Annotated in this window: 60 protein-coding genes (2 of these 60 cut by a window edge); 19 read left to right on the forward strand and 41 right to left on the reverse strand. The window is 37.1% G+C overall.

All coding sequences use genetic code 11. The features are described 5' to 3' along the window. The 25 genes from HHL20_RS08430 to HHL20_RS08550 all read right to left on the reverse strand — a co-directional run. Positions 1-695, reverse strand: the 5' portion of a protein-coding gene (locus tag HHL20_RS08430; protein ID WP_169230701.1) for a nucleoside permease. Its footprint begins 688 nt before the window's first position; only the first 695 of its 1,383 coding nucleotides appear in the window; it begins with the start codon at positions 693-695; its stop codon lies beyond the left edge, outside the window. Positions 696-712: 17 nt separating this feature from the next. Continuing rightward, complete coding sequence (locus HHL20_RS08435; protein ID WP_169230702.1) at positions 713-1,312, reverse strand: bifunctional nuclease family protein; 600 nt, start codon at positions 1,310-1,312, stop codon at positions 713-715. 201 nt (positions 1,313-1,513) lie between these two features. Next, a complete protein-coding gene (locus tag HHL20_RS08440) occupies positions 1,514-2,461 on the reverse strand; it encodes an electron transfer flavoprotein subunit alpha/FixB family protein (protein ID WP_169230703.1) in 948 nt (315 codons plus the stop codon). Between the two features lie 123 nt (positions 2,462-2,584). Beyond that, complete coding sequence (locus HHL20_RS08445) at positions 2,585-3,331, reverse strand: electron transfer flavoprotein subunit beta/FixA family protein (protein WP_169230704.1); 747 nt, start codon at positions 3,329-3,331, stop codon at positions 2,585-2,587. Positions 3,332-3,449: 118 nt separating this feature from the next. After that, the gene (locus tag HHL20_RS08450) at positions 3,450-4,157 is read right to left on the reverse strand and encodes an SDR family oxidoreductase (protein ID WP_169230705.1); all 708 of its coding nucleotides are present in this window, start codon (positions 4,155-4,157) and stop codon (positions 3,450-3,452) included. Positions 4,158-4,235: 78 nt separating this feature from the next. Then, the gene (locus tag HHL20_RS08455; RefSeq protein ID WP_169230706.1) at positions 4,236-5,237 is read right to left on the reverse strand and encodes a T9SS type A sorting domain-containing protein; all 1,002 of its coding nucleotides are present in this window, start codon (positions 5,235-5,237) and stop codon (positions 4,236-4,238) included. Positions 5,238-5,347: 110 nt separating this feature from the next. Next, the gene (locus HHL20_RS08460) at positions 5,348-6,727 is read right to left on the reverse strand and encodes a dipeptidase (protein WP_169230707.1); all 1,380 of its coding nucleotides are present in this window, start codon (positions 6,725-6,727) and stop codon (positions 5,348-5,350) included. A 270-nt stretch (positions 6,728-6,997) separates the two neighbouring features. After that, entirely contained in the window at positions 6,998-7,300 is a 303-nt protein-coding gene (locus HHL20_RS08465; RefSeq protein ID WP_169229173.1) for a hypothetical protein, read from the reverse strand. Between the two features lie 123 nt (positions 7,301-7,423). Then, positions 7,424-8,572 carry a class I SAM-dependent methyltransferase gene (locus tag HHL20_RS08470; protein ID WP_185194802.1) on the reverse strand — a complete coding sequence of 383 codons (1,149 nt, stop codon included), beginning with the start codon at positions 8,570-8,572 and terminating at the stop codon, positions 7,424-7,426. 25 nt (positions 8,573-8,597) lie between these two features. Next, positions 8,598-8,981: a GxxExxY protein gene (locus HHL20_RS08475; protein ID WP_169230708.1), complete on the reverse strand. Its 384-nt coding sequence runs from the start codon at positions 8,979-8,981 to the stop codon at positions 8,598-8,600. A 49-nt stretch (positions 8,982-9,030) separates the two neighbouring features. Beyond that, on the reverse strand, positions 9,031-9,471 hold the full coding sequence (locus HHL20_RS08480) for a DinB family protein (protein WP_169230709.1): 441 nt from the start codon (positions 9,469-9,471) through the stop codon (positions 9,031-9,033). After that, a complete protein-coding gene (locus tag HHL20_RS08485; RefSeq protein WP_169230710.1) occupies positions 9,471-10,622 on the reverse strand; it encodes a methylmalonyl-CoA mutase family protein in 1,152 nt (383 codons plus the stop codon). Before HHL20_RS08485 ends, HHL20_RS08480 begins: the two co-directional genes overlap by 1 nt. A 106-nt stretch (positions 10,623-10,728) precedes the next feature. Next, positions 10,729-11,085 carry an FtsB family cell division protein gene (locus HHL20_RS08490; RefSeq protein ID WP_169230711.1) on the reverse strand — a complete coding sequence of 119 codons (357 nt, stop codon included), beginning with the start codon at positions 11,083-11,085 and terminating at the stop codon, positions 10,729-10,731. A 5-nt stretch (positions 11,086-11,090) separates the two neighbouring features. Beyond that, positions 11,091-11,723 carry a uridine kinase gene (gene udk / locus HHL20_RS08495; RefSeq protein ID WP_394352917.1) on the reverse strand — a complete coding sequence of 211 codons (633 nt, stop codon included), beginning with the start codon at positions 11,721-11,723 and terminating at the stop codon, positions 11,091-11,093. 100 nt (positions 11,724-11,823) lie between these two features. After that, positions 11,824-13,668 carry a T9SS type A sorting domain-containing protein gene (locus tag HHL20_RS08500; protein ID WP_169230713.1) on the reverse strand — a complete coding sequence of 615 codons (1,845 nt, stop codon included), beginning with the start codon at positions 13,666-13,668 and terminating at the stop codon, positions 11,824-11,826. A gap of 114 nt (positions 13,669-13,782) precedes the next feature. Beyond that, the gene (locus HHL20_RS08505; protein ID WP_169230714.1) at positions 13,783-14,088 is read right to left on the reverse strand and encodes an ATP-dependent Clp protease adaptor ClpS; all 306 of its coding nucleotides are present in this window, start codon (positions 14,086-14,088) and stop codon (positions 13,783-13,785) included. A 21-nt stretch (positions 14,089-14,109) separates the two neighbouring features. Beyond that, entirely contained in the window at positions 14,110-15,468 is a 1,359-nt protein-coding gene (locus tag HHL20_RS08510; RefSeq protein WP_169230715.1) for a hemolysin family protein, read from the reverse strand. A gap of 106 nt (positions 15,469-15,574) precedes the next feature. Then, entirely contained in the window at positions 15,575-16,438 is an 864-nt protein-coding gene (atpG, locus tag HHL20_RS08515; RefSeq protein ID WP_169230716.1) for an ATP synthase F1 subunit gamma, read from the reverse strand. A gap of 72 nt (positions 16,439-16,510) precedes the next feature. Continuing rightward, complete coding sequence (gene atpA, locus HHL20_RS08520; RefSeq protein WP_169230717.1) at positions 16,511-18,088, reverse strand: F0F1 ATP synthase subunit alpha; 1,578 nt, start codon at positions 18,086-18,088, stop codon at positions 16,511-16,513. A gap of 33 nt (positions 18,089-18,121) precedes the next feature. Then, positions 18,122-18,661 (reverse strand): hypothetical protein, encoded by a 540-nt coding sequence (locus HHL20_RS08525; RefSeq protein WP_169230718.1) that lies wholly within the window; start codon positions 18,659-18,661, stop codon positions 18,122-18,124. 25 nt (positions 18,662-18,686) lie between these two features. Then, complete coding sequence (gene atpH, locus HHL20_RS08530) at positions 18,687-19,226, reverse strand: ATP synthase F1 subunit delta (RefSeq protein ID WP_169230719.1); 540 nt, start codon at positions 19,224-19,226, stop codon at positions 18,687-18,689. 2 nt (positions 19,227-19,228) lie between these two features. Continuing rightward, positions 19,229-19,726: a F0F1 ATP synthase subunit B gene (locus HHL20_RS08535; protein WP_169230720.1), complete on the reverse strand. Its 498-nt coding sequence runs from the start codon at positions 19,724-19,726 to the stop codon at positions 19,229-19,231. Between the two features lie 85 nt (positions 19,727-19,811). Further along, positions 19,812-20,006 carry an ATP synthase F0 subunit C gene (gene atpE, locus HHL20_RS08540; RefSeq protein ID WP_002979108.1) on the reverse strand — a complete coding sequence of 65 codons (195 nt, stop codon included), beginning with the start codon at positions 20,004-20,006 and terminating at the stop codon, positions 19,812-19,814. A gap of 50 nt (positions 20,007-20,056) precedes the next feature. Then, positions 20,057-21,160, reverse strand: a complete 1,104-nt coding sequence (atpB, locus tag HHL20_RS08545) for a F0F1 ATP synthase subunit A (RefSeq protein ID WP_169230721.1) — start codon at positions 21,158-21,160, stop codon at positions 20,057-20,059. Between the two features lie 54 nt (positions 21,161-21,214). Further along, positions 21,215-21,592: a hypothetical protein gene (locus HHL20_RS08550; RefSeq protein WP_169230722.1), complete on the reverse strand. Its 378-nt coding sequence runs from the start codon at positions 21,590-21,592 to the stop codon at positions 21,215-21,217. A 482-nt stretch (positions 21,593-22,074) separates the two neighbouring features. On the opposite strand from HHL20_RS08550, the gene ffh reads away from it, so the two are divergent. Continuing rightward, positions 22,075-23,436 carry a signal recognition particle protein gene (gene ffh, locus HHL20_RS08555; protein ID WP_169230723.1) on the forward strand — a complete coding sequence of 454 codons (1,362 nt, stop codon included), beginning with the start codon at positions 22,075-22,077 and terminating at the stop codon, positions 23,434-23,436. A 31-nt stretch (positions 23,437-23,467) separates the two neighbouring features. Continuing rightward, on the forward strand, positions 23,468-23,740 hold the full coding sequence (locus HHL20_RS08560) for a TM2 domain-containing protein (protein ID WP_087710381.1): 273 nt from the start codon (positions 23,468-23,470) through the stop codon (positions 23,738-23,740). Between the two features lie 137 nt (positions 23,741-23,877). On the opposite strand, the gene HHL20_RS08565 is transcribed toward HHL20_RS08560, so the two are convergent. The 8 genes from HHL20_RS08565 to HHL20_RS08595 all read right to left on the reverse strand — a co-directional run bounded on the left by HHL20_RS08565 (position 23,878) and on the right by HHL20_RS08595 (position 29,228). Continuing rightward, entirely contained in the window at positions 23,878-24,531 is a 654-nt protein-coding gene (locus HHL20_RS08565; protein WP_169230724.1) for a porin family protein, read from the reverse strand. A gap of 59 nt (positions 24,532-24,590) precedes the next feature. Then, positions 24,591-25,226: an OmpW family outer membrane protein gene (locus HHL20_RS08570; RefSeq protein ID WP_169230725.1), complete on the reverse strand. Its 636-nt coding sequence runs from the start codon at positions 25,224-25,226 to the stop codon at positions 24,591-24,593. A gap of 38 nt (positions 25,227-25,264) precedes the next feature. Further along, on the reverse strand, positions 25,265-25,648 hold the full coding sequence (locus HHL20_RS19525) for an outer membrane protein (protein WP_228463133.1): 384 nt from the start codon (positions 25,646-25,648) through the stop codon (positions 25,265-25,267). A 29-nt stretch (positions 25,649-25,677) separates the two neighbouring features. Further along, positions 25,678-25,926, reverse strand: coding sequence for a hypothetical protein (locus HHL20_RS19530; protein ID WP_228463135.1), 249 nt, complete (start codon positions 25,924-25,926; stop codon positions 25,678-25,680). A 78-nt stretch (positions 25,927-26,004) separates the two neighbouring features. Next, positions 26,005-26,622 (reverse strand): outer membrane beta-barrel protein, encoded by a 618-nt coding sequence (locus HHL20_RS08580; RefSeq protein WP_169230726.1) that lies wholly within the window; start codon positions 26,620-26,622, stop codon positions 26,005-26,007. Between the two features lie 211 nt (positions 26,623-26,833). Next, entirely contained in the window at positions 26,834-27,337 is a 504-nt protein-coding gene (locus HHL20_RS08585) for a hypothetical protein (protein ID WP_169230727.1), read from the reverse strand. Between the two features lie 125 nt (positions 27,338-27,462). Next, positions 27,463-28,134 (reverse strand): porin family protein, encoded by a 672-nt coding sequence (locus HHL20_RS08590; protein WP_169230728.1) that lies wholly within the window; start codon positions 28,132-28,134, stop codon positions 27,463-27,465. Between the two features lie 134 nt (positions 28,135-28,268). Next, positions 28,269-29,228, reverse strand: a complete 960-nt coding sequence (locus HHL20_RS08595) for a PhoH family protein (RefSeq protein ID WP_169230729.1) — start codon at positions 29,226-29,228, stop codon at positions 28,269-28,271. 133 nt (positions 29,229-29,361) lie between these two features. On the opposite strand from HHL20_RS08595, the gene HHL20_RS08600 reads away from it, so the two are divergent. From HHL20_RS08600 to HHL20_RS08630, 7 genes are all read left to right on the forward strand, one after another. Next, positions 29,362-30,189: an SAM hydrolase/SAM-dependent halogenase family protein gene (locus HHL20_RS08600; RefSeq protein WP_169230730.1), complete on the forward strand. Its 828-nt coding sequence runs from the start codon at positions 29,362-29,364 to the stop codon at positions 30,187-30,189. Positions 30,190-30,252: 63 nt separating this feature from the next. Further along, entirely contained in the window at positions 30,253-31,566 is a 1,314-nt protein-coding gene (locus tag HHL20_RS08605) for a dihydrolipoamide acetyltransferase family protein (protein WP_169230731.1), read from the forward strand. 172 nt (positions 31,567-31,738) lie between these two features. Next, entirely contained in the window at positions 31,739-33,094 is a 1,356-nt protein-coding gene (locus HHL20_RS08610) for a chloride channel protein (RefSeq protein ID WP_169230732.1), read from the forward strand. Positions 33,095-33,458: 364 nt separating this feature from the next. Next, positions 33,459-33,800, forward strand: a complete 342-nt coding sequence (rpsF, locus tag HHL20_RS08615) for a 30S ribosomal protein S6 (RefSeq protein ID WP_066434819.1) — start codon at positions 33,459-33,461, stop codon at positions 33,798-33,800. A 31-nt stretch (positions 33,801-33,831) separates the two neighbouring features. Next, positions 33,832-34,134, forward strand: coding sequence for a 30S ribosomal protein S18 (gene rpsR / locus HHL20_RS08620; protein WP_002979091.1), 303 nt, complete (start codon positions 33,832-33,834; stop codon positions 34,132-34,134). A gap of 155 nt (positions 34,135-34,289) precedes the next feature. Further along, on the forward strand, positions 34,290-34,790 hold the full coding sequence (gene rplI / locus HHL20_RS08625) for a 50S ribosomal protein L9 (protein ID WP_169230733.1): 501 nt from the start codon (positions 34,290-34,292) through the stop codon (positions 34,788-34,790). 112 nt (positions 34,791-34,902) lie between these two features. Further along, positions 34,903-36,327, forward strand: coding sequence for an aldehyde dehydrogenase (locus HHL20_RS08630; protein ID WP_317165987.1), 1,425 nt, complete (start codon positions 34,903-34,905; stop codon positions 36,325-36,327). 37 nt (positions 36,328-36,364) lie between these two features. Here HHL20_RS08630 and HHL20_RS08635 read toward each other — a convergent pair whose 3' ends face one another. After that, positions 36,365-36,940: a thioredoxin family protein gene (locus HHL20_RS08635; RefSeq protein ID WP_169230734.1), complete on the reverse strand. Its 576-nt coding sequence runs from the start codon at positions 36,938-36,940 to the stop codon at positions 36,365-36,367. 79 nt (positions 36,941-37,019) lie between these two features. Here HHL20_RS08635 and HHL20_RS08640 point away from each other — a divergent pair, with 79 nt between their 5' ends. The 4 genes from HHL20_RS08640 to HHL20_RS08655 are packed head-to-tail and all read left to right on the forward strand — an operon-like array spanning position 37,020 to position 40,043. Further along, on the forward strand, positions 37,020-37,904 hold the full coding sequence (locus HHL20_RS08640) for a lysophospholipid acyltransferase family protein (protein WP_169230735.1): 885 nt from the start codon (positions 37,020-37,022) through the stop codon (positions 37,902-37,904). 7 nt (positions 37,905-37,911) lie between these two features. Then, positions 37,912-38,883, forward strand: coding sequence for a glycosyltransferase family 2 protein (locus tag HHL20_RS08645; protein WP_169230736.1), 972 nt, complete (start codon positions 37,912-37,914; stop codon positions 38,881-38,883). Then, positions 38,880-39,482 (forward strand): hypothetical protein, encoded by a 603-nt coding sequence (locus tag HHL20_RS08650; RefSeq protein WP_169230737.1) that lies wholly within the window; start codon positions 38,880-38,882, stop codon positions 39,480-39,482. Before HHL20_RS08645 ends, HHL20_RS08650 begins: the two co-directional genes overlap by 4 nt. Before the next feature lie 6 nt (positions 39,483-39,488). Beyond that, positions 39,489-40,043: a 3'-5' exonuclease gene (locus HHL20_RS08655; protein ID WP_169230738.1), complete on the forward strand. Its 555-nt coding sequence runs from the start codon at positions 39,489-39,491 to the stop codon at positions 40,041-40,043. Between the two features lie 76 nt (positions 40,044-40,119). Here HHL20_RS08655 and apaG read toward each other — a convergent pair whose 3' ends face one another. The 7 genes from apaG to glgB all read right to left on the reverse strand — a co-directional run bounded on the left by apaG (position 40,120) and on the right by glgB (position 50,850). Beyond that, positions 40,120-40,494 (reverse strand): Co2+/Mg2+ efflux protein ApaG, encoded by a 375-nt coding sequence (apaG, locus tag HHL20_RS08660; protein ID WP_228463137.1) that lies wholly within the window; start codon positions 40,492-40,494, stop codon positions 40,120-40,122. Between the two features lie 95 nt (positions 40,495-40,589). After that, positions 40,590-41,858, reverse strand: coding sequence for a 2-oxoglutarate dehydrogenase complex dihydrolipoyllysine-residue succinyltransferase (gene odhB / locus HHL20_RS08665; protein WP_169230740.1), 1,269 nt, complete (start codon positions 41,856-41,858; stop codon positions 40,590-40,592). Positions 41,859-41,946: 88 nt separating this feature from the next. Continuing rightward, the gene (locus HHL20_RS08670; protein ID WP_169230741.1) at positions 41,947-44,763 is read right to left on the reverse strand and encodes a 2-oxoglutarate dehydrogenase E1 component; all 2,817 of its coding nucleotides are present in this window, start codon (positions 44,761-44,763) and stop codon (positions 41,947-41,949) included. A gap of 123 nt (positions 44,764-44,886) precedes the next feature. Beyond that, a complete protein-coding gene (locus HHL20_RS08675) occupies positions 44,887-45,927 on the reverse strand; it encodes an SRPBCC domain-containing protein (protein WP_169230742.1) in 1,041 nt (346 codons plus the stop codon). 148 nt (positions 45,928-46,075) lie between these two features. Next, positions 46,076-47,344: a glucose-1-phosphate adenylyltransferase gene (locus HHL20_RS08680; protein ID WP_169230743.1), complete on the reverse strand. Its 1,269-nt coding sequence runs from the start codon at positions 47,342-47,344 to the stop codon at positions 46,076-46,078. 148 nt (positions 47,345-47,492) lie between these two features. Next, positions 47,493-48,899 carry a glycogen synthase gene (locus HHL20_RS08685; protein WP_169230744.1) on the reverse strand — a complete coding sequence of 469 codons (1,407 nt, stop codon included), beginning with the start codon at positions 48,897-48,899 and terminating at the stop codon, positions 47,493-47,495. Between the two features lie 7 nt (positions 48,900-48,906). Continuing rightward, positions 48,907-50,850, reverse strand: a complete 1,944-nt coding sequence (glgB, locus tag HHL20_RS08690; protein ID WP_185194803.1) for a 1,4-alpha-glucan branching protein GlgB — start codon at positions 50,848-50,850, stop codon at positions 48,907-48,909. A 218-nt stretch (positions 50,851-51,068) separates the two neighbouring features. Here glgB and HHL20_RS08695 point away from each other — a divergent pair, with 218 nt between their 5' ends. The 6 genes from HHL20_RS08695 to HHL20_RS08720 form a co-directional block, all read left to right on the forward strand. Next, on the forward strand, positions 51,069-52,190 hold the full coding sequence (locus HHL20_RS08695; RefSeq protein WP_169230746.1) for an alpha/beta hydrolase: 1,122 nt from the start codon (positions 51,069-51,071) through the stop codon (positions 52,188-52,190). A 3-nt stretch (positions 52,191-52,193) separates the two neighbouring features. Continuing rightward, positions 52,194-53,609 carry a leucyl aminopeptidase family protein gene (locus tag HHL20_RS08700; RefSeq protein WP_169230747.1) on the forward strand — a complete coding sequence of 472 codons (1,416 nt, stop codon included), beginning with the start codon at positions 52,194-52,196 and terminating at the stop codon, positions 53,607-53,609. Positions 53,610-53,749: 140 nt separating this feature from the next. Beyond that, a complete protein-coding gene (locus tag HHL20_RS08705; RefSeq protein WP_169230748.1) occupies positions 53,750-54,961 on the forward strand; it encodes an ATP-grasp domain-containing protein in 1,212 nt (403 codons plus the stop codon). Between the two features lie 89 nt (positions 54,962-55,050). Further along, a complete protein-coding gene (locus HHL20_RS08710; RefSeq protein WP_169230749.1) occupies positions 55,051-55,764 on the forward strand; it encodes an alpha/beta hydrolase-fold protein in 714 nt (237 codons plus the stop codon). A gap of 44 nt (positions 55,765-55,808) precedes the next feature. Continuing rightward, entirely contained in the window at positions 55,809-56,762 is a 954-nt protein-coding gene (locus HHL20_RS08715; RefSeq protein ID WP_169230750.1) for an ATP-grasp domain-containing protein, read from the forward strand. Positions 56,763-56,787: 25 nt separating this feature from the next. Further along, a protein-coding gene (locus HHL20_RS08720) for a carboxylate-amine ligase (protein ID WP_169230751.1) crosses the window boundary here: on the forward strand, positions 56,788-57,671 show its 5' portion. The gene runs 238 nt beyond the window's last position; only the first 884 of its 1,122 coding nucleotides appear in the window; it begins with the start codon at positions 56,788-56,790; its stop codon lies beyond the right edge, outside the window.

Here is a 57,671-nt window from a genome sequence, read left to right on the forward strand (position 1 = left end):
CCATAAGCGTTGGTCAACTGCAATGCAGCTCCCAAAAGCATGGAAAATCCGAAGAATAATGCCATTTTATAGTTTCCGAACAGTTTAAAGGCATTTAATCCTAATTGTTCAGTAACAGGAGCATCCTTATCGATGAGTTTCTGAGGCGGGCATTTTGGTAAGGTTAATGCATAAATTCCTAACAGAATAGCTGCAGCTCCTCCAATGTAAAACTGTCCTTCGGTTGCTTTATTCCCCGTCAGATTGGTCACCCACATTGCTACGATAAAACCAATTGTCCCCCAAACACGGATGGGTGGGAAATCTTTCACTACATCCAGATTGCTGTTCTTTAAAACAGTATAAGAAATAGAATTTGCCAATGCAATAGTAGGCATATAAAAACACATGCCAACAAGCATTACATAATAGAAAGAGGTTGGATTTTCTGTATGTGGTAAATAGAAAAGAACCACACCATAAAGGATTTGCAAGACAGAAAATATTCTCTCTGCGTTTATCCACCGGTCGGCAATAATTCCTGTAATGGTCGGCATAAAAATGGAAGCAATCCCCATGGTTCCGAAAACAGCCCCAAACTGCGCCCCGTCCCAATGTTTTGTACCGAACCAAAAATTAGCCATTGTAATCAGCCAGGCTCCCCAAACGAAGAACTGAAGAAAACTAAGGATGGTAAGTCGTAGTTTTAAATTCATTTTTTATATAATATCTCTTAATCGATTTTCTTTTTCCTTCTTTTGATTTCTTCCTGGATTTCCAAGGCAGTATCATAATCTTCTTCTTTTACGGCTTCTTCCAGTAATTTCTGAAGTTCTTCCATAGAAACTGATCTCAGGCTGTCTTCTGTATTTACTGTTTCAGAGAACGTCTGTTCTTCTTTGGAAACATCTTCCAGTTCGAGAAGAATACCTGCTTCATTAAGAACCTGCTGTGTAGTGAAAATGGGAGCATCAAATCTCACAGCCATCGCCACTGCATCAGAAGTTCTTGCATCAAGAATAAGCTCTTCTTCTGTGGTTTTATTTTTAAAATTAATATTTGAGAAGAACACCCCGTCAACAATCTGATAAATGATAACGGAAACGAGTTCATAATTTGCAGAAACGATAAATTTTGTAAATAAATCATGTGTAAGAGGACGAGGCGGATGTATATCTTTCTCCAGACCAAGAGAAATGGATTGTGCCTCGAAATTTCCTATAACAACAGGTAATTTTATATGTGTTTCTTCATGTTCCAATAACAATGCGTACGCTCCTGATTGGGTCTGGCTGTACGATATTCCGCGAATAATTAGCTGTTTATAATCCATAAGTACAAATATAGATTAATTTTTGAAAGTTTTTTTTACTTTTTAGACAAAAATAAAAGCCCAAAATGGGCTTTTATAGGTGATTAATGATTGGTAAATTGTGAATTTTCTTTTAAAAGTCAGTTTTACTTTGCATGATTTTTTTAATACTAATTAAAATATTAAAAAGCGTAGCAATTGACTATTCACAATTGACTTCTCTTATCCTTTAAGAGCTTTAATTTTTTCTGTTAATGCAGGGATAATCTGGAAAGCATCTCCTACCACACCGTAATCTGCTGATTTAAAGAATGGAGCTTCCGCGTCACTGTTGATGACAACAATAGTTTTGGAAGAGTTTACCCCGGCAAGGTGCTGAATGGCTCCTGAAATACCTACGGCAATATATAAATTAGGAGAGATTGCTTTACCGGTCTGCCCTACGTGTTCTGTGTGAGGTCTCCATCCGATATCTGAAACCGGCTTGGAACATGCTGTTGCAGCTCCCAGAACGTTTGCAAGATCTTCAATCATTCCCCAATTTTCAGGACCTTTCATTCCTCTTCCTGCAGAAACTACCACTTCAGCTTCTTTAAGATCCAGTTTTCCTGAGCTCTGCTCGTGAGAGATTACTTTCGTGTCTTCATTAGCAATGGAAAGATTTTTCACCTCTTCTGTTCCCGAAACCTGATTTTCTTTAACTCCAAAAGCATTTTGTGAAACAGTGATGATAACACCCGCCGATTCAGCTTTTGCATGCATAAATCCTTTTCCTGAGAAAGCTCTTCTTTTTACCTGGAATGGTGAAAGGCTTTCCGGAGCAGACAATACGTTTGTAATTAAAGAATGTCCGTTCATTACCGCCAGCATCGGAGCAATGGAAGAAGCATCAGTAGTGTGAGGAAAAACGATGATATTTCCGTTTGCCACTTCACTTACTGCCTGAGCATAAGCTTTTGCGGAGAAATTTTTAAGACCTTCGTCTTTGATGTTGATTACATTTGATGCTCCATACTTGTATAACAAATCTGAAGAATCTGTTGGGTTTACAGAGATCGCAGTCACGGTATCTCCTGCCTGATCTGCAACAGCTTTGGCGTAAGAAACTGCTTCAAAGGCTGCTTTTTTGTAAACTCCGTTTATATTTTCTGCGTATACGAATACTGCCATTTTAAATTTGTTTAAGGTTTAATGTTCAAGATTCAAGGTTTTCAACTAATTGTAACGTATTGAATAAATAGTATGCTTTAATGTAATTGTAATTTGAATCTTTTTACTTTTACTTGATTCTTATTAGATAACTTTCGCTTCTTCGTGAAGTAATCTTACCAGCTCATCAAGGTTATCAGGAGATACCATTTTCACAGCTGCTCTTGGCGGTACGCTGTCATAAGAAACTCCCTGAACTTTTACTTCTGACGAAGATGGTTCTACCACTTGTAAAGGTTTTGTTCTTGCAGACATGATTCCTCTCATGTTCGGAATAATCAAATCTTTTTCATCTACCAATCCTTTCTGACCGGCGATTACAGCAGGTAATTTCACGGAAATAGTTTCTTTACCTCCTTCAATTTCACGTACAGCAGTCGCTTCGCTTCCATTCACATCAAGTCCTACGGAAGCATTTACGAAAGGCTGATTCAATAATTGAGCAAGCATTCCCGGAACTGAGCCTCCATTATAATCGATAGATTCTTTTCCGCAAAGAATAAGATCATATCCTCCGTTTTGTGCTACGGCAGCGATTTCTTTAGCTGTAGAGAAACTGTCTTTAGGATCAAGATTTACTCTTACCGCATCATTTGCACCGATAGCCAGTGCCTTTCTTATAACAGGCTCGGTAGTGGCATCACCAACGTTTATTACGGTTACTGTTGCACCCTGAGATTCCTGTAATTTAATTGCTTTTGTTAATGCAAATTCATCAAGCGGATTGATCACCCACTGAATTCCGTTTTTGTCGAATGCGGACTTATCCGCCGTAAAGTTAATTTTAGAAGTAGTATCAGGAACACTACTTATGCAAACTAATATTTTCATATGTTGTTTTAATTTTTTATTGCCCTGAAGCCTTAAAGTTTCAATCGCTAATATAATTAAAAAATATATTATGCATGCATAATACTTATTAATTTATTATTCAGCGCATTAGATGTATTTAATTCGCTGGTTTTGTTGCCCTAAATTCGATCTTACTTGGTAAAACCCTTGGATTCATGTTTAAAATATCGAGAACAAGGTTGCCCATATCTTCCGGCTGAATTTTCCATGCGTCTTTTTCGGACGGAGTATTTCCGTTGAAATGCGTTGCCACCGATCCCGGCATGATCACTGTAGCTTTAATATTGTATTTTCTAAGATCGATCATAGCGGCCTGTGTAAATCCAACAACTCCAAATTTTGAAGCATTGTAACCTGCTCCTTTTTCAAAGAAATTGGCTCCGGCAAGACTTGAAATGGTTATGTAATACCCCTCTGTTTTTTTCAGCTCTTCAACGGATGCTTTTAACGTATAAAAAACACCAGTCAGATTGGTTTCGATCATATCATTCCATTCTTCTGCAGACAACTGATCTACAGGCTTGAAAACACCAAGTCCGGCATTGGCAATGACAAAATCCAGCTTCCCGAACTTTTCTATCGTGTATTTTACTGCTTCCTCTTCGCTTTCAAGGCTTCTTACATCGGAAACGATTCCGAGAACATTTTCAGAATACTTTTTTAATTCCTGTTCAGCTTTCTCAACATCTTCTTTTTTCCTCCCGGAAAATGCGACAGAAATCCCATTTTCGAGCAAAACTTTTGCAACTCCGAATCCTATGCCTTTGGTTCCACCGGTTATATAGGCTACTTTATTTTTTATCATACTTTTTGATTTAGTTCTTAAAAATAATAAAAACGCCCCGAACGGAGCGTTTTAAGATAACTAATATTTGTCAGTATTTTATTTTTTGATGAATTTCTGAGTAGAAATTCCTTCTTTAGTTTGAACATTCATAATATAAACTCCGGGTTTAAGATCGGTAACATTTACTTTATGATCTTCCACTGGTGAATTTAATCTTTTGCCTGTAAAATCAAATATTTCTGCCTTTATAATTGGTAATTTAGATTTTATAGTTATAAAGTCTGCGGCAGGGCTTGGATAAAGAGAAATATTATTTTCTTCGATCAGATTTGCTTCTTTTGTACCTAAAGCAGCAGCATTAGTTGCAATTACAGAATAATCATCAAAAGAAGTAATATGTGCTACCGTATTTCCTGTTGCCACAGCAGATATTAAATCAAATTCAAAAGGATCTGTTCCAGAACCAGCCGGTGTTGCTGTTGCTGCGGGATTAAAAGTTCCTTCCGGTGTTGTCCAGGAAACTATACCGGTAGCTTTATCAAAGGTACAGCTTACCGTAACCCAAGTGTTAGCAGGGTATGTATTTGATCCTAATGAAAAACTATAATTTCCCGTAGAACCAGAAATTGTATAATATCCCAATCCTATAATTTTTTGTGTGGCATAATTGTAGCCTACTCCTGTCAAGAATTTACCGTACGTACTATCATAAATTAATGCTCTTCCTGAAGCGGCACCTGCTGTAACACTACCAGTATATAAACTAACAGTAATTTTAATTATATTATTTCCTGCTGTTCTTGCAGCCCAGGCGGTATTCAAACCATCTTTCCAAATGTATCTGGTGCCAACTGCTGTTGCGCTTCCGGTCATCTGAAGAGATTTTCCATGAGAAACATCAACATTTACAATTTGTCCATCTGAATTACTGCCAGAAGCAAAATCTGTATAAAAGCCACCCTGTCCGGCTGTAGCTCCGCCAATATCAGTACCAACATTTCCTACAGTATAGGAATTAAAATTATCACTTTGTAGAGATTGTGCATTTAATTGTATAAGTGTAAATAAAAATGCACTAATTAGTAGATTTTTTTTCATGATGCTTAATGTTTAAATCATTATAAAGATAACAATTTTATACAATAATTAATTACATCATAAAAAAAATAAAAAATCCTTAAGAAAAAAATCTTAAGGATTAACATTTATCATTTTGAGTAATTCTCAAAGAACTGCGGTATACTCTCAATTCCTTTATAGAAATTGAATAATCCGTAATGTTCATTCGGCGAGTGGATGGCATCGGAATCAAGCCCGAATCCCATCAATACAGATTTTGCGCCCAACACCTGCTCAAACATCGCGGTAATAGGAATACTTCCTCCTCCTCTGTAAGGAAGAACTTCTTTTCCGAAGGCAGATTCCATAGCATGTTTTGCTGCCAGAAATTCTTTTGTATCCGTTGGTAAAACATAAGGCATTCCTCCGTGGTGCGGCGTAACTTTTACCTTTACATTTTCGGGAGCTATTTTTTCAAAGTATTTGGTGAATTTTTCCGTAATTTCTTCAGGAGTCTGATAAGGAACCAGACGCATTGAAATTTTAGCAGAAGCTTTTGACGGAATTACGGTTTTGGCTCCTTCACCAGTATAACCTCCCCAGATTCCGTTACAATCTAACGTAGGGCGAATAGACGTCCTTTCCAGGGTAGTATACCCTTTTTCGCCTTCAACTCCATTAAGTCCGATGGATTTTTTGAATTCTTCCGGGTTGTCTTTTAGTTTGTTCATATCTGCTCTATCGGCATCCGAAACAGTTTCAACATTATCATAAAAACCGTCAATCGTAATATGTCCGTCTTCATCAATAAGCTTAGCAATCATTCTTGAGAGCACGTGGATTGGATTTGGAACCGCACCGCCGTACAATCCTGAATGAAGGTCTCTGTTTGGTCCTTCTATCTCCACTTCCACATAGCTTAACCCTCGTAAACCCGTAGTAACCGTTGGCTGCTCATTGCTGTAAATATGAGTATCGGAAATCAAAATACAATCGCAGGAAAGCTTTTCTTTGTTTTCGTTAACAAAATCTCCAAGACTCACAGAACCTACTTCCTCTTCGCCTTCCAGAATAAATTTAACATTACAAGGAAGTGTGTTGCTTTTCATCATAGCTTCAAATGCTTTAAGATGCATGAAGAACTGGCCTTTATCATCTGCAGAACCTCTGGCAAATATGGCTCCTTCAGGATGAAGTTCCGTTTTTTCAATATAAGGTTCAAACGGAGGTTTTGTCCAAAGTTCCAGCGGATCTGCCGGCTGTACATCGTAGTGTCCGTACACTAGAACGGTTGGCAGGTTTTTATCTAACATTTTTTCTCCGAAAACGATAGGATATCCTTTTGTCTGGCAAACTTCCACATTATCGGCACCGGCATTTTTCAGGTATCCTGCTACAACATCCGCACATTTCAAAACGTCATCTTTATACGCGGGATCTGCAGAAATAGAAGGAATTCTCAGTAACTCAAATAATTCATCCACGAAACGCTGCTTGTTTTTGCTGATGTAATTTAATGTCTCTTGCATTGTAAAATATTATTTCGTTAAAAGTAAAAAATTTGCCCCGCCGGAACAAACAAAAAGATATAATTTTCCTCAGTTCCCAGCTGGTGCTGAAAAAGAGCTTCATGGAAATTGTTAATTAGCTTCAATGATGAACAAATATGATTGAACATGATCAGCTTATCTGCAGTTTGAATTTGCGGCGGCTTTGCCGCCGCAAATTTAACAATTGCTGAAATCCGGATAAAAAAATGTCCCGCAGAATGCGGGACATTTTATATTTTGCCTAATAAATTAGTGTTCAGCCTTTGGCGTCTGCGAACCTTCCGGAATCGGAGTAGCATCAGAATGCTTATTATCTACTTCTTTATGCATCGGAGCACCGGCAGTATCTGTTTTTACAGGAGCTTCATGACCGTCGTGTGCATCTCCTCTGTATTCAGAAAGATTATCCTGCTCACCGCTTGTCTGTTCGTCATCAGAGTATCTTTCCACGCCTTCCTCAAGTTTGATAACTTTTTTGTTACCTCCCGCCTGGATCTTTTTACAGCTTACCGCAACAGTAGCAAGGGCTAAACATATAACTAATTTTTTCATATGGAAAATTTATTTTTTTAAGGATCACCAATCGCATGCTCCTATATTTTAAGCAATGAGCGATTGTGTTCTAATTTTTTAATTGCCCAAAATTAAGAAATCTTGCATTTTACAGCAACATTTTTATACTGATTTTAAAATTATTTTCCCTTTTTTTGATTGTGTAAAAATAAGATAATTTTCACCTCCGTCTTTTATGCTGTATTTTTTCTTTAACTCTTCCGGTTTCAGAGGATAATTTTTTGCAATAATATTGTATTGGCTTTTCTTTTTGATCTTTTTAGCATCAATAATTTCCATTTCGAATATTCTTCCCGGAAAATTGCTGACTAGTGAATCCGAAGTATAAATATGTGTATTGGGATGTAGTTTTTTCAATCCCATTTTTTCTGAAATAAGATTAAAAATACCCGCTTTTAAAACGGTGTTATTAGGAATATAAATATACTTTTCCGGTTCCCCGTATTCTGCAATGGTATCTTCTTCATCACCAAATATAAATTCAAAAACCGGGTCATCGCTTTCAAGATTTACGCAATTGCAGGAAATATTTTTCGACTTCTCATTGGATAGAAAAACAACAATTTCTTTGACGTCGTTTTTGACGGCAATAATATCCATTCTGAATATACCGGGCAAAACAGAAACCAAATATTTCAAATCTATTAAAGGGGAAAGTTTTATGACAACTTTATGAGCTGAAGATGTCAATGTATCCTGAATAGATAGAATATCCGGAGATAAATCTTCCAGCAGGAAAACTTTATTCTTGTTATTGTCCCTACGGGCCGGATCAAGATAAATTACATCAAAAAAATCTTTATTTTCCTGAAGAAAGTTTTCTAGTTTTTGATTGATGAATTTTGCTTTTTTCCCTAAAACATTCCAGTTATTTCTTACGATTTCCAGAAGATCCGGATTTTGCTCCACTAATGTGATTTCATGAAAATTTTCAGATAAATAATAGGCATCGATTCCAAACCCTGCAGTAAGATCAATAAATTTGTCTCCCTGGAGGAGTTTAGATTTATACAACGCTGTTTTTTCTGAAGAAGATTGCTCCAAATTGAGCTGTGGCGGGAAAATAATACCTTCTTTTAACAGAAAAGGGAATTTCTTCTGTGCGACCTGTTTCCCTTTGATCTGCTGTACAATCTCATGCATAGAAACTTCCGAAAATGGTGATTTTTTCAAAAGCAAAGCATGCAAATCCGTATTGAGATTTGCATTGATATAGTCCTGAACTTTTATATTTAATAATTTATCTCCCACAGATTTCTCAGATCACTCAGATTTATTAGCTAATACTTCCGTTTATTTTTCTGATAATACTTTTATCAATATAATCTGTATTAAAATTAACCAATAATCCTAATTTAAGACCTGTTAGTTTTAGATAGGTTAATAATTGTTTATGATGAACATTACTGATTTCCGGAATTGATTTTATTTCAACAATTACTTTATTTTCAACAATAATATCGGCAATAAAACTTGTATCAATAAACAAGCCTTTATATCTAATTGGAATTTGTACCTGTGTTTTAACAGCTAAGCCGCTATTTTGTAATTCGTAAGTTAAAACTTTTTCATAGACCTTTTCTAAAAGTCCCGGTCCAAGCTCATTATAAGCAGAAAAAATAGATTTTCTGATATAAAAGCTGATTTCATTTTCATTCATTTGTGTATGTAATTCGTGTTATCTGAGAAATCTGTGGGATTATTAAAATCTATCTTTTATAAAAAATATAATCCGTTAAGATTGGATCTATTCCGTTTTGCTTTAATAAAGAATTAATTTGTCCGCGGTGATAGGTAGAATGGTTGATGGCCTGAAAAAGCATTTCAAAAACGGTATTTTCAAAATCTGCACCTCTGGAGTTCTGGTAATTAATCTTTTGATCGGGATCGAAATTATTGATGATTTCAATACTTTTCTCAAAGTTTCGCTGATTTATTTCTTCTAGCGTTTCAAAGGGATTAATCTGCCATACTTCAAATGTTTGCTCACCTAAAATTCTTGAGTTCCAGATCTGCTGGGCATTTAAAGTATGATTGATGAGACTGATCGTTTTTTCGTCAACCTTTCCAAGATTTTCGGCAATAACTTTAATTATTTCTTTGTTGAAATGAAAAGTATATTCAAATAAATCAATAAGTTTTTCTTTCATTATTCAAACATTTCAGCCCAGCGAACGGGTTTAATTTCATTTTCATTATACAAGTCTTCAGCAGACTTTTTAACCTCTGATTTTGGGTATAAATTTACTCCAATGAGCTTAATTTTTCCTTCCTCCACCCATTTCTGTTCTTCTAAGGCATGCTGATAGATCTGTTTTTGGATAATTCCTTGTTTCATGAGCTCCATATAACCGCCACCGTCTTCAATCTCTATAAAATAAGCCCAGGATTTTTCTGCAATCTGACGGGTAATATCTTCAACAAAGTAACTTCCGTTGGAAGCATCTTCAAAAACATTAATAATGCTTTCATAAGCCAGAACAATTTGCTGCTTAAAGGAAATTTCCTCTGAATTTTCGGTTGATCTCTCTACCAAATAATTGTTGCTGAAAACAGCGTCTGCCCCTCCAATCATCGCGGCAGCAAGTTCTAGAGTAGAACGGATCAGGTTGTTTTCATTATCAAATACGGCTTTGTTTCTTAATGATGTTTCTGCAAAAATATAGGGAATTTCATCAGCTTCATATTCTTTAGAAAGCTGATTAAAAACAAGTTTAAAAGCTCTTAATTTGGCCATTTCAAAGAAATAATTTGTTCCTATCGCGATTCTGAAGATGAGTTTATGTAAAATTTCCTGACCATACATTTCAATCAGTTCTTTGGTTTTTGCCAATGCAATTCCCAATTGCTGATAAATGGATGCTCCTGCATTCTGATGAAGAGAAATATTAATACAGATGTTTCTTCTGAACTGTTTTGCCAGTAATTCTTTAACCAATTGATCATTTATCACCGTTTCTTTTTCGTCAAAAACATCAATCAGCGAAAAATACTGATCCTCTTCTTTTGGGCTGATATGTCCCGCAAGCTCAATATCATCAACAAAAATGGTCTTCTGTACGAGGTTTTCCACATTATGATCCAAGAGAAATGCATAAACATCTTCTTCAAGGCTTTCGTGATACCTAGCCACAAGATGGGTATTTTCTTCTACTTTCGGAAGATTGATCAATTGTTGCTGAACTTCATCGTAAAAAGGCTTTACGATGATTCCCTCTAAATTTTCTTTAGTGAGAATAGCATTGATATCTTCGGTTTTGAGTTGCTTTTTGACTAAATTTTCCCAAGCTGTGTTTGACATGGATAATGAATTGGATTATTGTGAATGATCAACAGTGAATTTTGCTCGCAGGTGATTTTTAAAATTTCCAGCAAAGCGAATTGACAATTCACCTATTGATCGTAAGTTATTTTTTGGCAATATTGGCGCTGTCTACCACGAGAATAAAGATCTCTTCATCAGGTTTTTTCATGAAGTAGTTTTCTCTGGCGTACTTTTCTTTTTCAGATTTATTATTCATCAGCTTTTTATAAAACGCGTCATTTTTCTCGTATTCCGTTTTATAATACTGAAGCTGTTCTTCGTATTTGTTGATCTCACCGTTAAGCTCATTAATTACCAAAAACGAAGTTTTATCGAAAAAAATCATCCAGACCAAAAACAGGCAGATCGTAATGGTATATTTATTCAGAATATATTTCTGAATGAATTTAAATGTTTCCGATTTCGGCTGAATGTCTTTGATAAGTTTGGTTCCTTTCATTGTATTTAATGTTTTCTCAAAGAATTTTTGATCACAGTGGTTAAAAAATCAATGGCTACTGAATTTTGCCTCATATTGGGAATAATAAGATCCGCTTCATTTTTTGAAGGCTCAATAAATTCCTGATGCATCGGTTTCAGCGTAGTCTGGTATCGGTGCAGTACTTCATTAAGGTCTCTTCCCCTTTCCTGTGTATCTCTTTTTATCCTTCTGATCAGTCTTTCGTCCGAATCTGCATGCACAAATACTTTCAGATCAAATTCTTTCAACAGTTCTTTATTGGTGAGAACAAGAATTCCTTCCACCACCAATACATTTTTAGGTTCTACAGTAACGTGGTCTCCGGTTCTGGAATGGGTTACAAAACTGTAAATCGGCTGTTCAATAGATTCGTTATTCTTTAACGCTTTTACATGTTTTATCAATAAATCAAAATCGATGGACTTCGGATGATCGTAATTTAAAGCTTCTCTTTCTACTAAAGTAAGGTTATGATTATCATGATAATAATTATCCTGGGAAAGGATGTTCATTCCTTCGATATCAAGCTGCTGGATAATTTTGTCAACAACCGTAGTTTTGCCGGATCCGGTACCTCCTGCAATTCCTATTACAAGCATTCTGTTTTGTTTCTTTATAGTTTTTACAAATATACTATTTTAGTTGAATGCAAATAAAATAATGCCGCCTGAAATTATTTAAAACAAAAATCCGATGCTGAAACACCGGATTTAAATTTTATTTTTTAATGAATTTTGTTGATAATTCCAGGCCTTTTATCCTCAGAATATAATCTCCGACTGCCAATTGAGAGACATTGACCGTATTTCTTCCGTTGGCAATGGTTGTTTCTAACACTTTTCTTCCTTCCATATTGAAAATTTCAACCTTTTCTTCTTTGCTGATTTTCATGGAAATATGCAAGATCTCTGAAACAGGATTCGGATAAATGGCAATGATTTCTTTTTTAGAAAGATCATCTACGCTCAGCTGACATGAATAAGCCGGTAACGTGTAGCCTGCAGCGGTAAATTCAGCTGTAATCTGGGTGATATCATTACAGGTGAACCCAAAGGTCCCCAACATATCAATAGCGGCCTGTCTTACGGCAATTGCTGCATTCTGCTGATTGGTATTTGAAGTGGTAAGGCTTAATCCTTCAAGAAATGCTCTGTCTGTCTTTTGCTTTCCGATGGCATCATAAATTCTCATGAGTGCAGAAGCCCAGATCTGTCCGTCCGTATGAATGGATCCGCTTAATCCACCTGGATAAATTGCTGTATAATCTGTTATTCTTCCAGCCCAGAAAGGATTGTGGCCATCCCAGCTGAACATCCATTGGTATGCCGCGTCGGTTGGCTGCCACTGATTTAAACTTCTGCTGTATGACTGTGCCCAGTAGTCTCCGCAACCTTCACTCAGTCCGTTAACCTGAGAAAGGTTTCCGTTGGTAAGCCAGTCGTGAATACCGTGGCCCAGCTCGTGCAGCACAACATCTGCGTCTTCGGCATCGTCTACGCCACCTTCCCCGAAAACAAGAATCTGGCTGTTGGGATCATAATGAGAGTTATCTGCTCCGTTTTCTCCGTGCGGATCAAATGCGAGAACTCCGTTGTTCATACTTGGAATACACGGGATTCCCAGAGTTAAATTAATATAGCGAAGATTGTTGTCAATATGCCAGTATGCATTAGCGGCCTCAAATCCGTCCTGATTTCTATTAAATAGAAACTGGTTGCTCGTTTGCGTAAAAAGTCCTTTATTAGGGGCTTCCAGCTCTTTGATTTCAGCATAGGTCCCTTTTAGTTTATATACGCCTGCTGTCAACTCAAGTTCGGGAATGGTAACCAAAGTTCTTGCTGCATCCAGACTAGCATTGGTAGCGTCATTTCCATCCACATACTGTCCTCCATACGCAACCTGCATTTTGGAAAGGGGATCAGGGTTAAAAATATATGCAGAACCCGTTACGAGAACATTTTTTTTAACTTGAGTCTTCTTTTTATTTTTCTCAGGGGTTTCTTTCTCTTTATGACGGAAGGATATATCTTTCACACTAATGATTTCGCCTGTTTTTGCATCTACGATAGTTTCCCAGCTACCGGGATTTTCATAAGAATTTGTCAAAACACGATATACCAGCTTTGTTTCGCCCTGTTCTGTAACATATACAAAAAGCTTACTTTCTTCATAAGTGATTTCTCCCTTTGAATGAGAAGCCACGTGTGCTTTTTTTAAAGCATCTATTGATGAAACTGCAGGGTCAGTATTGATCTGCTGTACATTTTTTTTAAAACTTTCGGTAGCAGTATAGCTTATCTGCCCATTCTTATTGAAATGCATTACAATTTCTGACTGAAATACCGGCACGTTGCTTATCATTTGCTGAAAACGAAGCGTTTCTCCTGAATTTCCTTTTCTCACATAGCTTAATTTCAATGTGCTGAAATCCTGAAGCCCTATACTTCTTGAATTTTGAGTAATCCAGTTTCTTGCAGGATTTTCCAATGATGATTGCTGACCGGATAAAGCCGTACAGGAAAGTAAACAGCCAACAAGCAAAGAATTAATTTGTAATTTCATCTACACTTTTTTATAATTATTAACGCAAGATACGAATTTTTACGAAATTTTTACGAATTCGATAAAGAAGGTGTTATTTATAAAAAGAATAGCTCCGGCCAAGGCCGGAGCTATTTATACGATTTCGCTGGTCAGTTCTCTGGACAGCAGTTTTTCATGCATCGGTTTGAGTACATCCATAGAACCTGTCTTTACCGTGCACTTCCCTTTAAAATGAACAAGGATAGTGCATTGTTCTGCCTGCTCAAGTGTATGTTTGCAAATTTCAATCAAACTGTCTATGACATAATCAAAGGTATGCACATCATCATTATGTAAAACCAGTTTATACACTTCATCCGTATCATCCAGCACAAGAACATCTTCTTCGTACTTTCGTTTCGGATCTTCGTAATCTTTGATATTGTTATAAAAAAACATTACAATTTATTTAAAATTATATCAGACCTCGCCTATTTTTTCTGCCAGATCATGTATGTTATTAGGTTCCTCATATACCAGTTCTACCAATTCTACGCTTTTATTATTCATTTTTAAAATTTTAAAATGATAATTTTCAAGTTCGAATTCCTGGTTTTCTTCAGGGATATCTTCCAAGGCATGAAGAATAAATCCTGCAAGGGTATTGTATTCGCTTTCTTCCGAAAGAGGTAGTTTTTTAGGGATAAATTCATTGATTTCGTCAAGTGGCTGGGTTGCCTGTACCCAATAGGTATTCTCCCCGATTTTGTCAACGATTTTTTCTTCATCATCCTCTTCATCCTGAATTTCACCTACCAGTTCTTCCAGAATATCTTCCAGGGTAATGATTCCTTCGGTACCTCCGAATTCATCTATTACAATGGCAAGGTGCTGCTTTTTCTGCTGGAATATTTTCAGAAGGTCTGAAATCTTTTTACTTCCCACTACAAAAAATGCATCACGCATGAGTTCTTTAAGATCTTCATGGTTGAGCTCCCCTTTTCTTTTAACAAATTCTCTTATAATCTCTTTCGTATAAAGAATACCAATTACATTGTCAATAGAATCTACATATACGGGAATCCTGGAATATCCGCTCTCCATGATTTTATTAATAATTTCATTAACATCTTCTTCGAAATCGATGGAAGTAATATTCTGACGCGGAACCATGATCTGCTTGGCAGAGTGATCTGTAAAATCAAAAGCATTTTTGATGATCTCATAGTTTTCCTCTTCAATTTCCCCGCTGTCTGCACTTTGTTTTACCAAAAGCTGAAGCTCTTCGGTAGAGTGTATTTCATGCTCTGAAGCAGGGTGAATTTTCACCAATCTTAAAAAAGTATTGGACATTAAGTTCATCAACCAGATAAATGGTTTGAAAACAGTATAGAATACCCGTAACGGAATAGCCGTTGCCATCGTAGTAGACTCTGACTTACGGATCGCAATGGATTTCGGAATAAGTTCCCCGAAAACAATATGCATAATTGTTATAAGAACGAAACTGGTGATTACGGAAATTGAGGTAACCGTTGTTTCGGTGAGATCAATATTAAGTGAGCTGAAAATATTTTCAACAATATGATGCAATGCGCTTTCTCCCACCCAACCGAGGGCAAGGGAAGCCAAAGTAATACCGAGCTGTGTTGCGGACAGGTATTCGTCAAGGTGTTTGATGATGTGCTCCGCCTGCTTTGCCATAGAGTTTCCCTCTGCGGCTTTTAACTGAATTTGAGAGTAACGAACTTTAACAATTGAAAATTCTGCGGCTACGAAGAAGCCATTTAGTAAAACAAGTAATAAGGCCAGCAAAAGCCTGACTATGTCCGAATCCATTTAGAAGTTGTATATAATTTATTGATACAAATATATACAAAATAAAAATAACAAAAAAAGCATCGTGGTATACGATGCTTTAATAAAATATTGTATGAAATATCTTTTATGAGTTTTTCAAAGCTTCTGCTCCGGAAACAATTTCCAAAATTTCGTTGGTAATTGCAGCCTGTCTTGCTTTGTTATAGAAAATTACCAGATCATTTTTCAGAGCCTGGGCATTATCCGTAGCTTTGTGCATGGCCGTCATTCTCGCACCGTGTTCAGAAGCGACTGAATCAAGGATAGCCTTGAAAACCTGAGTCTTGATAGATTTTGGAATAAGATTATCTAAGATCTCCGTTCTGTTCGGCTCAAAGATATAATCTGTTTCAACCTGAGATTCGGTGTTTTCCGGCATTGAGATCGGAAGAAGCTGCTCTGTGGTTACTTCCTGAGTAGCTGCATTGATAAATTTATTATAAATTAAATAAACTTCGTCAAATTTACCCTCCTTAAAGCTGGTCATTACTGCTTCCGTAACATGAGCTACTGTATCAAAGTTAAGGTTGTCATACACAGAACTTGCATTAGAATACACCGTACGGTTTCTTCTTACAGCATCAAAAGCCTTTTTACCTACAGGAAGAACTTCAATTTCATATTGAGAATTGTTCTGAAACTGTGCATTAAGCTCTTTAACAATCGATGAGTTAAAAGCTCCGGCAAGACCTCTGTTTGAAGTAACAGCGATGAAAAGCACTCTTTTCACCTCTCTTTTCTGAGCATACACAGAAATCTGGTCAGGATCTGAGCTGGAATTTACATTCTGGATAAGCTCCTGCAGTTTTTCAGAATATGGTCTCAACATTACGATAGCGTCCTGTGCCTTTTTCAGTTTCGCTGCGGAAACCATTTTCATAGCACGGGTAATCTGCATCGTAGATGAAATTGACGTAATTCTGCCTCGTATTTCTTTTAAGTTTGCCATTATTTTGGTTCAAGGTTTAAGGTCTAAGTTTAAGGTTTAAACGTTATTTTTAAACCTTAAACATTGAATTTTTTAGTTATACTTAGAAGCTAAATCGTTAGCTGCCTGCTTAAGAACACTCGTGATTGAGTCATCGATTTTTCCAGTTTTGATAGCAGCCATCGTTTCAGGGTGCTTAGATCTAAGGAATGCGATATACTCGATTTGAAATTCTTTAACTTTTCTGATAGGAACGTTTCTTAATAAGTTCTCTGTTCCAGCGTAGATCATAGCGACCTGGCTGTCTACAGGAAGTGGAGAGTTTACCGGCTGCTTAAGGATTTCCACGTTTCTTTCTCCTTTAGAAATTACTGCCAATGTAGCAGCATCAAGGTCAGAACCGAACTTAGCAAACGCTTCTAATTCTTTATATTGTGCCTGGTCTAATTTTAACGTACCAGATACTTTTTTCATTGATTTGATCTGAGCGTTACCTCCTACTCTCGATACGGAGATCCCCACGTTGATTGCAGGACGTACCCCTGAGTTGAATAGATCAGATTCAAGGAAGATCTGCCCGTCAGTAATAGAGATTACGTTTGTTGGAATATACGCAGAAACGTCACCCGCCTGAGTTTCAATAATCGGAAGCGCCGTTAATGAACCGCCACCTTTTACGATTGGTCTCAAAGACTCAGGTAAATCGTTCATCTGGCTTGCGATATTGTCATCAGCGATCACTTTTGCAGCTCTTTCCAATAGTCTTGAGTGAAGATAGAAAACGTCTCCAGGATAAGCTTCACGGCCCGGAGGTCTTCTCAATAGAAGAGAAAGCTCACGGTAAGCAACTGCTTGTTTAGATAGATCATCATAAACGATCAAAGCAGGTCTACCAGTGTCTCTGAAGAACTCTCCGATCGCAGCTCCTGCCATTGCAGAATATACCTGCATTGGAACCGGATCTGAAGCGTTAGCGGCAACGATTACCGTATATGCCAAAGCTCCTTTATCAGAAAGTGTTTTTACGATTTGTGCTACGGTAGACGCTTTTTGTCCAATTGCAACATATATACAATATACAGGTTTCCCTGCTTCAAAAAATTCTTTTTGGTTGATGATCGTATCGATCGCAACAGTAGTTTTACCAGTCTGTCTGTCACCGATGATAAGCTCTCTTTGTCCTCTTCCTACAGGGATCATTGAGTCGATCGCCACGATACCTGACTGTAAAGGCTCTGTTACCGGCTGTCTGTAGATAACTCCGGGAGCTTTTCTTTCCAATGGCATTTCGTATAAATCCCCAGAAATAGGACCTTTACCATCGATAGGGTTACCAAGAGTATCTACTACTCTTCCTAACATACCTTCTCCTACTTTGATAGAAGAGATTCTGTTTGTTCTTCTTACGGTGTCTCCTTCTTTTACCAATTTACTTTCACCAAGTAGCGCAACACCTACGTTGTCTTCTTCAAGGTTTAGTACAATACCTTCTACATCACTAGAAAATTTCACCAACTCTCCGTATTGTACGTTTTCTAACCCGTATACACGAGCAATACCATCACCGATGGTTAAAACTGTACCTACTTCCTCAACGTTTGATTGAGTATCGAAGTTGGCCAATTGCTGTTTTAAGATCGCAGATACTTCTGCCGGATTTATTTCTGCCATTGTATGGTTGTTTTTTCTTTTTTTTAATAATTTTTATCTTCCTATGCTGATATTAAAACCATTTCTTGGTTTTGTATCTTGCATAATTACAGTACTTCCATTTGAGGCACTTCCCATTTCCTCTCTTTTTTGTGTGTACTCAAATCCTATTTTTTTAGAAAGTACTTCTAGCTTATTTATATCTAGAGTTCCATCTTCTTTTACAACTTTACCTCCATATATAATCTTGATAAAGTTTTCGGTAATATTACATCCCATTAAACATCCTGTAAGATGAGTTTCAAAATAAGCCGTATTAAAATCTGCTGACATAACTTCAAAATAGCCAACAGAACCATCACGATTATATTTATAATCTACTTCTTTAGGATCTTTATAAGTATTATATTTCAAATAAAATAAATCAGTCCCACTTAAAGAAGTTACATTATATGAATGACGAGATATAGGATCTTCTGTAATTTTAACAAATTCTTTACCTTCAACAAAGGCAATGTCTTTTTTAACTTTGATTTTCTGTCCAAAAGATAAGCAAGAAATTGTTAAAGCAAAACCTAATAAAATTTTTTTCATCTTTGTGTGTGTTTTTGTGTTGTTATTAATTTAAACTAAAATCTTTTTTCACTTGGTTGAGCTTCGATCTTACTGAAGCGTCTACCTGCTGATCTCCCACTCTTAAAATGTATCCTCCTAAAATCTCAGGCCTTACATTTACGATCAGGTCGAAGTTTGAATTGGTATTCACCAGGTTGGTAGATCCTAAAATCTGGTCTATATTCTCTTGGGAAAGCTGAGTTGCTGCAGTAAGTTTTATTCTCTGTACTCCGTTGATGTCTTCAACTTTGTTTATGAATTCCTGAGCAATGTTTTTCAGCTGATTCTCTCTTCCGTGTCTGATCACTAATGTAATAAGATTTCTGGAAGAAGAGGATAAACCTTTAAAAATTTCGCCTGCTACTTCTACTTTCTTTTTAGAATCGATGTATGGGGTAAGGAAGAACTTTTTTAAATCCTCAGATTCAGTCATGATCTTCACTACATCTTTCATTTCAGAAAATACAGTAGCCGTTTGCCCTGATTCGTTGGTGAAATCAAGTAAACCCTGTGCATATCTTTTAGCTACTTTAGATGTAAGCATTCTTAGTTAAGGTTTGATTTGTTTAGATAATTTTGAACTAATTCGTTTTGAGCTTCGCTGTTATCAAGCTTTTGCTTAAGAATAGACTCTGCGATATTTACTGATAAAGTACCGATCTGTGTCTTAATGTCTGCCATAGCAGCATTTTTTTCAGCGTTGATGGTCTGTTTAGCAGCTTCGATCATTTTATCTCCTTCAGCTTTAGCAGCGTCCTTAGCCTCACCTACAATTCTATCTTTAATTTCTCTTGCTTCTTTAAGGATAGCGTCTCTTTCGATTTTCGCCTCACGAATGATTCTTTCGTTATCCTCTTTTAAAGTTTCCATTTCTTTTCTTGCTAAAGTAGCTTGATTAAGAGCATCAACGATAGAAGTTTCTCTGTCATTGATCGACTTCAAAATAGGTTTCCAAGCGAATTTACCTAACAAAAATAACAATGCTAGAAAAATAACAGATTGGATAATAAATAATCCTGATGAAAACTGGTGAATTAATTCCATTATATTAATGTATAAATAATTATTACTTTTTTTCTTAAATAACCACTATCTGTAACCAACCGTTGCAGATAGTGGTTTAGATTAATTAGTTTACTGCGAATAGAGCAGCAAACGCAACACCTTCTACAAGTGCAGCTGCGATAAGCATAGCTGTTTGGATTTTTCCAGATTGCTCAGGTTGTCTAGCGATAGCTTCAAGAGCAGCAGCTCCGATTTTACCAAGACCGATACCTACACCTAGTACTACGATACCAGCACCTACAATTTTAGGGATTTCCATAATATATAATTTTAAAAAATTTGTTTCTTATTATATTTAACTTTCAATTATTAGTGAGCCGCATGGTGTTCATGCTCATGATCCTGTACTGCCATACCGATAAACAAAGCAGAAAGCATTGTAAAGATATAAGCCTGAAGGAATGCTACCAATACTTCCAATAAATAAATTACCAATGTAAGGAACGGGAATGCAACACCTGCAGCAACGTTCTTGAATACATAGATCAACCCAATTAAACTCATTACTACAATGTGCCCTGCAGTCATGTTCGCAAAAAGTCGGATCATCAAAGCGAAAGGTTTAGTAATTGTTCCTAATAATTCAATTGGCAACATAATCAGTTTCATTGGAACAGGAACTCCCGGCATCCAGAAGATATGTTTCCAATAATCCTTATTACCAGAGAATGTCGTGATTAAATACGTAAGGATCGCCAGGAAGAATGTCATGGTAATATTACCTGTAACATTGATTCCGAAAGGCATCAATCCTAAAACGTTTAAAAACAAAATAAAGAAGAATACCGTTAATAAATAACCTATAAATCTTTTGTATTTGTGGCCGATGTTCGGGATTGCAATTTCATCTCTTACGAAAATCACCAGTGGTTCTAAAAACCTTGCAGCACCCGTAGGAACCTGAGACTTCTTGTAAGATCTTGCCATTCCTGTAAACAATACCAACATGAAGATTGAAACTAAAATAATGATCAGAACACTTTTTGTAATTGAAAGATCTAAAACTTTTTCTGATGTAACATGACCTTCTTTATCTTCCGCCAATGTCCCGTTTGCATCGGTCTTATAAATTTTTTCGTGGTGCAATTTGTAGAAATTACCATCAACCTCAGTAGCTTCTCCATGCATAAATCCTTCTTTGCTATTGCTCATAAAAGCATGAAATCCGTTATCATAAAAAATAACAGGAAGAGGAAAACCAATATGATGGCCATCTTTATCTACCATCAATGTAAAGTCATGCGCATCCAACAAGTGATGATCGATGAACTCTTTGTTTTCTTTACTTACTTTGTCTTTCTCTGAAAGCTCTGTAGTAGCAGAACCTGCTTCAGCAGTAGGTTCTCCGTGCTGTGCAGACACTAAGTTTAATACAAAAATACTGTAGAATAAAACTGCGAATTTCTTAAACATTGATAGGTTTTTTTCGTTGTGCAAAAATATAATAAATTTTCTGGTTTACAATAATTAATTTTCCTGTTTTTTGTCATGATTAATAAGCTTAATCGCATAGTACGTAAGCAGCGTGGTCAGGACAAAATAAGGTATAATAAAATGAAATTTGTAGCTCGGAATGGCTTCAAAATTTAATTTTTTCCGGATTAAATACATTAAAGCGAACTTTAATAAGATCAAACCAATCACTGATAAACCTAAAAATTCAGGAGCTACTCTATTAATTAGAATAATAAGCGTAATCATCATCATGAACATGATACTCAGGAAAAGGTAAAACTTCACAATTATTACTTCATCAAGATGAAAAACAAATTTCCATAATGACAAATGGATCAGAAATGTCAGAAAAAATAATACAGTAACCAGAAGATTGGGATTGATTTTCATTTACTTCATTTTTACCTAACATGTATTAGGCTGATTTTAACTGATCACAAAAATAGACTTTTTCTATTGTATTTCAATATATTTTGATTTTTATCATATGACTGTTATAAATATAAATTAGAAAATGTATTGTTCAATTGTATTATAGGCTAAATCCTAAAGGCTTTAAACATCATTTCTCATAAGCCTCAAACTTTATCCTAGCCGGGATTGAGCGGCATGCCTGAGCTCTTTTCTGGTTTCGGCGGCGGCAAAGCCGCCGCCGAAACCAGAAAAAGCGAGTAGCGAAAGCCGGAAAAAGCTTCTAAAAAAAATAATCCTGCTTTTGCTGTAATCTAATTCTCTTAAAAAAATTCCATTTAAAAAAGTTGTAAAAAAATTCAAATGGCTTAATTCAACTTATATAGATAATATTACGTATAGAAGTCTTTAGATATACTAAAAAATTCCTTATTTTTGCAAACCTATAATTTACAATACATATGTTTAATAGTTTACAGGATAAATTAGACAAGGCGCTGCATAATATTTCAGGACGTGGAAAAATCACGGAAATCAATGTGGCGGAAACCGTAAAAGAAATTCGCAGAGCATTGGTGGATGCCGATGTTAATTATAAAGTTGCAAAAGATCTAACTAAAAGAGTTCAGGATAAAGCCCTGGGACAGGATGTCCTTACTTCCCTTACCCCTGGACAGCTAATGACGAAAATCGTTCATGATGAGCTTGTAGATCTTATGGGAGGTTCTCAGGAAGGAATCAACCTTTCCGGAAAACCATCTGTGATTCTTATTGCAGGGCTTCAGGGTTCCGGTAAAACAACGTTCTCCGGAAAACTGGCCAATTATTTAAAAACAAAAAGAAATAAAAAACCTCTTTTGGTTGCCTGTGACGTTTACCGTCCGGCTGCGATCGACCAGCTTAAAGTTTTGGGCGGTCAGATTGGTGTTCCTGTCTTCACGGAGGAAGGTTCTATGGATCCTTCAAGCATCTCTCAAAACGCTATTAATTTTGCTAAATCCAACGGCCATGATGTTGTGATTGTAGATACCGCAGGTCGTTTGGCGATTGACGAGCAGATGATGAAGGAGATCAAAACCGTACACTCTACCATTCAGCCAAACGAAACACTATTCGTTGTAGATTCCATGACGGGTCAGGATGCAGTGAATACGGCAAAAGCATTCAATGATACTCTAAATTTTGACGGGGTTGTTTTAACAAAATTAGACGGTGATACCCGTGGTGGAGCAGCTTTAACAATCCGTTCTGTGGTTGAAAAGCCAATTAAATTTATTTCTACCGGTGAAAAAATGGAAGCGTTGGATCTTTTCTACCCGGAAAGGATGGCAGACAGAATCCTGGGAATGGGAGACGTTGTTTCATTGGTGGAAAGAGCACAGGAACAGTTTGATGAAGAAGAAGCGAAAAAGCTTCATAAAAAAATTGCCAAAAATGAATTTGGTTTTGATGATTTCCTGAAACAGATCAATCAGATCAAAAAAATGGGGAATATGAAGGATTTGATGGGCATGATTCCTGGTGTTGGAAAAGCGATCAAAGATGTAGAGATCAGTGATGATGCATTCAAACATATTGAAGCGATCATCTACTCTATGACTCCTGAAGAAAGAAGAAAGCCATCTATTATCAATACGCAGAGAAAAAACAGAATTGCCAAAGGTGCAGGTAGAAAAATTGAGGATGTAAACCAATTGATGAAGCAGTTTGACCAAATGGGTAAAATGATGAAGATGATGCAGGGACCTCAGGGAAAACAGATGATGCAGATGATGAGCAAAATGCCTAATATGCCTGGAATGGGCGGAATGTTCGGTAAATAAACACACAAAAAAACGATTAAAAAATATTATTATGGAACTTAACGAAAAACAAGGGAATTACAACCAACCTTACAAATCAGAGAAAAAAGTTGTTGCAGGAATTTTAGGAATTTTACTTGGAACTTTTGCAATTCACAAATTCTATCTTGGATATACTAAAGCAGGAATTATTCAATTAGTTTTAGGACTTGTAACTTGTGGGATTGTTGGGATTGTTGGATTTATTGAAGGGATTATTTACCTTACAAAATCTGATGAAGAATTTGACAGAACTTATGTTCAGAACCAGAAAGAATGGTTTTAAAACTTCAGGTTTTACTAATTAAATATAATAAAATCCGGCTCAAATTTTATTTGAGCCGGATTTTTTAATTCCAATATTAACCGACTTAATCTGAATAATTTCATCGATTATTATTTAAGTTTAGACAGATTCTTGTATTATTTGAATTTGTACCCTAATCCTATCTGGAAAAAATTCATCTTCATTTTTTCGTCTGCTACAGGATCTTTAATCATATTAGACAATCCGAAGCTGTAACGTGCATCTACAAAAAGCCCTTTGTAAACGTTATAGTCTGCACCGAAAAACAATCCGAACTCAGCAGATTTCAAACCATTATCAAATGATTCTTCCAGGAAACTTTCTGCTTCATTCAATGACTGAGGATTTGCAGTACCGCCAGATACATCAATATTTACTTTGGTTCCTGTTTTAATGCTTACAAAAGGCCCTGCATATACCGCAAGATCAGGTGTTGCATAATATCTTGCAGATACAGGAATTACAATTCTGTTCAGATTGAATTTCTCTGTCACGGTGATGCCTGATACTGAAACTTCGGCTTTCCCCCCAAGATTGGCATACTGAACCTCACCTTGTACAGCAAATTTATTATTGAATTTATGCTCAACCAAAGCGCCAACGTAAAAGCCTGGCTTTGATTTTAAACCTCCGTTTACACCTTCGAAAACGTCTAAGTCTTCATTTGATGTTAATTTAGATAAGGCAAATCCACCTTTTAATCCAAAAGTTGTCTGTGCAGTTGCTGCTGTAGATAATGCTAAAACAGATGCGAATAAAATTTTCTTCATTATATCAATTTTTATAGATTCATTATTGAACCTGTTTTGTATTTTTTTTGATTAGCTAATTATTTATCAGATTTCTGAGCTTTAGACTTGATGAAATAAGAGAAACCAACGTTTACCCCGAAAGTTTTTACGTTTGTTTTAACATCTGTATTCATGATCGTCTGCTTGTTGGAGAACTGATCGTAAGATACACCAAGGTTGATCCCTAGAGATTGTGTAGCCATATAGGTAACTCCTCCTTTTACCTTCCATGCAAGACCGTCAGTTGTGGTTTCATCAGAAGCAGAAACTCCTAAAACATTCATTTCTCCTTTGTTTTTCACTGAAGCATATCCGATACCTGCACCAAGGAAAGGAACAAATTTGCTGTCGTTAGCGAAATAATAAGTAGCCGTTGGCATTACTGAAAAACTTGTAGTAGTAGCTTTTGTACCTTCGTATTTGGTAGTAGCGCTTGTAAGTCCTAAATCGATTCCTACCGCCAATTTATCAATAACAAAGTATCCTACAGAAGGAGTGATTGAAAATGTGCTTACTTTTGGTCCGTCTGCAGACTCCTCTCCTACTTTTACAGTAGTCGTTACGTTGTTGAATCCGAAACCTGTATTTCCGCTTACTACCCAGTCTCCTTTAGTCATTTGGGCATTTGATAATCCGAAAAGTGCAACAGCACCTGCTAGTAATAGTTTTTTCATGATTTTTAAAATTTAAAAGTTTATATTTAGTTTATTAATTATTTAGCAAAAACATATTTTACTCCGAAAGTAACCGAAGATAAGTTTAAACCAAAATTGAAGTTATCAGTTCCTTTTTCCTGATCTTTAATCTTCATATTTTTGTAGCCAAACTCGCCTATTGTAGCTTCAATCGTCCAGTTTTTATTGATGAAATAATCTAATCCTGGTTTCACATTTACACCAAAAGAAGTATATTTCTGTTCCATATTTATACTTTGAGAATAGATATATCCACTCATATTAATATAATCAAATTGTAAATCTGCCGTACGTTTTCCAATCTCAATAGGAACTTCAAGCTGCCCGAAAATATATAACTTATCCGAAAGCGTCCAGTATTTTCTGATGAACGGTCTTGCTGTAAAAGCATCTGCTTTCACCTTTGATTGCAGGGTTTCAATACCAAATCCTAAATTATTGATATCTGTATTTTCTGCTCTGCTTCCAATATACCGATCCCTGTGCCGACAGCCAAATTAGGAGCAATGAAGACCCCAACTGTTGGAATAATGCTGAAATTCTGAAGTTTGTCGTCCGTATTATTATTTTTTTCCTGAGAATAGCCCGCCTGACCAGACAGATAAAGCGTACCTGTTTTAATTTGGGCATTGGAAAGCCCGAAAAGCGCAACAGCTCCGGCTAAGAGTAATTTTTTCATGGTTCTTTAGTATAATAAATAAGTGGAAAAAGCCCTAAGCAAAAAACTTAGGACTTTTAATGATATATGTTTTGTTTATTATTTAGCAAAAACATATTTAACACCGAAAGTAACTGAAGATAAATTCAATCCGAAGTTAAAGTTATCAGTGCTTTTGTCAAGATCTTTGTACTTGAAGTTGTTGTATCCGAATTCTCCGATAGTAGCTTCGATAGACCAGTTTTTGTTTAAGAAATAATCTAAACCTGGTTTTACGTTTACTCCGATGGAAGTGAATTTAGATTCAGTATTGAACTGAGATGAAGCACCGCTGTATTCAGCTTTATCTTTACCGAATGCCATTGGAACTTCTAACTGTCCGAAGATGTATAATTTCTCACCTACAGTCCAGTATTTTCTTACGAATGGAGCCACTACAAATGCATCCGTTGAAAGTTTAGTCTCAACATTAGTTAAAGCATTTGTTGTAGTTGTAGAACTGTTTGCATAACCCACACCTAAACCAACAGCCACGTTATTTCCTACGAAATATCCAACAGTAGGTACAATAGTAAAATCTTCTACTTTAGAATCTGTATTGTTATTCTGAGTTGAAGAATATCCTACCTGTCCTGATAAATATGCAGTTCCTTTAGCAATCTGAGCATTGGATAAACCGAAAAGTGCAATAGCACCTGCTAATAATACTTTTTTCATTTTTTTAAAAATTTAATACTTTCTGGCGGCAAATTTACAGAGGTACCACCGGATATTAAAATTTGTTAACGTGATTAATATCATTGCTTTTTTTTGGCATTTTACGGGTATAAATCGTATTAATGAAAGAGGTTTGAGCTTTTCACAATTATATGAATAAAAAAACTCCAATTTTGCAATTGGAGTTAAATATGATTGATTTTAAAAAAATTTATCTCAGGAAAAAGTTTGCCCCGAAATTGATCGCACCGAAGTTGAATCTGTCGTTACCTCTCCAATACGGGTCCTTATATTTGCTTCCGATGTTCTGGAATCCAAGATAAAGCTCGGTATTCTTCAGCTGATAGCCTACTCTTGGAGCTACATATAACCCACTGTTGATGTAATCTCTTGTAGAAATAGCTGCTCCCAGATCCAAGCCTACAAAAAGCGGAACTTTATTAAAAGTATATTTTCCTGAAGCTGCAATTGGAATAAAGCCGAAATCATCAACATTATCTTTTCCGAAGAAATGAGAATATCCTGTAGTAGCACCAATATCCAGTCCTTTTGTAATATTCCACATATAAGCTGCGTCAATACCAATCGTTACGCTTGCAGCATCTGCAGCATCACCAAGCGGAGCACCGATGTGACCCCCAAGTCTGAAACCTTCCTGCGCCTGCGCAACACCACCTAAAAGTGCAAAAGCACCCAGTAATAATAGTTTTTTCATTTTTTAATAAGTTTAAGTATTTAATTATTGAATGGTTGTTTCAACACAAAAATATGGTATCTGAAAACCACAAAAAAAAGCGGAACAAATTTTGTACCGCTTTACGTTTTTAATGTAAATAATTCTTAGTTTCCTCCGAATTTGAAACCTACACCAACTTGAAAAAAGCTATTGGTTAATTTCTCACCGTCAGAAGTATCTTTAGCAAGGTTTGAAACCCCTAAATTGTATCTTGCATCAAAAAACAATCCGTTTTCAAGCATATATTCTGCTCCGATGAAAGGGGCAATATTAAGTTTATTTACCTGATCTTTGATATCAACATTATCACCAAGACCAAACGCAGTTCCTAGATCTCCCATAGATGCGTTTCCTGTAATCTCATATTTTGCTTTTGCAGAAAGAATGATTCCAAAACTTGCACCACCGGAAACTGATAGATTTTCAGTAATAAAATATTTTGCAGAAACCGGAATCAATAAAGTTCCAAAAGTAGTTTTAGCTTTAACGCGCACATCGCCGCTGAAATCTCCTTCAAAAGCTCCTGACTCGTCTACCTTACCCCCAAGCGGAGAGTAAAGAACTTCACCCTGGATACCGAACTTGTCACTGAATTTATGCTCTACTAAACCTCCTACATAAAAAGTATGTAACGGATCTGAACTTTCAGAACCTGAATTGTCTTTTTGTTTAAGGGTAGATAGAGAATAACCTGCTTTTGCACCAAATCTGGTTTCCTGAGCCTTAACGCTCATCCCGATAACAGCTACTGCTGCTAGAAGTAAAATTTTCTTCATTTTGTTAATAGTTTTTAATTAATCGATGGGCAAAAATAGTCTTTTTTTTTAAATGCCAAAACTTTACATATTTATTTTACAATAAAAAAATCAGGATAGAATTTATCCTGATTTATCACAAATATATGAAATATTTAATCGTTTCGTAGTTTCTTCTCTTCTTCATTATATGCAAGGATAATCTTTTTAACAACAGGGTGCCTTACAACATCTTCTTCTGTAAGATGCACAAACCCAATTTCCTTTACACCTTTCAGAATGCGCATAGCCTCTTTGAGCCCTGATTGCTGTTTTGGCGGAAGGTCGACTTGGCTTGGATCTCCGGTGATGATAAATTTGGCATTCATGCCCATTCTGGTTAAAAACATTTTCATCTGAGAATGCGTGGTATTCTGAGCTTCATCCAGAATAACGAATGCATCATCCAGGGTGCGTCCTCTCATGAAAGCCAGCGGTGCTACTTCAATTACTTTTTTCTCAATAAAACCCTCCAGCTTCTCGTGCGGAATCATATCACGAAGTGCATCATATAATGGCTGCAAATACGGATCAAGCTTTTCTTTAAGATCACCCGGCAAAAAGCCCAGGCTCTCCCCCGCTTCTACAGCAGGCCTTGTAAGAACGATTCTTTTTACAGCCTTATCCCGTAACGCCTTTGCTGCTAAAGCCACACTGGTGTACGTTTTACCTGTTCCTGCCGGTCCGATCGCAAAAACCATATCTTTTTTCTCTGTTTCTTTGACCAGCTTTTTAAGATTGGTAGTTTTGGCTTTGATGATCTTTCCGTTCACCCCTTTTACAATGATGTCCTGATCGAAAACAAGCTGCTTTTCATTTTCGTCTTTTATATTGAGGATATTTTCAACATCCTTAAGGTCAATTGAATTATTTTTTGAGATATAATTTACAATATCATCAAGTTTCTGCTTAAAAATATCAAGGGCTTCCTGATTTCCCATAGCGAAGATAAAATGATCTCTGCCGGTAATTTTAAGAGTCGGAAATGTAGATTTTATTAAATTGAAATATTGGTTATTTACTCCATAGAAGATTTTCGCATCGATATCCTCCAAATCATATGTTAACTCAAACATGCAGTATCTTTATTAATTTTAGATTTTAAATGTAAAGCTTTTTTTGGAAATTTATATCAAATTCTTTTCCACAATCATTCGGGCATTCTTTTATTTTAAATAAATTTGCATTTCTACATTCTATAAACAATCAATGTCAATTATTACCCTTACTTCAGATTTCGGAAATTTGGATTACAGAGTTGCCGCTGTAAAAGGCAGTATACTTTCTCTGAATCAGAAAGTTAACATTATTGATATTACCCATGATATTCAGGCTTTTAACCTTGTACAGACTTCGTACATTGTCAGAAACGCCTACAAGCACTTTCCGAAAAACACGGTTCATATCCTTTCTGTGGACAGTTTTCACAACAAATCAAGAAAAAACATCCTGTATAAAGCAGACGGACATTATTTTATTGCTGCCGATAACGGGCTTCTGAGCCTGGTCTTTTTCGATATTAAGCCCGAAGCAATTTATGAAATCACCTTAAACAACAGATTTGATGATATTGTCAACTTTACATCAACCGATGTTTTTGTTCCTGCAGCCGTACATCTTGCCAATGGCGGACTTCCTGAAGTCATCGGAAGAAAGATCGATTCTGCCAAACAGCTGCTGTTCCCAAAACCTGTTTTTAATGACTCTGAAAAAATGATTATCGGAGAGGTTACTTATATTGATAATTTCGGAAATATAATATCAAATATCAGCAAAGATTTTTTTGAAAGTTCGGGCAAAGGGTATGAAAATTTCACCATAAAATTCAGAAATTTAAGTCTTTCAAGAATATTTTCCAGTCACACGGAAGTGGTTTCCGACTGGGAAAGAGAGACGGAATATCACGGGCAATCTGCTGCAATTTTCAATGATAGCCAGCTTTTGGAGTTAACCATCTATAAAGGAAGCAAAAAAAACGGCGCCAAGTCTCTGTTTGGACTGAACGTGGGAGAGAATATTTACATCGAATTTTTCTAAAATTTAATATTTCATAAAAAAATCGATTTTTTTTATATATTTGTCAAAATCTAAAAATTAAAAATGGCAGAGTACAAATTATTGCTTCCTTCCATGGGAGAAGGTGTTATGGAAGCGACAATTATCACCTGGTTATTCAACGAAGGAGATAATGTGAAAGAAGATGATTCCGTAGTGGAGATTGCAACTGACAAAGTAGATTCAGACGTTCCGACACCAGTTTCGGGGAAAATCGTAAAGATTTTAAAACAGAAAGACGAGGTTGCAAAAGTAGGCGAAGCTATTGCTATTTTAGAGATTGAAGGAGAAGGAGGAAACACAGCTTCAGAAGAAACCGTTACAGAAACTCCTGCTTCTGCTCCGGATGCCGAAATCTTAAAAACGATCGAAGAACCCTTAAAAGTATCTGCTTCCACAGAATTTTCGGGAGATCTTTATCTTTCTCCACTTGTAAAATCAATTGCACAACAGGAAAATATTTCCGAAACCGAACTGAAATCCATCAATGGAAGCGGTCTGGAAGGAAGAATTACCAAAGAAGATATTTTAGCATACGTTAAAAACAGAGGCAATCAGCCTGTTCCACAAGCTGCACCGGCACAACAGACTGCTCCAGCTGCAAAACCTGTGGCGACATCAGCTCCTACTTCAACAATCACGGCTGCTGCAGGTGATGAGATCATTCCAATGGATAGAATGAGAAAGATCATCGCTGAAAATATGGTGAAAGCAAAACAAATTGCTCCACACGTAACTTCTTTCATCGAAACAGACGTAACCAACGTTGTTAAATGGAGAAATAAAAATAAATCTCTCTTTGAAAAACGTGAAGGCGAAAAGCTTACTTTCATGCCGATTTTCGTAAGAGCGGTGGTAAAAGCCATTCAGGATTTCCCGATGATCAACGTTTCTATTAATGGTGAAAACATCATTAAAAAGAAAAATATCAATATTGGTATGGCAACCGCTTTACCGGACGGAAACCTTATTGTTCCGGTAATTAAAAATGCAGACCAGTTATCACTTTCAGGACTGGCAAAAGCAATTAATGATCTGGCATACAGAGCAAGAAATAAAAAATTAAGACCTGAAGATACGCAGGGTGCAACTTATACCATCTCCAACGTAGGAAGTTTTGGAAACCTGATGGGAACTCCTATTATCCCTCAACCTCAGGTTGCTATTCTGGCAATCGGAGCGATCGTTAAAAAACCTGCAGTTCTTGAAACACCGGACGGAGATGTAATTGCGATCAGAAACTTAATGTTTATGTCTCACTCTTATGACCACAGAGTAGTAGATGGTTCTCTAGGAGGAATGATGCTTAAACATGTTCATGATTACCTTGAAAACTGGGATCTGAACACAGAAATATAATCTACAAATGATGATCGACACGTTATAATTGATGTAAGCTTGTCGAAACATTTTTACCATACAAACCTTCGGAATTTTTTCGGAGGTTTTTTTTGTATTGTATTAAATAATGATAAATTTTTAAACCAAATATAATTTCTGTATTTTTATCCAGATCATCCTAATGTACAGAATGCTGAAATTTTTAATCCTAATTCGAAGATCTTTAAAAAAGTCCTTCGACAATATTCACAACGAACAGCTGAAGCATAATCTGCTGCAGGCCGTTCCTTTTTGGATAGGTTCTGTCATTACAGGTTTTGTAGCGGTGATGTACGCTAAAATCTTTGCCTGGGGAGAACATCTTCTGAATTATATCCTGAACTGGCATTTGTGGATGATTTTCATTATTGCTCCCATCGGTTTTGTATTGTCGTGGTGGCTGGTGAAAGAATTCGCTCCGTATGCAAAAGGCAGCGGAATCCCTCAGGTGATGGCCGCGGTAGAGCTTGCCAATCCGAAAGAGCATAAAAAAATACGAAGTCTATTAAGTCTAAAAATTATAGTTTTCAAAATACTTTCATCCGTCATTTTGGTTATCGGAGGCGGTGCGGTTGGCCGGGAAGGTCCTACGATTCAGGTGGCCGGTTCAGTTTTCAGAAAAGTAAATGAATATCTTCCGGATTGGTGGCCTAAGATTTCCAAGAAAAATATGATCATGACAGGTGCTGCCGCCGGACTTGCCGCAGCTTTCAACACCCCTCTCGGCGGAATTGTTTTTGCTGTTGAGGAACTTTCGAAAACTCACATCAATTATTTTAAAACCGCCTTATTTACGGCTGTTATTATTGCCGGTCTTACGGCTCAGACACTGGCCGGATCTTATTTATATTTAGGTTATCCGAAAACAAATGATGTTTCATTAATGGTCATGTTCCCGATCATTCTTGTTGCCGGAGTTGCCGGAATTCTTGCCAGTCAGCTTTCCGTAATCATGTTAAAAATTACAGCCTGGAAAAAAAGAAAACTGAAAACCGACAGGGCCAATGTTGCTTTTCTTATTATTTCCGCATTAATTATTGCATCCGTCGCCTTCTTCATTAACCGTGAAATTTTGGGTTCCGGAAAAGAAATCATGGAACGTATTCTTTACACTGATGAAAAACACGAAGACTGGTATGTTCCTGTTTTAAGAATGTTAGGGCCTGCGCTATCCTTTACTTCCGGAGGTGCGGGAGGAATTTTTGCGCCTGCTTTAACGGCCGGAGCAACGGTTGGCTCCGTAATTTCAGGATTTATTGATCTAAGCCCGAATGAAACCAATGTTGTAGTTCTCGGAGGAATGGTTGCTTTTTTAACCGGCATTACACGAGCTCCGTTTACATCAGCCATTATTGTTCTGGAAATGACCGACAGACATTCGTTAATATTTCATCTGATGCTTGCCGGAATGGTTTCTTCCATTGCCTCAATTCTTGTCAGCAGGCATTCTCTGTATGATCTGATCAAAGTTGGTTTCCTGGAAGAGATACGGAAAGAAAAAAATTAATTGTTTTTTTAATCTAAATCAATAGTACTAAAATTTCCGGAATGAAAAATCTGTCAGATGGTCTTAAAAATTTGAAGAACTCTTTCCGTAAATGTTAAACGCTGTCATTTCCTAGCCCCGATCGAACGGCATGTCTGAGCTCTTTCCCTTGGTTTCGGCGGCGGCAAAGCCGCCGCCGAAACCAAGGGAAAAGCGAGTAGTGAGAGCGGGAAAAAGCTCCTTTTACAAGAAATGTAATTTTACCTGCCATAAAGTTATGGTTAACTTGTACCTATTATGTAACAAAATCCTACTGCATTATTGTATATTATAAATATATTTCCTACTTTTGCACCTCGAAATAATTAACAAATTTTTTAACATTATGAACAATTACGAAACTGTTTTCATTTTAACTCCCGTTCTATCTGAAGCTCAGGTGGAGGAAGCAGTGAACAAGTATGTAGATCTTATCAAAGAAAAGAACTGCGAAATCGTTGCTAAAGAAAACTGGGGATTAAAAAAATTAGCTTACCCGATCCAATTGAAAAAGAACGGATTCTACACTTTAATTGAATTTAAAGGTGAAGGTTCTGTAGTTGCTGATTTAGAATTAGCATTCAAGCGTGACGAGAGAGTAATCCGTTACCTTACTACAAAACTAGACAAACACGCTGTTGACTACGCTGTAACTAGAAGAGCAAAAGTAAAAGCAGCTAAAGCTTAATTATTAACCCTATTTTTTAAAATTACAAGACATGGCAATAGACGAAATGGCTAAACAAGCCTCAGCTGGAGGAGAATCTGAAGTAAAATTCCTTACTCCGCTTGATATCAATACAAAATCTGAAAAGAAATATTGTAGATTCAAAAAATACGGAATTAAGCACGTTGATTACAAAGATGCTGATTTCTTATTACAGTTCGTAAACGAACAAGGTAAAATCTTACCAAGAAGATACACCGGAACTTCTTTGAAATACCAGAGAAAAGTTTCTGCTGCAATCAAAAGAGCAAGACACCTTGCGTTACTACCATACGTAGCTGACTTATTGAAATAAAAAAATTGCAATTAGCCATTAGCGTTAGCTTTTGGCTTTTTGTTGCTGAATAAATAATTAATTCTAACTTGATTTTAGATAATAGATTTAAGGTTTGAGACAAAATGTCTAACATCTGATTTCTAAATTCTAACATCTAAAAAAGGACAACAACAATGGACATTATCCTAAAAAAAGACGTAGAAAATTTAGGTCTTGAATTCGACACAGTAAGCGTAAAGCCAGGTTATGCTAGAAACTTCTTAATTCCTCAGGGATACGCACTTTTGGCAACTCCTAAAAACAAAGCAGCTCTTGAAGCTACTTTGGAAGCGAGAAAAGAAGAAGAAGCTAAATTAATCGCTGCTGCAAACGCTGTAGTTGAGCAATTGAAAAAAACTTCTATTACTATTCCTGCAAAAGTAGGTTCTGGTGATAAATTATTCGGATCTATCAACAATGCAGATCTTTCTGCAGCTCTTGGAAAAGCAGGAGTATCTGTAGAGAAGAAATACATCAAAATCCCAGGAAACACTATCAAGAGAACTGGTAAAGTAACTGCTAACATCAGACTACACAGAAATGTAGAATACAATTTCGAATTCGATATCGTATCTGATGCACCGGTAGAAGCTGCTCCTGCTAAAAAGGAAGAAGCTAAATCTGAAGAGGCTTAATCAATAAGACTTTTTACCATACAAAACCACTTCAAGTTGAAGTGGTTTTTTTTATATACCACTCCGTTCCTGTACAATGATTGTAAATATAAATTGTTCGCTATAGGATTCCATATCCGTTAAAAAGCATTTAGGCAGAAAATTTGCTTTAGTTCCTGAAATTATTTTTATGGAAATCAGTGAAATTGTTTCAAAGCAAAAAGAATTTTTCAGCACCCATCAGACGAAAAATATCAGATTTCGGAAAATGTACCTTGAGAAACTTAAAGCACTTCTCATCAGCAATGAAAAGCTTTTGTATGAAGCTATTAAACAAGATTTCGGCAAATCAGAATTTGATACGTTCACTACGGAAATTTCATTTGTTATTAACGATATCAATTATTACCTGAAAAATCTGAAATCACTTTCCAGGCCTAAAAAAGTAAGCACCAATCTTATCAACCAAATTGGAAAAAGCATCGTTTTTCCGGAACCGCTGGGAAATGTACTGGTTATCGGAGCATGGAACTACCCTTATCAGCTCTCGCTCTCCCCTGTCGTTGCAGCACTTGCCGCAGGAAACTGCTGTATTGTAAAACCCAGTGAGATTGCCGAAAATACAATGAAAGCAATTACTACAATCATCAACGAAAATTTCCCTCCCGAATATTTATATTCCTATGAAGGCGGTGTAGAAGAAACCACAGAGCTTCTGAAGCTCAGATTTGATAAAATATTTTTTACCGGAAGTACGAAAGTAGGGAAAATAGTATATGAAGCCGCCTCAAAAAACCTGACTCCCGTAACCCTGGAGCTTGGCGGTAAGTCTCCGGCCATTGTTACCAAAGATGCCAATCTTGAAGTTGCAGCTAAAAGAATTGTCTGGGGAAAATTTCTAAATGCCGGCCAAACCTGTGTTGCTCCGGATTATTTGCTGATTGAAGAAACGGTAAAAGAACAGTTTCTTGAAACGCTTACAAAATATATCAAGACATTTAATTATCAGGCGGGCTCCGGGCATTACACCAAAATCATCAATCTTAAAAACTTTGATCGCCTCATTGCACTTATAGATGCTGAGAAAGTTTATTCCGGTGGAAGTTATGACCACGAAAAGCTGTTTATAGAACCTACCGTCCTATCAAACATCAGCTGGACTGACAAGATCATGCAGGAAGAGATTTTCGGGCCTCTTTTGCCTGTTATTTCATTTACAAACTACAATATCATCATCAATCAAATTTGTGAGCTTGAAAAGCCTCTCGCAGCCTATCTTTTTACCAATAATTCTGAAGAGAAAGAAATCTTTAAAAATAAACTCTCTTTCGGAGGAGGCTGTATCAATGATGTCATGATGCATCTGGGTAATGAAAACCTTCCTTTCGGCGGTGTAGGAAACTCGGGAATAGGAAATTACCACGGAAAATTCGGCTTTGAAACATTTTCTCACCAAAAAGCTATTCTGGAAAAAGCAACCTGGGGCGAACCCGATATAAAATATCCACCCTACTCTGAAAAGAAACTGGGATGGATCCGAAAGATTATTAATTTTTGAGATGTGTTAAAAAGAAAAACCGGGAAATTCCCGGTTTTTATGATTTCTTTGGAGTCCATTTATTGAAAAACTCTTTTACCTTTTCAAGGCTGTACCCTTTCCCTTCTTCCAGAACATCACTCTGCTGAACATGGATCATTTTTCCGTTCTTATCAAGGATAATAAAAACCGGATATCCGAATTTCTCGCCGGGATTTCCGTATTCGGCAAAAACTTTTTCATTTTTGTTATCAGGAGAATAATTCAGGTGATAGTATTCGTAGTTTTTATCAACTATTGCCTTCAGTTCCGGTGTGGTCTGAACAAACTGATTGAATCTCAGACACCAGATACACCAATTCCCTCCTGCCTGAATTATAATATTTTTTTTCTCCTTTTTGGCTTTGGCAATAAGATTCTGAATATCTTTCCCGGCATCAGCTTTAGGATCATAAGGCTTTGGTAATTTTGCCTTCTCTTCCGCAGCTTTCTTTTTAGCATCCAGCTCAGAATGTTCAGTCTTTATCAACAGTGCCTTTTCATCATTCTTTCTTTCGTCTGCCTGCTGTTTTACATTCTGGGAAAAAGCAAAAAAGCTCATCCCCAAGAAACCTATTAATGATAACTTTTTCATATGGTAAAATTAAAAAAATATGACTATTTGCATGCAAAAATACAACCATATTTTTATTATCCGTAAATTTGCCTGTTTTATGAATTTTTTAATCAAGATATTATACTTCATTTCTAAGCTTCCCCTGAAAATATTATATATTTTTGCGGATATAATGTTCTTCCTGAACTATTATTTTGTAGGGTACCGCAAGAATGTTATAACCAAAAACCTTAAAAATTCATTTCCTGAAAAATCTGACGAAGAAATAGAAGAAATAAGAAAAAACTTTTATCGTAATTTTTCAGATTACCTCGTGGAAACCATTAAATCATTCAGTATTTCGGAAACAGAATCGAGGGTAAGGATGCAGCATATTAACCAGGAACTTTTTCACGAAGCGAAAGAAGAGGGTAAAAATATCATCCTTCTTGCCGGGCATGTTTTCAATTGGGAGTGGATCAATGCATTGGCAACAATAATTCCCCAAGATCATTGCCACCCTGTATACCGAAAGGTAAACAGTGACTTCTGGGAAAACCAGATGAAGAATGTCCGAAATAAATTCGGGAATGAAGCTCTTGAAGCAAAAGAAGTAATTCTCAACATTGTAAGGTCAAAAAACGATGGAAGCTCTGCCTATATGTTTGTGGCCGACCAGACTCCGCATTTTGCACACATTACCTACGGGCTGGAATTCCTTAATCAGAGAACCCCTGTTTTTACGGGCTATGACAGGCTGGCAACGAAAATGGATCTTGCGTTCATTTATTGTGAAATGAAAAAGGTGAAGCGTGGATTTTATCAGGTAAACTATCACAGGATCTATCCGGACGGGGAAAAGTTTGTGGAACATGAGGTGGTAAAAAAATTCCATAAATTATTGGAAAAGACCATTAATAAACGTCCCGACAATTATCTCTGGTCACACAGAAAATGGAAATATCAGGATTCTATTAAAAATTTTGATTCAGAAAAAAAGTAAAAACCGAATGTCAAAAAAGTTAGCTGTTGTCATCTTAAACTGGAACGGAAAATCATGGCTTGAAAAATTTCTTCCAAGTGTAGTGCGTTTTTCTCCACAATCTGATATTTATGTAGTTGACAATTTTTCTACTGATGATTCCGTTGATTTTTTACAGCATTATTTCCCGAAAGTAAAGATTATCAAAAATGATAAAAATTACGGTTTTGCGGGCGGTTATAATGAAGGATTAAAACATATTGACAACGAAATATACTGTCTTCTAAATTCGGATGTAGAAGTTACTGAAAACTGGGCGGAGCCGGTATTGCAACTATTTGAAAAAGATCCCGCAATTGCGGCGGCACAGCCTAAGATCCTTTCCTATGAAAGAAAAAATTACTTTGAATTTGCGGGTGCTGCGGGAGGTTTGATTGACAATCTTGGATATCCGTACTGCAGAGGAAGAATTTTTGATGATATTGAGGAAGATCACGGACAATACAATGATGAAACGGAAATTTTCTGGGCTTCAGGATGTTGTTTATTCATCCGTTCCAAAGATTTTTGGGAACAAAATGGTTTTGATGAGAGATTCTTTGCCCATCAGGAAGAAATTGACCTTTGCTGGAGACTAATTAATTCGGGGAAAAAGATTTTTTATACCGGGAAATCTGAAGTTTATCATGTAGGAGGAGGAACACTGAATAAGCAAAGCGCAAAAAAAACGTTCCTTAATATGAGGAATAACCTTTCTATGCTGCTGAAAAATCTGCCCTTTCCACAGCTGATTGCCGTGCTGTTTTCAAGACTTTGTCTTGACGGGTTTGCAGCAATATATTTTGGCTATAAATATGGGATTTCCCATTTCTGGGCGGTAGGAAAAGCACATTTTGCTTTTTATACGCATATTCCGGGGACATGGAAAAGACGCCAGAAGCATCAGAAACATCAATTTCATCAATCTAAATGGTTGATTTTTAAACATTATTTGAAATGAAAACAACTCCATTATTATTATTTTTATTTTTCTTTCAGCTCGGATTTTCACAAAAAAACGCATGGTCTGCTATTGACAAAAGCTACAGTATCAGGACAATCTCTGAAAAAGGCACGGAAACGGTAAAAGACGAGGATCCTGTAAAGGTTACCATCTTCTCGTTCAGAAATCTCGTAGACAATATGGATCCTGAAAAGGAAAAATCCGTATCTGAAAAATCGGTTTCTTTTAAAGACATCCGGGACAAAGTTGACAGAAAGGGTAAAGTGAATTTTAAAAAAGGTTCCGTTTATCTGGTAAGGCTTCAGGATGGTATACAGGGTGGAAGATTCCGTATCACAATAAATAAAAATGCTGATAAAAAGGCGGTAGATAATCTCAATAAATTTCTTTCTGAAAAAATAACCCACGGAAGTATTCTGAAAGAAACTATTGACACACCTGAACGTAAAAATGTAATTACAGGCTTTATTATTACCATCAGTGATAATGACGATGTTACTGCAGATACCTTAAAAGAAAAGTTCAGCAGTGAAATAAACGATATTATCAGGGTTGCCACCAATAAAAGTACTTTGTTTTTTAAAATAACAACATAATTGGGTATGGATTTTTGTGCAATAGATTTTGAGACTGCTACCCATGAGAGAAACTCTGCATGTGAACTGGGAGTGTGTATTGTGCAGGATTCTAAAATTGTAGAAACTAAAACCTGGCTGATTAAACCGCCGAGTTTTCCCTACTTCAGTCCTTTTAATGTAGATGTTCACGGAATTTTACCTGATCATGTAAAAGATGCTCCTACTTTTGACGAAATCTGGTATGAAGTAGAGGAAATGATGTACGGGACTTTAATGATTGCTCACAATGCAGGATTTGATGCCGGTGTTTTACGCGGATGCCTGAATCATTACGGGATGTTTACTCCTAAATTAAATTACTTATGCAGTATTCAGCTTGCCAAAAAATCCTGGAATTATCTTCCACGGTATGGGCTGAAACATCTTGCAGAATACCACCAGCTAAGCTTCAATCACCACAGAGCTGGTGATGATGCAGAAGTGTGCGCAAAAATATCTTTACTGGCTTTTGAAAAGCTGTTTCTCACAAGCAATGAAGAAGTAAATGAACTGATGAAATTAAAAATAAAAAAACTTTAATTTATTTTTTGTTTTCATGCTAATATGTAAAAGGATAAATTCCAAATTATAGAATTAATTCCGGATTACAGAATTATCAGTTGCTTAAAACTTCTGACAAGAGATTAAATTTCGGAATATCAATTTCAAAATTTTCCTGGGTTTCCATATTTCTGACAAGGTATTTTCCGCTCATATTCCCCACTCCGGAACGAAGCATTACATTGGAAAAGTAGGCGAAATTTTCATTGCTGGAAATTTCTGGTGTCAGTCCTATAACGCCGTCTCCAATAATTTCCGTATAGCCGAATCCTACATCAAAAATCAACCATTTTCTTTTGAGGATCTTAATCGGAAAATTACCATCATTTTCGATCGTTATATTATACTTGAAAACATATCTGTTTTCAGATGGATAACTGTTTTTGCTATCATATTCAGGTATTACTGAAACTTTGATATTAGAGGTCATTTTTGAGAACATCATCTTGGTATTTCCTTAAAATATACAAAAATCTCGCCCTTTTTAGAGCGAGATTAAATTTATGATATAATTCTTTTTTGAAATTATAAGCCTAAGCCTTTTCTTTCGTCTCCATTCATTAAAATTCCTACCGGATTGTCGATGGCTTCTTTTACTGCCACTAAGAATCCAACAGACTCTTTTCCGTCGATAATTCTGTGGTCATAAGACATCGCTACATACATCATTGGGCGAATTACAACCTGTCCGTCAACCGCTACCGGTCTCTGGATGATATTGTGCATTCCTAAGATAGCAGATTGAGGAGGGTTAATGATTGGTGTAGACATCATAGAACCGAATGTACCACCGTTGGTAATAGTAAATGTACCTCCTGTCATTTCGTCTACCGTGATTTTTCCATCTCTTACTTTAGTAGCAAGATCTTTAATATTGGCTTCAACACTTGCAAAAGACATATTTTCAGCATTTCTCAATACCGGCACCATTAATCCTTTAGGACCTGAAACGGCAATTGAAATATCGCAGAAATCGTAGTTTACTTTGAAATCTCCGTCGATCGATGCATTTACATCAGGATACATCTGTAACGCTCTTGTAACGGCTTTTGTAAAGAAAGACATGAAACCAAGCCCTACACCGTGTCTCTGTGCAAATTCTTCTTTATATAATTTTCTCAGTCTGAAGATTTCAGACATGTCAACTTCATTGAAAGTAGTCAACATTGCCGTTTCATTTTTAACGGAAACTAATCTCTGAGCAATTTTTCTTCTAAGAACTGAAAGTTTTGTGGTTGTAGTAGATCTTGAACCTGTAGCGGTTACCGGGTTTCCTCCCAATGCAGGAACAGCGGCTAATTCAGCATCTGATTTTGTGATTCTGCCATCTCTTCCGCTTCCTGAAACCTGTGCAGCATCCATTCCTTTTTCGTCAAGAATTTTTTTAGCAGCAGGAGACGGAGCGCCTGTTGCATAAGTTTGTGTTGCAGCAGTTGCAGGTTGGGCCGCAGGCTGTTGAGCCGGAGCTTCCTGTTTTACAGGTTCAGCAGCTTTTGGAGCTTCTTCCTGTTTTGGGGCTTCAGCAGCAGGAGCAGCGCTTCCGGATGGCTTTGCAGCATCCATATCAATTAAGCAAACCACTTGTCCTACCTGTACAACATCACCTTCCTCAGCTTTTAAAGTAATTACACCGCTTTCTTCAGCAGGCAATTCCAGGGTTGCTTTGTCTGAATCTACCTCGGCGATAGGCTGATCTTTTTCTACATAATCGCCATCTTTAACAAGCCAGGTTGCAATTTCAACTTCTGTAATTGATTCGCCCGGTGAAGGAACTTTCATTTCTAAAACTGACATATCGTATTTTTTATTTTTTTAATTATTTATTTTTTAGATTTTAAGAAAATAGATAAAGCCAAAAGACTTTTTCTAAATTCTACCAAATTTAGGCGGTTACGGGTCTTTTTACAGGAGCATCATTTCTGTCGAACACTCTGTTGATTACTGCATTCTGGTTTTTCTCAAACATTTTGTGACTTCCCGGAGCCGGAGCACCGCTTGGAACCGGAGCTATTACCTGAATTCCCGTATCTCTGAAATTTCTTAAGATATAAGACCATGCGCCCATATTTTCAGGTTCTTCCTGAGCCCAGACCAGTTCTTTTCTGTTTGAATACTTTTCAAAGATAGCTTCAATAGCATCAGCCTGTAACGGATACAGCTGCTCAAATCTTACCAATGCAATATTTTCAGCATTTAACTCTTCTTTTTTAGCGAGTAATTCGAAATATAGTTTTCCTGAACATAATACTAATTTTTCTACTTTTTTAGGATCAGCAGCAGGATCATCAAGAATTGGCTGGAAGCCTCCGTTGGCAAAATCTTCAAGTGGAGAAACTACTTTCGGGTGTCTCAATAATGATTTCGGGCTCATTACAATTAACGGCTTTCTGAATGACCATTTCAACTGTCTTCTCAACAGGTGGAAATAGTTTGCCGGAGAGGTAATATTTGCAACAACCATATTTTCATTGGCACAAAGTGTAAGGAATCTCTCCAGCCTTGCTGAAGAGTGTTCTGCACCCTGCCCTTCCGAACCGTGTGGCAACAACATTACCAGACCGTCCTGAATTTTCCATTTTTCTTCTGCGGCAGCCAGGTATTGGTCTACAATAATCTGGGCACCGTTTACGAAATCTCCGAACTGAGCCTCCCAAATTGTCAATGTATTAGGAGAAGCCATTGCATATCCGTAATCGAAACCTAAAACTCCATATTCTGAAAGATGAGAATTGTACACATCAAATCTGCTTTCTGAAACATGTCTTAACGGAATAAATTCTTCTTCCGTATCTTCCGTTTTTACCACGGCATGTCTGTGTGAGAATGTTCCTCTTTCCACATCTTCACCGGAAATTCTTATATTATGACCTTCTACTAAAAGCGTTGCATAAGCCAGCCATTCTCCAAGCGCCCAATCTAATGAATCTGCTTCAATAGCTTTAATTCTGTTTTCAAAAAGCCTTGTGATTTTATTCAGGAACTTTTTATCAGCAGGAAGTGTAGACATCTTAACAGCCAGTTCTTTCAGCTTCTCAAGATTGTATTTTGTATCAACCGGTGTCTGAACTGCTCCTCTTTTTGCAATAGGATAATTCGTCCAGTCATCGGCCATGAATAAATCCATGACGTTTTTCTCAATTTCTTTGGATGCGTCGAAATTTTCATCCAAAAGCGCTTTAAATTCTGTCTCCATTTTAGCGATTACATCATTAGAAGTTACGCTGTCTTTCAACAATTTATCTTTATAGATTTCTCTTGGGTTCGGATGTTTTGAAATGATTTTATAAAGGTTCGGCTGTGTAAATCTTGGCTCATCACCTTCATTGTGACCGTATTTTCTGTATCCTAATAAATCGATATACACATCTTTTCCGAATTTTGCCCTGAAATCGGCAGCAAAATGAATAGCATGAACAACTGCCTCGGCATCATCTGCATTCACATGCATTACCGGAGATTCCGTAACTTTTGCAATGTCTGTACAGTATGTTGAGGATCTTGCATCCATGTAATTCGTTGTAAAGGAAACCTGGTTATTAACTACGATATGAACCGTTCCTCCTGTTCTGTAGCCTTCCAGAGTCATCATCTGTGCCACTTCGTAAGCAATACCCTGCCCTGCAATAGCACCGTCACCATGGATTACGATCGGTAAAATTTTAGAATAGTCTCCTTTGTATTTGTCATCTACTTTTGCACGGCAAATCCCTTCTACAAGAGCAGCAACCGTTTCAAGGTGAGACGGGTTCGGGGTAAGATTGATGGCCACTTCTTCTCCTGAAGCTGTTTTAATCTTTTTAGATGAACCTAAATGGTATTTAACATCTCCTGAGAATACATCTTCTTCAAATTCTTTTCCTTCAAATTCTGAGAAGATCTGTTTGTAAGATTTCCCGAAAATATTGGTAAGAACATTCAGTCTTCCTCTATGTGCCATTCCTAAAACCACCTCATCTACGCCCAACTGTGAAGATCTTGAAATCAACTGATCCAATGCCGGAATTAATGTTTCGCCACCTTCCAGAGAGAATCTTTTCTGCCCAACAAATTTTGTATGAAGATAATTTTCAAACGCTACGGCCTGATTTAGTTTTAATAATATTTCAGTTTTTTCATTTGCCGAAAGGCTTGGATGGTTTTCGTTAACCTGGATCCATTTTTTGATAAAATCCTTTTCCTCAACGTTGTTGATGTGCATGTATTCTACCCCGATAGAATCACAGTAGATGTTTTCCAGGTGTGTGATAAGTTCCTGTAATGTTGCAGGACCTTTCATCCCTGTTTCCACCGCACAGTTGAATTTTGTATTTAAATCAGACTTGTCCAGACCGAAATTTTCGATGTCTAAAGTCGGAGCATAATGTCTTCTTTCTCTTACCGGGTTGGTTTTCGTAAACAGATGTCCTCTCGTTCTGTACGCTTCGATAAGGTTTACCACCTTAAATTCTTTTTTGATGTGCTCAGGAACTTCTCCGTTTGATGCAGCCTGTGCTGCCTGCTGTACTACCGGAGCAGAAACAGCCGGAGCTTGGGTATATTGGATATAATCGTCATCTCCGTAATTCTCCAAAGCAAAATCGAAACCCTGAAAAAAGGCCTTCCATGATGGTTCTAAAGAGTCGGGAAATTTTAAATACTGTTGGTATAAATCCTCAATTAACTGAGAATGAGCTGCGTTTAGGAATGAAAATCTGTCCATTATTACAGTTTATCTGTTATTAAAATTTGTTTGTAGAATTAAACGTCAAATTTAATAAAAAAAACCGACTTGGAACAGCCCGTAACTATTAAAAAAACTATAAAAGAAATAAATTTAATGAATTTACTTAAATACTGATAATGAGAGTTTCATATTCACAGCATCATCTTCTACCGGACGTTCTAAAAACGTCTGGCGAATATCCCCGAAACGCATTTCATCTTTTTTTGCTTTTTGGATCAGCTGCTGAATCGCTTTTATTCTTCCTGCATAATTTCCTTTGTAGTACATAATGTAGTTTTGGGTGGGACCTTGTGTCCTGAAGCTGAAGTTATTATCCGTAAGCCCTATTTTTTTAGACAAAGGAATCCCAAGAAAGTAAGAAACCTCTTTATCTTTATAATTGTCTGCGTCAGTAATCAGGATGGGAAAGCCAAATTCATCTTCTTTTTTACCCAGATCCATTGTGGTGTAATTGTAGATTTTGTTATAATTCATCACAATATTTCTGTACAACGCATCTTTTTTGTTGGATGTGCTTACATTAATACCCAGGAGAAGCTTTTCTTCTTCATTTTCAACCATCAGGCTGTCGTATTTTATTGCAGCCATCTGATTGTCTTTCTCAACTTTATTGCCCAACACATTGTTAAGACTAATCATGCTTTTATCAATATTTTCGGCAAAACGATCTTCTGTCCAGAAGTTTTCAACGCGTTTTAAAACAGACAATTTAGGCGTATGTACAACCCAGGTAATCTTGGTTTTTTCAGGAGCTAATGCCTTAAACTTAACATCAACCACCGTAGGGCTTTCATTTCTGTCTTCAAAGAGCTGGTACCTGATGGTTTTATTCGGGTTTTCGTAGCGAAGGAACATTTCCCCATCGGTATCATTTTTCGGATCTGTATAGCTGATAGAGCTTCCCTGCCCTTCGTAAGGCGTATAGTAATCAATATCAATAGAATTTGAACTTGTAAAGAAATTATTCCACCTTGTGAAGTTCTGAAGATTATTAAACTGGTTAAAGACTTTCTCAACGGGATAATTGATCTCTTTTTCTATTTTAAAATCTTTGCTTTCATCCACAAAATAGTACATTGAAGCTGCATAAGCCCCGATCAGTAATAAAACAATAGCTGCTATGATTTTAAAGAAACGCATCGTACAAATGTATTGAAAATAACAAAAGTGACCAATATGCTGATCACTCTGTTTTAATTTATTTAATGTAAGACAGAAAAGATAATGATGAAATTGGTTGTGCTTATCAAAACAATCCAGATTTCACCTTTTCTTCAGCCATCCTGATTTATCCTATATGAGTTCCCGGCGCCAGAACTGCTCCTTTTTTAACGACGATAATACCGTCCTGAACGGAGTATGTACCGTAATCGCCGTCACTGATATGTTTTCCTCCAATGATGCGTACGTTGTCTCCAATGTAGCAGTTTTTATCTAAAATTGCTTTCTCAATATAGCAGTATTTGCCGATTCCCATATTAGGCTGGCCCTTCCTGTCATTGTTTATAATTTCTACAGGATCCTGATAAAAATCGGCGCCCATAACGTAAGAGTTTACAATGGTACTACCTTTATCGATTCTTGTTCTGTTTCCGATCACGGAATTTTCAATCTTATCGGCCAAGATAATGCATCCGTCACCGAAAACCGCCTTACTCACGTAAGAACCGTTAATTTTTGACGGCGGAAGCATTCTCGCTCTTGTATAAATTGGCGATGAAGAGAAGAGATTAAACTGAGGAAAATCCTGACAAAGATCCAGATTGGCTTCGTAGAAAGATTCGATGGTTCCGATGTCTGTCCAGTATCCTTCATACTGATAACTTAAGGTAGTGTATTTCCCGATTGAATTCGGGATAATGTCTTTTCCGAAATCGTCTCCGGCTCCTTCTTCAAACATTTTTTTCAAAATGCTTTTGGTGAAGATATAAATCCCCATCGACGCCAGGTATTCTTTTCCGGCATGTTTATTTTCTTCCGAAACTTCGGATTTTAAACCGTCTAATATATCGTAGCCCGGTTTCTCAACAAAGGAGGTGATATTTCCTTCGTCGTCAGAACTCAAGATTCCAAAACCTGTTGCATCTTTGGCATTTACCGGAATGGTAGCGATGGTTACATCACCGCCTTTTTCGATATGGAAATCCAGCATTTCCCTGAAGTCCATCTGGTAAAGCTGATCTCCGGAAAGAATCAAGATATAATCATAGTCATACTTTTCTAAATGCTTCATCGACTGGCGTACCGCATCAGCCGTTCCCTGGTACCAGTTCTCGTTTTCAACATTCTGTTCTGCCGCCAGAATATCAACAAATCCTTTACTGAATATGTCGAAATGGTAAGAGTTTTTAATATGTGAATTTAAAGAAGCTGAATTGAACTGCGTCAATACCAAGATTTTATTTAACCCTGAATTTAAACAGTTTGAAATAGGAATATCTACCAGCCTGTATTTTCCGGCAATGGGAACAGCCGGTTTTGATCTCGTATACGTGAGCGGGAACAGTCTTGTTCCTCTACCTCCTCCTAAAACAATGGAAATTACATTGCGATTCATAAATTATTTTGCGTTTTATTTTTATTAAGTTTACTATTCTGTTTTTGATGTCTTATTCATAAATCCACTCGATTTCCATGTGGTTTTAACAACATTACTTAGAAATCAGTCAGTTTATATTTCAGTTACAAAATGATAATTATCAGATTTAATTTTTATATAAAGCTATATATTTTTCTGCTGACTTTTCCCACGAAAAATCAAAATTCATATTGGCATGAATAAGATTTTCCATTACATTCTTCTGATTATACAGCATTAATGCTCTGTTCATTGCATGAATTGCGTCGTCTACTCCGGGATAGGTAAAATTGATCCCCGCACCTCCTGTTGAAATATCTTCTACTGTATCCTTCAGACCTCCTGTATATCTAACGATCGGCACTGTTCCGTATCTCATGGAGTACATCTGGTTCAGACCACAGGGTTCCACCCTTGAAGGCATCAGCAAAAAATCCGCCGAAGCGTATATTTTATGGGAAAGATGTTCTTTATATCCTAAATCTAAAGCAAAGTTGGTATACGTATAATCGTATTCTTTAAGCTTGTTTTCAATATAGCTGTTACCAGATCCCAAAACCATGATGTTAAGCGCTCCATAACTTTGTTTAATGCTTCTCCAGACAATATCAGGAAGAAGATCGGCACCTTTTTCAGTGGCAAATCTTCCGATAAAGGCAAACAAAGGAAGTTCAGGTTTCAGCCCGTATTCTTTACAAAGTTTCTCCTTGCCTTTCTTTTTCTGTTCAACAGCATTTTTACTGTTGAAGTTAAAATCCAGCATCGGGTCGGTTTCCGGGTTCCAAACTTCGGTATCAATACCGTTGATAATTCCGTATGCTTTACTGAATTCATCTCTTACAAGACTTTCAAGACCATGAAAGCTCACATAAAGTTCTTCGAGGTACCCCTGTGAAACTGTGGTAAAAGCATTGGCACATTTGATCATACTTGCCAGAGGATTGATCAACCCGTTCCAGTCCATTAATCCCCATTTATACTGATCAAAAGACGGAAGATACCTTGCCATTTCCCAGCTCATCATTCCCTGGTATTCACCGTTGTGAATGGTTCCTACCGTTTTTACACCTTTAAGGAAAGAGAACTCCGGACAATATTCGATCATAAAAGGAACCAGTCCTGTATGATAATCGTGACAGTGTAAAATATCCGGACGGATGTTCATCGCACTCAACCAGTGAAGAACACCATGCTGAAAAGCAATAAACTGAAAATTTTCATCCTGGTAGCCGTAAGGATTATCCCTGTCTAAAAGTCCCGGGATTTTTACCATGTACAGTTCAAAGCCCAATACATTTGATTTTTCCTTTAAAACCTGTACCTGAAGCATGTTTCCTCCCTGGTGAATGAAGCCATCAAAAACTATGTCAAACTCATGATCGTAAACAAAAGATTTGTTGTACCAGGGCATAACAACCTTCGCATCAATACCTTTAATTTTGTTCTGATACTTCGGCAAAGCGCCCACTACATCGGCCAGACCTCCTACTTTTGCCACGGGGTAACACTCCGTGCTTAGATGATAAATTACCATTTCTATATTATCTTTTGTGGTGTTTAATTCTATTTTGTTTATATTTTTTGTCTTTTCTTTTTAAAATAATTCCGGCAAGCGGGGGAAGATTAATGCTAATGGATTTCTGATGCCCCATAAACTCTTCGTGCTGTTCATCAAAAATATCTGCTTTCACACCACTTCCTGCGTACTGTTCGTCATCAGAATTGAAAACCACTTCCCAGTGGCTCCCTGCGGTTACCCCTATTTTATAATCAATCACTCTGGGAGTAAGGTTGAGAATAACCATACACGCATCATCTTTTCTTTCGCCTTTTCTAAGATAGATATAAACAGAGTTATCTATATCATCTGCCTGTATCCATTCAAAGCCTTCCGGAGAGAACTGGTTTTCATAAAATGCCTCTTCATTCCTGTATATATGATTGAGGTCTTTTACAAGTTTCTGCAATCCCTTGTGGACGGGATATACAAGCAAATGCCAGTCCAGACTTTTTTTGAAATTCCATTCGCTGGTCTGCCCGAATTCATCGCCCATAAATAAAAGCTTGGCGCCGGGGTGTGTAAACATATACACATACAAGGCACGGAGATTGGCAAATTTCTGCCATTCGTCCCCAAACATCTTGTAAATAAGACTTGCTTTACCGTGAACAACCTCATCATGGGAAAGAGGCATCATATAATTTTCATTATACACATACATCGAAGCAAATGTTAGTTTATGATGATGAAATTTTCTGTTGATAGGATCTACTTTAAAATAATCCAGTGTATCATGCATCCAGCCCATCATCCACTTCATGCCAAAACCTACCCCTCCAGCATGAACAGGTTTGGTAAGCATTGGGAAATCCGAGCTTTCTTCAGCAATTGTGATAATATCTCCGAATTCTTTATATACTGCCGTATTAAATTCCTGCAGAAAAGTCTTTGCTTCCAGATTTACATTTCCTCCGTAAATATTGGGTTCCCATTCCCCCTCATTTCTTGAATAATCGAGATGAAGCATTGAAGTAACCGCATCCACACGGAGTCCGTCTGCATGATAACGTTCCAGCCAGAACATGGCATTTGAAATTAAGAATGATTTTACTTCATTTCTTCCGTAATTGAAAATATAGGATTTCCAGTCGGGATGAAAACCTTTTCTCGGATCTTCGTGCTCATACAGATAAGATCCGTCAAATCTGTGCAATCCATTCGCATCACCCGGAAAATGAGAAGGAACCCAATCCAGAATCACCCCGATATGATTCTGGTGAAGCTCATCGATCAGGAACATAAGATCCTGAGGAGAACCAAAACGGGAAGTCGCTGCAAAAAAACCTGTAATCTGGTATCCCCAGCTCGGATCATACGGATACTCCATAACAGGCATGAATTCCACATGGGTGAATTCCATTTCTTTGATATAAGGGATAAGCCTTTGCGCGATATCACGATAATTTAAGAATTTCCCGGAGTCCTCATCATTCCTCATCCAGGAACCGAGATGGAGTTCGTATACGGAAAGCGGAGCTTTAAGGCTGTTTTTTTTCCAGCGGCTTTGCATCCATTCTTTATCATTCCATTCGTACCATGTAGTAGAAACCAGCGATGCTGCCTGAAGATTCTGTTCCCAGCTCAATGCATAAGGATCACTTTTTTCAAGAATTTCTCCCCTTGCAGTTTCTATTGCGTATTTATACAGCGTTCCCCAGGTAAGGCCTGCAATAAAGCCTTCCCAGATTCCTGAGCCATCCCATCTGGGAAAAAGAATATGATCTTTAGGATTCCAGTTGTTAAAGTTTCCGATTACCGAAACTTTCTTTGCGTTGGGAGCCCAAACCGAAAAGTAAACGCCTTGTATTCCGTCTTTTTCAGCAGAATGTGCCCCGAACTTATCGTACAGCTTATAATGTTTACCTTCTTTAAAAAGATAAATATCATGATCCGTAAAAAGAGTGTATGTTTTAACCGAATTCATCACGGTTCTGGTTTAAATTTTAATATTTTTCTGAAAGTATTAAAAAAATCAGAAAGAAAGGTTACCTATTGTTGAAGAAATTATTATGTTTAATTGCCCATCATCACTTGTTTCTATCAAATATAGAGCTTTTTGAGGAGTATAAGATCATTTTAAAAATAATTTGCCATAAAAAGATTTTATTATAAATTTATCTTTGAATTGTTAAACACATATGGATGAGATTTGAACTCCGTACCGAAGAGCATGATGAAAGAAATATCTACATTACCGGAAACTTCAACAGCTGGAACCCAAAGGATGAACAGTACAAGCTCCATCAGACAGATCCCCGAACCTATTGTATAGAAATCGGTGATGAGTTATTGCCTGATTTTATTGAGTATAAATTTACAAAAGGCGGATGGGAAAATGTGGAGCTAGATCAATATGGAAATATTACGTCCAACAGAAAGATCAGTAAATCCGAAGCTGAAACTTCGGATATGGTAAAAAAATGGAGACTCAATTGGGGACCATTCAAAAAAGAATTTTTCCCTATTGCAGAAGTTATTTCCGAAGCATTTTATATTCCACAGCTGGAACGCCACCGTAAAATCTGGGCCCTTCTGCCCTACGATTATTATATTTCTGATAAAAATTACCCGGTTCTTTATCTTCAGGATGCCCAGAATCTTTTTAATGAAGGAAGCGACTACGGAAACTGGGAGATCGACAAAAAGCTGTCCCTGCTGACGGAATACGGACGCGGTGATATTATCATCATTGCTATTGAACACGGAAGCGAAGACCGGATAAAGGAGTATATTTTTGATAATGATCATGTAGCAAACGGCTCAGAAGGCAAGAAATACATCCGTTTCATCACCGATACGCTCAAACCGTTTGTTGACGAAAACTACCGTACTAAAAAAGACCGGGACAATACCGGAATTGGTGGAAGCTCACTGGGAGCTCTGATCAGTATTTATAGCGGCTTTCTTTATCCTGAAGTATACTCCAAACTGCTTATTTTTTCACCATCATTATGGGTTGAGCCCAACAACAATTTCCCGATGATGAATTTCAGAACTCCCTTCACCATGAAAATTTATTTATACGGCGGCGGTCAGGAGGGTTCTAAAATGGTAAAAAGAATTCATGTTTTCGAAGAATATCTGAAGCAGTGGGAAAAGAAAAATCTTTTTGATTTTGAATTCAGAACAAGTATTAATCCGGAAGGCACCCACAGTGAATTTTACTGGTCTCAGGAATTCCCCAGAGCTATCGAATGGCTGTATTACAACAGCAAAGAAAACCCCGCAGAAGTAAAGCCTCAGCAAAACAGTATTAAAAATTAAATTATGAAATTAATCAATAAAAAAATAAAAAGTTACACCCAGATATTTCATCTTTTTACAGAAGAAGAATGGTCAAGAACCTCTAAAAATTTAAATAAAAATATTGCCGCTTTTTTCACAGGAAAGAAGCATGAAGTTTTCATCAATGTTCAGGATGAAGGAATCGCTTATTTTATCGGTTTAGGCAAGGCAGATTCTCCTGTATTTGAAATGCAGCAGGTTGCTGTTAAATTTTCACAAACCTACAAAGAAAAACTCTCGGCGGTTCCTACTCTTATTGTTGGAGATTTTATGGTAGAAAAGCAGTTTGAAGAATTTATAAAAGGGCTTCTTCTGGGGACTTATAATTATCCGTTTGAGAAAACCCACGCTTTCTGGAACCCGAAATTTGAGCTTCATTTCGAAAATTTAAGCCAGAAAAGGCTTGATATGATCAGCCACAAATCGGAAGCATTGAGCAACGCGCAGACTGCTTGTCAGGAATGGCTCAATAAACCTGCAAATCTTAAAAAACCTGAAACATTTGGCACATATTTAAAAAATATATCTAAAAAATACAACCTTAAATATACTTCATTCAACAGGAAAAAATGTGAGGAGCTGGGACTGGGTGCTTATCTTTCCGTAAATCAGGGCAGCTCTTACGATGCAGCATTTACGATTCTTGAATATAAGACCACTGTTAAAAACGCCAAAACATTCGGTCTTGTGGGGAAATGCGTTCTTTTTGACACTGGCGGAATTTCCCTGAAAAATCCGGACAACATGCATTATATGAAGTCGGATATGGGCGGCGCTACAGCGGTTTTGGGAGCCTTAATTTATGCCGCAGAATTGCAGCTCCCTGTGAATATTATTACTGTTCTTCCCATAACGGACAACGCAATTTCGGAAAATGCCTTCCTGCCGAGCGACGTTATTACGGCCTACAACGGAAAAACCATAGAGGTACTGAATACCGATGCAGAAGGAAGAATGATTCTCGCAGACGGACTTTCTTATCTTGCTAAAAATTACAAAACAGATATTCTTATTGATCTTGCTACATTAACAGGCAGTTCCGTAAGAATGTTCGGCGATACCTGCGGAGCGATGTTTTCCAATAACGAAGAGCTGAAAAACCTGCTGATAAAAACGGGTGACAGCACGAACCAGCGGTTATGGAATCTTCCGCTATGGGATATCTGGAAAGATGATATCCGTTCTGATGTTGCCGATCTCAAAAATATATCCATGAAACCTATCGGAGACTGTATTGTTGCAGCAAAATTCCTGGAGCAGTTCATTGAAAATCACCCGAGATGGGCACATCTTGATATTGCTGGTGTAGCTTTTGGAAATGTTGGATACGCTAAAGAGAAAGCCGCTACCGGTTTTGGAGTACAATTATTGTCAGATTTAATCGAAAATTATCATTAAAAATTAGTTTATTACAAAAATTCTCTGTATAATTGAAACAGTATTTTCAAAAGTGTATTTTATTTTAAGTTTTAGTAGTAAATAAACAAATAAAAACATCATTTATTTTTGAAAATTCATCAAAAACTTAAAAACATTATATGGAGAAGAAAACAATAGTATGTATTTCGTGCTATTACAAGGGGTATGACTTCATGGATGAGATGAAAAACCTCGGTAATAATATCATTTTGGTAACCTCGGAAAATCTTAAAGAAAAAGACTGGCCGTGGCATGCTATCGATGAGGTTTTCTATATGCCCGAAATAAAACCGTCTGTATGGAATCTCGATCATCTGGTTCAGGGATTTTCTTATCTGATGCAGACCAGAAAAGTAGATGCTGTTGTTGCTCTTGACGATTATGATGTTGAAAAAGCGGCCCTGATCCGTGAAACATTCCGTATTCCGGGAATGGGTCAGACCACACACCGATATTTCAGAGACAAACTTGCCATGAGGCAGAAAGCTAAAGATTCCGGCATTCATGTTCCTGAGTTTACTGCTGTTTTCAATAATGATGAAGTGAACAGTTTTGCAGATAGGGTTTCTCCTCCATGGGTATTAAAACCCCGCTCCGAAGCATCCGCATCAGGCATCAAAAAACTGGCTTCCAAAGAAGAACTTTGGCAGGAACTCAATAATCTTGGGGAAGAGCGCCACTTATTTTTACTGGAAAGTTTTAAACCCGGCGATGTTTATCATGTTGACAGTCTCACTTTTAATAAAGAAACGGTTTTCACATCCGCTTCAAAATATCTTGCTCCGCCTATGCAGGTTTCTCATGAAGGCGGTGTTTTCAGAACAAAAACACTGGGAAGATATTCAGATGAATTTCAAGCGCTTGAAGCGGCCAATATGAAAGTTCTTTCCAGCTTCGGGCTTATACATGGTGCAACCCATACAGAATTTATCAAAAGTAAAGATGACGGCAAATACTACTTCCTGGAAACCTCCTCGCGTGTCGGCGGTGCTCATATTCCTGATCTGGTGGAAGCTTCAAGCAGCATCAATATCTGGAGAGAATGGGCCAGAATCGAAGATGCGCTACTAAAAGGGCATAACTACGAAGTTTCTAAACCAACGGGACATTATTCCGGGCTGATCATTGCACTGATTAAGGATAAAGATCCTGACTACAGCCATTTTGAAAGTCCGGAAACCGTAAAATTCTTACCCATTGAACATCATGTAGGTATTGTTTATAAATCCAGTGATCCGGAGGTTATTCAGGAAAGACTGGACAGGGCCGCAGAAAAAATTCTTGCCGAGATGCTGAATATTCTTCCTCCTAAAAGCAAACCGACAAGCTAATCAACTAGCAACTAGCAACTAGCAACTAGCAACTAGCAAAAAAAATACTGATAATCAATCATTTTACAAATTATCATTTAACACAACACATGCCACAAATAGAACATACAGATTATTATTCTCATATATTAGGAACAAGCCTTAAAGTTGAGGTTACCGGACATTACGGCTATCCTATCATTATGTTTCCTACTTCACAGGGGCTTTACACACAAAACCATGACTTCCACTTGAACGGAAGTATCAATTGGTTTGTGGAGCAGGGAAAAGTTAAACTTTATAATATCCAGACCATAGACAGCTGGAGCTTTTATGATGATAATATTTCCCCACAGCAAAGAATCAGAAATTATGAAAGATATATTCAGTTTTTGATTCAGGAGTTTGTTCCTTATATTCAGAAAATTCATAAAACGCATCGTGTTGCGGTTGCCGGAGCAAGTTTCGGTGGATATCATGCGGCAAACTTTGCCTTCCGATTTCCAGATGTTGTTTCTCACCTGTTTTGCCTTTCCGGAGCTTTCAGTATCAGGAATTTTATGGATGGTTATTCCGATGAGCTGGTATACTTCAATTGTCCCAGAGAATTTGTAAGAAATGATGAAGCCTGGAAATACAAACATATGCATATTGTTTTGAGTACTTCCGATCAGGATATCTGCAGGGATAAAAATATTGAAATGGCAGAAATTCTGCGTTCGAAAGGAATTGATTTCTGGTATGACGAAAGAAAATGGATCAGCCATGACTGGCCGTTGTGGAGAATGGTTTTTCCTACATTTATCGGCGCATTTTTCTCTTAAAAGTTTAAATAATACAGATTAACAAATATTAAAAAAATACAATTATGGTTAAAAAAGTCGGAATACTATTCGGTATGGAAGATACTTTTCCCTGGGCATTTATTGACAAAGTAAATGAGCTTGGTAAAGGTGAAATTGTTGCAGAACCGGTAAGTATTGATAAACTTGAACAGGGTGCAGATTACGGATACGCGGTCATTATTGACAGAATTTCTCAGGATGTGCCATTTTACAGAGCGTATCTTAAAAATGCAGCATTAAACGGAACATATGTCATCAATAACCCTTTTTGGTGGAGCGCTGATGAAAAGTTTTTCAATAATGCTTTAATGACAAAACTTGGAATTCCGCTTCCTAAAACTGTTTTGCTTCCCTCTTACGAAAGACCGGAGAATACTTCGGAAACTTCTTTCAGAAATTTAAAATTCCCTCATGACTGGGATTATATTTTCAATTATGTAGGCTTTCCTGCTTACATGAAGCCTCACGACGGCGGAGGCTGGAGGAATGTTTACCGCGTAGAAAGCGCTGAAGATCTATGGGCCAAGCATTCTGAAACGGAACAGCTGGTCATGATGGTGCAGGAAGAAATTATTTTCGATGATTATTACAGAGTGTACTGTCTGGGTAAAAAATATGTTCACATCATGCCTTATGAACCAAGAAATGCCCATCATTTACGATATGCTACAACGCATCAGACACAAGGTGAAGAGCTGGAAAAATTATTAAAAACCATTCATGATTATACCATCAAAATGAATGAAGCATTAGGGTACGATTTCAATACGGTAGAATTTGCCGTTCGGGACGGAATTCCTTATGCTATCGACTTTTGCAACCCGGCTCCGGATGCAGACAGGAATTCTGTAGGCGAAGAAAACTTTGCATGGATTGTTGAGCACGCTGCAAAACTTGCCGTAGAAAAAGCAAAAGAATATGTTCCCGGAAAACCGAATATTTCCTGGGGAACCTTCGTAAAAGATTCTGTAAAATAAACATTCAAATAAAACACGAAAAAAAATGCATCAATTTACTATCGGGATAGAAGAAGAATATCAAATCATTGATGTTGAGAGCCGGGACCTGGTTTCTCATGTTTCGAAAATTATCGAAGGCGGAAAAGCAGTTTTAAGTGAAAACCTAAAGCATGAAATGCACGAATCCATGATTGAAATGGAAACGGGAATATGCCAGAACATTCAGGAAGCCAAAGCAGAATTAACCAATCTGAGAAGACATCTTATTAAAACGGCTCACGAACAGGGACTTCGCGTTTCCGGCGGAGGAACACATCCTTTTTCAAACTGGGAACACAACACCATCACCAACGGCGAACGATATATTAAAATCGTTGACGACATGGGAGATGTAGCACGTGGCAACCTCATTTTCGGGCTGCATGTTCATATCGGAATTCCGAACCGCGAAGAAGGGGTCAGAATACAGAATGTGATGCGGTATTTTCTGCCGCATGTTTATGCGCTTTCCACCAATTCACCGTTCTGGATTGGCAGGAATACAGGTTTTAAATCATACAGACAGGAAATTTTCGTTAAATTCCCACGAACCGGAATTCCCAGCTTTTTCAATTCTCTTGCAGAATTTGACAGCTATGTGGATCTTCTAGTAAAAACAGGAACCATCGACAACGCCAAGAAAATCTGGTGGGATCTCCGGGTTCATCCATTCTATCCTACGATTGAATTCAGGATTTGCGATATGCCATTAAGAATAGAAGAGACAGTTTGTCTGGCAGCGATTATGCAGTCTCTGGTGGCGAAAATCTATAAACTTCACCAGCAGAATTTAAGTTTCAGAAGCTACAGACGATTATTATTGAATGAAAATAAATGGCGAGCCTCAAAAAGCGGAATAGAAGCACATCTTATCGATTTCGGGAAAGA

Source organism: Chryseobacterium cheonjiense, assembly GCF_012927265.1.
GTDB classification, from domain to species: domain Bacteria; phylum Bacteroidota; class Bacteroidia; order Flavobacteriales; family Weeksellaceae; genus Chryseobacterium; species Chryseobacterium cheonjiense.

Excerpts from the sequence above, each read along its gene's own strand:
- HHL20_RS08435 (WP_169230702.1), bottom strand. The coding sequence starts at position 1,312 with ATGGATTATAAACAGCTAATTATTCGCGGAATATCGTACAGCCAGACC.
- HHL20_RS08440 (WP_169230703.1), bottom strand. The coding sequence starts at position 2,461 with ATGGCAGTATTCGTATACGCAGAAAATATAAACGGAGTTTACAAAAAA.
- HHL20_RS08445 (WP_169230704.1), bottom strand. The coding sequence starts at position 3,331 with ATGAAAATATTAGTTTGCATAAGTAGTGTTCCTGATACTACTTCTAAA.
- HHL20_RS08450 (WP_169230705.1), bottom strand. The coding sequence starts at position 4,157 with ATGATAAAAAATAAAGTAGCCTATATAACCGGTGGAACCAAAGGCATA.
- HHL20_RS08455 (WP_169230706.1), bottom strand. The coding sequence starts at position 5,237 with ATGAAAAAAAATCTACTAATTAGTGCATTTTTATTTACACTTATACAA.
- HHL20_RS08460 (WP_169230707.1), bottom strand. The coding sequence starts at position 6,727 with ATGCAAGAGACATTAAATTACATCAGCAAAAACAAGCAGCGTTTCGTG.
- HHL20_RS08465 (WP_169229173.1), bottom strand. The coding sequence starts at position 7,300 with ATGAAAAAATTAGTTATATGTTTAGCCCTTGCTACTGTTGCGGTAAGC.
- HHL20_RS08475 (WP_169230708.1), bottom strand. The coding sequence starts at position 8,981 with ATGAATGAAAATGAAATCAGCTTTTATATCAGAAAATCTATTTTTTCT.
- HHL20_RS08480 (WP_169230709.1), bottom strand. The coding sequence starts at position 9,471 with ATGAAAGAAAAACTTATTGATTTATTTGAATATACTTTTCATTTCAAC.
- HHL20_RS08485 (WP_169230710.1), bottom strand. The coding sequence starts at position 10,622 with ATGTCAAACACAGCTTGGGAAAATTTAGTCAAAAAGCAACTCAAAACC.
- HHL20_RS08490 (WP_169230711.1), bottom strand. The coding sequence starts at position 11,085 with ATGAAAGGAACCAAACTTATCAAAGACATTCAGCCGAAATCGGAAACA.
- HHL20_RS08500 (WP_169230713.1), bottom strand. The coding sequence starts at position 13,668 with ATGAAATTACAAATTAATTCTTTGCTTGTTGGCTGTTTACTTTCCTGT.
- HHL20_RS08505 (WP_169230714.1), bottom strand. The coding sequence starts at position 14,088 with ATGTTTTTTTATAACAATATCAAAGATTACGAAGATCCGAAACGAAAG.
- HHL20_RS08510 (WP_169230715.1), bottom strand. The coding sequence starts at position 15,468 with ATGGATTCGGACATAGTCAGGCTTTTGCTGGCCTTATTACTTGTTTTA.
- atpG (WP_169230716.1), bottom strand. The coding sequence starts at position 16,438 with ATGGCAAACTTAAAAGAAATACGAGGCAGAATTACGTCAATTTCATCT.
- atpA (WP_169230717.1), bottom strand. The coding sequence starts at position 18,088 with ATGGCAGAAATAAATCCGGCAGAAGTATCTGCGATCTTAAAACAGCAA.
- HHL20_RS08525 (WP_169230718.1), bottom strand. The coding sequence starts at position 18,661 with ATGAAAAAAATTTTATTAGGTTTTGCTTTAACAATTTCTTGCTTATCT.
- atpH (WP_169230719.1), bottom strand. The coding sequence starts at position 19,226 with ATGCTTACATCTAAAGTAGCTAAAAGATATGCACAGGGTTTACTTGAT.
- HHL20_RS08535 (WP_169230720.1), bottom strand. The coding sequence starts at position 19,726 with ATGGAATTAATTCACCAGTTTTCATCAGGATTATTTATTATCCAATCT.
- atpE (WP_002979108.1), bottom strand. The coding sequence starts at position 20,006 with ATGGAAATCCCTAAAATTGTAGGTGCTGGTATCGTAGTACTAGGTGTA.
- atpB (WP_169230721.1), bottom strand. The coding sequence starts at position 21,160 with ATGTTTAAGAAATTCGCAGTTTTATTCTACAGTATTTTTGTATTAAAC.
- HHL20_RS08550 (WP_169230722.1), bottom strand. The coding sequence starts at position 21,592 with ATGAAAATCAATCCCAATCTTCTGGTTACTGTATTATTTTTTCTGACA.
- ffh (WP_169230723.1), top strand. The coding sequence starts at position 22,075 with ATGTTTAATAGTTTACAGGATAAATTAGACAAGGCGCTGCATAATATT.
- HHL20_RS08560 (WP_087710381.1), top strand. The coding sequence starts at position 23,468 with ATGGAACTTAACGAAAAACAAGGGAATTACAACCAACCTTACAAATCA.
- HHL20_RS08565 (WP_169230724.1), bottom strand. The coding sequence starts at position 24,531 with ATGAAGAAAATTTTATTCGCATCTGTTTTAGCATTATCTACAGCAGCA.
- HHL20_RS08570 (WP_169230725.1), bottom strand. The coding sequence starts at position 25,226 with ATGAAAAAACTATTACTAGCAGGTGCTGTTGCACTTTTCGGATTATCA.
- HHL20_RS19530 (WP_228463135.1), bottom strand. The coding sequence starts at position 25,926 with ATGAAAAAATTACTCTTAGCCGGAGCTGTTGCGCTTTTCGGGCTTTCC.
- HHL20_RS08580 (WP_169230726.1), bottom strand. The coding sequence starts at position 26,622 with ATGAAAAAAGTATTATTAGCAGGTGCTATTGCACTTTTCGGTTTATCC.
- HHL20_RS08585 (WP_169230727.1), bottom strand. The coding sequence starts at position 27,337 with ATGAAAAAACTATTATTACTGGGTGCTTTTGCACTTTTAGGTGGTGTT.
- HHL20_RS08590 (WP_169230728.1), bottom strand. The coding sequence starts at position 28,134 with ATGAAGAAAATTTTACTTCTAGCAGCAGTAGCTGTTATCGGGATGAGC.
- HHL20_RS08595 (WP_169230729.1), bottom strand. The coding sequence starts at position 29,228 with ATGTTTGAGTTAACATATGATTTGGAGGATATCGATGCGAAAATCTTC.
- HHL20_RS08600 (WP_169230730.1), top strand. The coding sequence starts at position 29,362 with ATGTCAATTATTACCCTTACTTCAGATTTCGGAAATTTGGATTACAGA.
- HHL20_RS08605 (WP_169230731.1), top strand. The coding sequence starts at position 30,253 with ATGGCAGAGTACAAATTATTGCTTCCTTCCATGGGAGAAGGTGTTATG.
- HHL20_RS08610 (WP_169230732.1), top strand. The coding sequence starts at position 31,739 with ATGCTGAAATTTTTAATCCTAATTCGAAGATCTTTAAAAAAGTCCTTC.
- rpsF (WP_066434819.1), top strand. The coding sequence starts at position 33,459 with ATGAACAATTACGAAACTGTTTTCATTTTAACTCCCGTTCTATCTGAA.
- rpsR (WP_002979091.1), top strand. The coding sequence starts at position 33,832 with ATGGCAATAGACGAAATGGCTAAACAAGCCTCAGCTGGAGGAGAATCT.
- rplI (WP_169230733.1), top strand. The coding sequence starts at position 34,290 with ATGGACATTATCCTAAAAAAAGACGTAGAAAATTTAGGTCTTGAATTC.
- HHL20_RS08635 (WP_169230734.1), bottom strand. The coding sequence starts at position 36,940 with ATGAAAAAGTTATCATTAATAGGTTTCTTGGGGATGAGCTTTTTTGCT.
- HHL20_RS08640 (WP_169230735.1), top strand. The coding sequence starts at position 37,020 with ATGAATTTTTTAATCAAGATATTATACTTCATTTCTAAGCTTCCCCTG.
- HHL20_RS08645 (WP_169230736.1), top strand. The coding sequence starts at position 37,912 with ATGTCAAAAAAGTTAGCTGTTGTCATCTTAAACTGGAACGGAAAATCA.
- HHL20_RS08650 (WP_169230737.1), top strand. The coding sequence starts at position 38,880 with ATGAAAACAACTCCATTATTATTATTTTTATTTTTCTTTCAGCTCGGA.
- HHL20_RS08655 (WP_169230738.1), top strand. The coding sequence starts at position 39,489 with ATGGATTTTTGTGCAATAGATTTTGAGACTGCTACCCATGAGAGAAAC.
- apaG (WP_228463137.1), bottom strand. The coding sequence starts at position 40,494 with ATGACCTCTAATATCAAAGTTTCAGTAATACCTGAATATGATAGCAAA.
- odhB (WP_169230740.1), bottom strand. The coding sequence starts at position 41,858 with ATGTCAGTTTTAGAAATGAAAGTTCCTTCACCGGGCGAATCAATTACA.
- HHL20_RS08670 (WP_169230741.1), bottom strand. The coding sequence starts at position 44,763 with ATGGACAGATTTTCATTCCTAAACGCAGCTCATTCTCAGTTAATTGAG.
- HHL20_RS08675 (WP_169230742.1), bottom strand. The coding sequence starts at position 45,927 with ATGCGTTTCTTTAAAATCATAGCAGCTATTGTTTTATTACTGATCGGG.
- HHL20_RS08680 (WP_169230743.1), bottom strand. The coding sequence starts at position 47,344 with ATGAATCGCAATGTAATTTCCATTGTTTTAGGAGGAGGTAGAGGAACA.
- HHL20_RS08685 (WP_169230744.1), bottom strand. The coding sequence starts at position 48,899 with ATGGTAATTTATCATCTAAGCACGGAGTGTTACCCCGTGGCAAAAGTA.
- glgB (WP_185194803.1), bottom strand. The coding sequence starts at position 50,850 with ATGAATTCGGTTAAAACATACACTCTTTTTACGGATCATGATATTTAT.
- HHL20_RS08695 (WP_169230746.1), top strand. The coding sequence starts at position 51,069 with ATGAGATTTGAACTCCGTACCGAAGAGCATGATGAAAGAAATATCTAC.
- HHL20_RS08700 (WP_169230747.1), top strand. The coding sequence starts at position 52,194 with ATGAAATTAATCAATAAAAAAATAAAAAGTTACACCCAGATATTTCAT.
- HHL20_RS08705 (WP_169230748.1), top strand. The coding sequence starts at position 53,750 with ATGGAGAAGAAAACAATAGTATGTATTTCGTGCTATTACAAGGGGTAT.
- HHL20_RS08710 (WP_169230749.1), top strand. The coding sequence starts at position 55,051 with ATGCCACAAATAGAACATACAGATTATTATTCTCATATATTAGGAACA.
- HHL20_RS08715 (WP_169230750.1), top strand. The coding sequence starts at position 55,809 with ATGGTTAAAAAAGTCGGAATACTATTCGGTATGGAAGATACTTTTCCC.